Genomic DNA, 57,671 nt, shown 5'->3' with positions numbered 1-57,671 from the left:
ATTTATCAGAATGTGGATAAATTAGCGACAAAAAGCTGATAGCATTATTATTATTTGAATGTCTTTGTATATGTTTGGTACAACTTTACATATAAGCTAGAATATAGAAAAAGATTCTAATCTTGGAGTGTGGTAATGTCGATCCCATTTATAATGTCATTTAGTTTGGGCGCGTGTGGATAAAGTTCCTAGAGGTAAGAGAGTTACAGCACAACTGCATTTTAATTTCAGAATCTTGATCAGATTTGTATAGAATAATTAACCACCATAGAGATAGTAATAGAAATATTTCCTATAGTATTATCACGACCCAGATTTACGGTATAAGAAATCATGCCTTAAACTATGAGTTAGTAGGGTTCTATGCTAAATAGATATTGTAAGATAGACAAATATAATTATGATATTTAGTTATTCTTATCGATTATTAAATTGGCTAATTCTTTAACTGATTTGATCAGAGTATTTTAGATTTGCTATTTATTATTGATTTGAAAATAGATACTAATATCAGTATTTCAAAAGTAATATGTAGTGCCGAACTTTATTGTATTTATCAATACAATAAATTCTTTGAACTGATGACACATGTTAGTGCTTAATTTATGGTAGATTATATTCGTTCAGCAGTAACAGTTTGGGCGAGTGGGGATATGGTTCAAGATTAAACCTAATCCACTTTTAAATAAATTATATACAAACAAAATCTAAAGATGTAATCCTTACTCAAGAAGAGTCTTTTTCAGTTGTTCTATCTTTTGTTGAAAGTGGTAAACTAAATACAAACGTAGAACCAATTCCATCGTTGTTGTTAAAAGCCCATATCTTACCACCCATGGCCTCAACCAATTTTTTGCTGATATAAAGTCCAAGCCCTGTTCCTACATTTGAATCTGTATTGAATTTTTCAAATAGTCTTGGCAATATAGATGGAGAAATTCCCCTTCCAGAGTCGGATATGGCAATGTATACATGCTCTGATTCATCCTGATTTGATTGTGCTGATTTGATTTTCAAATTCCTAATCCGTCTTGTTTCATTTTCCTGGATTGCGTCGGTCTCATAAATCAGTATGTCTAGAGTTCCACTGTTCTTGGAGAATTTGATAGCATTATCGATCAAGTTGTTCAATATCTGGTTTAGCCTAGACCTGTCAGCATGGATCCAATATTGCTCATTTAGTAACGTATCATTGATAAAATTTATTTTGATGTTCTTACCTTTTAACTTTTGATCAAGATGAAAATTTAAAAGATCTTTGATCTCTTTTACTAAATCTATCTTTTCTTTGTGTAGCATTATCAAGTCTTTTTGATTAGAATCTATCCTTGCAACATCTAGCAGATTATTGATTAAATTCTCTAGCCTTGTCGCGTTTCTAGAGATACTTTCATGGTGCTCAAAAAGTTTTTTATGAAGTCTTTCTAATTCTTGCGGTTCTAATTTATTTTCTAATTTAATCAAGTGATCAAGCAGTTCATCATCTAATTCTATATATCCTGTTATGGCCTGCGTAGGCGTCCGTAGTTCATGGGCTGCAGTGTTAATAAATTCACGTTCTAGTTGTTCACTTTCAACTAGTTTTTCATTTGCAGTTCTTAGATTATGATATAACTCTGTTTGATCCCATAGACTATTAAAGATAGACAGATATGACGAAACTGTAGGCTTACTAGTGGAATATGTGGATAATCCCGAAGCCTCCCTAAATGTTTGTTTTGAGTCATCATTAAGTTCCACTGTAAGCAAGAACTTTTTATCTACAATGAGAATTGTAGATTTTATCCTCTGTGATTTTGCTATTTCCCTTACGACAATATTTCTATTATATTGTTTGATGTTTTCTTGTTTGTTAGATTCTGATAAATAATTTTTAATATCTCTGTTTAGGGGAGACATTATACTTATGGCGGCATGCTCGTTTATTTTCCTATTCACTAGTTCGATGAATAACCCCTCTCTTGTTAATGCACCAATAGATGGAAACATAATTAGGATCTCCTCCTTTGCATTATTTACCAAATTCAAAAAAATTCTTTCTGCTTCACCAGGATCCTCTATCACTATTGTGATTTGGGAAAGTTGATTATGAATTTTATCTTTAGAATGTATGGTGGACCATGATACTAGAAGAGAGCGAAGATGGTTTAACGCTATCCCCTGTTGATAAGCCCGGAGAATCATTTTTTACTAAAATGGGCTTGTTTTCTTCATAATCATCAGAAAATATCAAATCCCATCATACCACTTGAATTAAGAATCTATGAGTTAAATGTGTTTATTATTTATTGCAATTGGTTCACAGCCGACTTAAAGATTCGGAAGGTAGTTTGCAGTCAAAATTACCAAAGATCTATCGACGGAGTTTCAAAATAACATTTAATTTGATACGCAAAGATAAATATTATTTTTTTGGCAACTCACAACATTTTTAAATTAAAAAAGTAATTCATCATTAATATTATATGCCAAAAAAGTCAAAAAAAACCACTAACAATATTCAAAATTCTTCTGCGAATAAACTTAGGGAGAGAAAAACAGAATTTGCTGCATCAGAAAAGCCGGCTATTTTTTTGGATAGAATAAATATTGAAATCTTGAGAAATATTATCAAGAACCCCGATATCAAATCATCAGAAATATCAGAAAAAATTGATATCCCCCTATCGACTATTCAACGAAGAAGAAGTAGGATAGAAACTTCGGCGGTATTGAAAAAAAGTTTTGAAATCGATTTTCACAAATTAGGATTGAGGGTTGCAGATCTCCTGATAAAGATTTCAAAAGGAGATATCGAAACCATTGTAAGCGATATCGTCAAACAACACTCAAAAAGCATTTTGGAAGTAACAGTACGCCTTGGCCAGCCCGATATCAATTTGGTAGTTAGAATTGCTTACAAGGACAACGACGAAGTATATGGAATCATGCGCACATTTAATACAATTGAACATATTGACTCTATACAATGGTCTGAATTACTTAAAGAAGTAAAAATTGATAAACATGGACTAATAGAAAACCTGTTTTCACGAGTCAAAACTATCTGACGACAAGAATCTTTATTTTATTGAGTCTAACCTCGTCTAATTCCCCATAATAACATCTAAAAGTTTATCGACTTTAGATAATTTAAATGCAAATGTGGCGCTAACTCCATTCTCGTAATATTTTTATTATCATATCTAGTAACACTAAGTTTGGGCGCGTGGGGATTAGTAACAAATTTGACCATATTCAGAGGTCTATTGAAGAATTACAAGGAAAACTAGAGATTTTCTGATACGAAGACATAGTATCTTTATATTTTGATTTCTCATGTGAACTTGCGAATGAGTTTCCTCTATCTTTTAGACAATGTAGAGAACTAAAAGAGGATTCTTGTATCATGATGATGATTTTGATTTATTATCCAAGTCTGACAAGCCAAATCAATGAATTACCATATGTCTAAAAATGATATTTATGGAAGGATCTCTTACGCTCCTGTATGTTTTTTGTTCTCTTTAATGTGATAGACAAACTATTCAAATATGCTTTGGAGTATACCACTGTCATTCTTGAGGACAGTTTTTACAATTTCCGACCATTCTACGTTTTCAACGTGTTCCATTCTTCTAATATGTTGCATAATTTCGAATATCTCGTCGGTATCTTTGTAAACCACAGTTGCAATAAGATTTACCTTTGGACTTCCCCATTCTAATCGTAACTTGTAGTATGTTTTTACGGTATTTGTTCAAAATTTCCTTTGCTATTTCTTCACAATCTCCTTTTGATATGTCGACAAATAGATCAGCACTTCTCAGTGCAAATTTTTTTGGGGTCTATTTCGTATTTATGTTGTAAAAATCCTGACTTCTCAATTCGAGTTCTTCTTCTTTGGATGGTGGATAGAGGGACCTTTAACCTGAGTGAAATTTCAGAAGATTTTATATTATGATTTTTTAATAGTTCCTGCAATATCCGGATATTAATCTTATCAAAAATAATCGAAAATGGTTCGTAGTATGTCACATCATCATGAGTTCTTTTGTCAGTTTTTGAAGTTTTAGTAGTTAAAGATTTATCAATTTTAAGTATTCGGGTCAATGTATAACAATATATAGATATATCCGCATTTAAGGACCAATGTAATTTTGAAGTTATATGTGACCTGTGCTTCACATAAAAGGCAAATTTGATTTTGTGATTTAAATCAATGACTTTAATTTACAGAAACGGCAAAATAATTGGTATAATTGCTACTACATATCCAGCTTAACTTCTAAGTTTTTATGAGGAGACTGGTAAACCATTTCGGACCAGACGATTCTTTCTACTACCTCAAGATTTTTGATTGTAGCTACTAGCGACAAAAGTTTCTTCCCGTCTTTATAAACTACATTGGCTAAAATATCGGAGTTTCCAATGTGGATCTCAATTGAAGTCACTCCTTCAAGTTCGTCAATTCTTTTAGCCACTATATCAATATTGCCATTCTCAAGTTAGATATGTAAAAGTCCTGTCTTGTATCCAAGTTTTTCATAATCAAGTTCGATTCTTGAAGTTATAATGCCACTTGCGAAAATGTGTCTTGCTCTTCTCTGAATGGTGGACAAAGGTATTGACAGGAGTTTAGAAATTTCCCTATTATTTTTTCCTTCGAGCATCAACTGGATAATCTTTGTATCATTATTATCAAGTTTTTTGTGAGAAAGTTTCGTAGATATAATGTAACAAATCCTATATCACCCACACATCGATTACTATTAAGAATTTACTCGAGATATTTGACAAAAGAAGATCTAATTGAAAAAGCAATCAAGTAAGGTATAGAAGTTCACGGTTATACAAAAGAGTTGTTTGAAGAAGAAATAACAGAGAATCTAAGCATTTTAGAAAAGCAATGAAAACTACCTGAATCTTAATTCCTTATTTTAATGTCTATTCACATTAGATAGATTTGCAAACTAAAAGAGTAAAGTAATTGTGGAAATAACCAACCAATCCCCAATAATTATCTTAACCCTAGTGACTCTAAGTTGTAGAAAAGAGAAATTAATCGATTTTTTTATGCCTAATAAAATAGTCAATAGAGTTTTTATGGTGCCATATTTCATCATGTAACCTTAGATCAGAATCGGACATGATACTTAACCCTCCGTTGCATAAACTACACGTAACCCTATGATTGCGGTCGCCTTTTCGTCTAGTGGAATTCACAATATACAGTCATACTTCATGATGATAAAGATTGTTATTAATATACAAGAAAGATATACCGAATTATTTGATTTTGTTGATTACAATTGCAAAAATCACTGACATATTTATCCATAAATATGAATATTACGATCATATTATTATAATCGACATTCATAGAATTGCAGGTTAGGTAATGTGTATGAGGCATTCCTGATTTGAAGCGACGGGTAAAACCCGGTATTGAATATTAGAATCAAATATCGAAACAAACCAGTCTAAAAATGAATCCGGATAAACAAATGCTACACGAATACAGCATTCATCCTATTCGATATGAATAACTCCTAATAATTACGTAAAAATCTCCAACTGCCATTTTGAAAGGCTTCAATATATCGTACTCCATCAATACTGTTTTTTATTCGGGTAGAACCATTCTTAGGATTTTGAGATTGATTTCTCTTGTTGATTACTTCTATTATTTTTCTCACAGTATCATCTATATTTCTTAGTATAAGAACATTGCGGTAAATGATAACATGTGATATTGCTTATTAATGGTGCAATTACATGAGATTATTACAACAAATGGAACAAAATACCTTATTTGGATTTAAAACATGGTAATAGAATCTGAACTAATTCCATTATTTTCGTAAACGGTAACTGCAACCGCATAACCATGAATACCATCTAATATTGCTAATCGTATAAAAGATCATCAACTTTTCTATATCAATATAAATAATTATCGCGTAACCTTGTCTCATATCGATTTAAAGTTCAAAAGCACTCGATCGTGTCTAAATTACACGTCTGTGGTCAATTTATATAATTTTAATTAAGACAATCCTAAAAGTTAATTATCTCTTTTTCTTTAGAATAGCTTCACTTTGAAAATATACATAGTTGTTGCTTTTTGATCGCTTAGGCTGATTTGCAATTGTGGCTTCAGCTTCATTATCATTTATTGACATAATATACTCTATGCTGCAAGTTATTTAAGGTTATATATGAATTTACTAATTTTACTAGATTAAGGTAATCATAGGTGTTACCATCATTCGAATGCACTATTACATACGAATATTGGGTAATCAATGTATGTTAAAGGGCTTAAACCACAGACGAGTGGATAGTTATTGTCGTATATGCTCCAGCATCATACAAAGAACAAATTCTTTCTCTAACAGCAATAATGTTTCAATAACTAAATTTTTTGGTATATAGTGAATAGCAATGGTATTACACCTACAATATACAAGATTTGTATTAAGTTAAACAAGAGCATAGAAATGACCCAATGGTCCAAGATTTTACGTTCATCGATGTATAGTAGGTAAATGACATCAATTTACATACATATAGCATTATCCATTGTTTCTCAAAATAAATTAAGATTATGCATGGAAACTAGCATAAAGAGTCTTATTAGCATCAGTAACAATGATTGCGATACCTATAGTGCGTATCCAAATGTATAATCATAGAAATCAAAGAGAAAAAGATAGATTAGCAGAAGCAATTACTGAGAATATTGAGAGAGAAGTTATAATTGTGTTTACAGAGCCTGCCCATGGAAATTGGTACGCTTCAGGTATACTTCTCTAGAAATACAACATTATGTGTCGAAACGAAAGTAAATTTGATTGAAAATGTTGCTAAATTTATACTAAACGAGTATTTGGTTAGTAAGTATAGAAAATTTCAGATGAATAACTTAAGTGGAGTATAATTGGTTATCCATATTGGCTGAATTTGTGATAAATTCTTCAGTTATCTATGTAGAATCTTATCGTTTGCTGTCTTGAATTGAAAATCATATATTGATGACAAATCAAGAAGCAACGTGTAAATACAAGATTCAAGACAAATCTATATAATTCTCGATTAGATAGTGATTTGAGTGACCTCTGGTGCAACTATGAATCAGATTTGAATCACTATGGGATTTTTCGCGAAATTCAATCATGTCAGGTATATACATTGCACTAAAGATAATACCACAAGTTTTACATTTTAGCATTAGCATAGGCATTTATTTTTTCATTACCATATTCTTTAAACGGGAAACTTGCTTTTAACTTTACAAATCTCCGTTCGCATCAGTATGAGATTTTTTCATAAATACTAATAAACTAATCAAGGTATTTATTTCCAAAATTTTGAATATGACCATTAGTTTGTAACAACAACTGCTTATAGTGGGCAAATTACTGACGGTTATGAGGTATTAATTTAGAATCGGTATCGAATTGCCGAAAAGTATACACTAACGACGATATGTGACATGATTTGCTTAATAGGTGCAAAATGTCATATATCATCTGTACAAAACAAAGGCATACTAATGGTTTAATGACGCCAATACTTTCACTTTACAAGCCTATTGCAGCCAGTGAGATGGAAGATGAAGTTATGAGTGCGTTTTGTAGCAATGAAAAGTCCAATGGTGTTGTACAATAGATTTAAGGTAAAATGATCCATACATGTACGATTAGTTGACAATGAAGAACTAAAAAAGTTTCATTTAGACAGAAATGATATCCTACTGCCTATAAATTCAAGTTTTGAATTAGATCTCATTAACGAAGCAAATGAGACTGCTTTAGACATATTTCCTAATTCCTTATTTAATAAAAAAGTTAGATTAGTCTATAATAACAACTTTGTAGAATTTATCATGGAAATGACGAAAGGAAAAATAATAGTTTTTGGAGACTACGAGCAAAGATTCGGTATTACAAAAAAAGGTAGTCGAAGTCAACGACAATTTAGTTCTCGATATGGACTGAAGTGAATTTGTTTCCTATAAAATAGATGTAATAAGTCATAAGAATTAAGTAAAATCTACCAAATTAAGTTGAGATAATGCCATCTTCCGATCCGTATCTATGAGGGAGAAAAGAATTGGCTCGGTTAACCACAGGATTTCAGTATCATCCAAAGTGATATTTCAAAGCGTAACCCTTACTGCAATTTCACGCTTGATTTAGAAAGTTTATGTTCCTGTTGAGCCATAACGGTAATAAAAATTCACATAAATGCAGCAACTAGTTTTCCTGCAGTTATTGTGAATAAACAGAGTGTATTACTTCTTCTTGGTAAATAAATTAATATATTTTACAACCAAGTTTATTACGATGTATGAGAGTATTGAGGCAATAATAGATGAAATTGTAGCTGCCTCTACCGCAGAATATTCTAGTTTCAATAGTTGTATCAGCAAAAGAAACCTTGCTGCATTATTAACGGTGTCAAATATAGAACTAGCAAATAGAATTTTGATTAGAATTCGTCTAAATGCAAGATAGTTAATTTTTCCTGTAAATCGCTTTGTATATTTTCGTCTATTGTCAATATGAAAAAGGATTGCAAAAATTATCTTATAGGTAAAGAATCCTGTGATCACAGTTATTGCAGAGTTAAGAACATAATCTATGGAATTTTCTGCAATAAAATGTGCAATAATAATACTGGAAATAAAGCCTGCCGAACCCGAAATTAATAAATTTTTGTTTAGAGAAATTGTATTATAATACTTTTGATAATTTCTTGTAAAGAAGCTATTTATTTTTTTCAGAGTTATTTGTTTCACCCGAGATAACTAAAGATATAGAATATGTTACTTATCCTTATTTGCTATTTTCTTCATCTGTTCTTCTGTCAACCTTTTGAGTTCTTCTCTTGAAACATCCTTTTTGTGGGTTGGGTTATACCAGTTATTGCCTGCAAAATCTAAAACTCCTGCACCCCTATCTCCATAAAATTCATCGGCGGGTTCTCTCATTGAAGTGGGCCGGCCATTAGTGTATTTTTGTAAGTCTCATCTACGTTCTCAACATACAGATATAGAAAACAAGGCATTGGTTTCATATTTTCGTTGGAATCAAATAACACGACATTAGAGTCACCAATCTGAACTATAGCATGCATTATCGAGTTTTCTGTTTCAAATCGGTCAATTTCTTTTGCGTCAAATGCTTGTTATAAAAAGTCTATCACCTTTGAGGTGTCTTTGGCTATTATATACGGAGTTACTGAATGAAAACCATGTGGAATTGGATCGATATTTGTCATAATTGATAATGTTTTTTATCTTATAAATTTCAGCTAGTTACATCCAATTGCCAAATCCCACATCTGCTAATACAATCACAAAGAAAGTATTTTCTCAAAACCGGTAAATATCTGTTAATATGTTACCATCGAGTTTTTCATTCAACTGATTACAAATTCATGAAATCTTGAACTATTGTAGTGTATATATGTGGTTTGTCATAACGCGCTTTAGCTGGACAAAAAAGAAGGTAATGGCATAAACTAGGCAAATGTATACACCTTTCCATGATTTCATCTACACACAAAAAAAAGATTTATAACATGAATATAGCCACATGATTCCTTCTTGTATTTTCGATATTACAAATGAAGACACATCATTATTATCATAATCTTCAAATGGTATCTTGGAAAATACATGTGTAAGAAAACTATGAAACGTTTAGTATATAAAGATGGCAGAAAGACAAGGAGTTTAATGGGTCCTAGTCAGAATCAAAGTAGGACAGATTTATGTAATTAATAGTTCAACATCTTCAGGCAAAACCTAAAACTAAACCCCTTTATGGACAAAATTACAATAGTCATAGGGCTTCAATTACAATAACTAACTATATTCCATAGCTAAACAGGATATAGGAATGGCTCGGTGAACCACAGGATTTCAATTTTGATTGCTGCATATCACTATCAAAACCATTCCTAAACTTTGAATTTGGTTAAGATAAGGATTTGAAACGAGCTTTCTATGATTATAGGCTTGCTACCTCGTCAGTTCTTTTGAACTTGTATATATATCCATTGCTTTGATTGGTAATCATTAATAATGTTTCATGTATATGATAACTTGTGAGTACCATTGATAATTTTCAATTGCTGACATGCAAAAATTGTAATCATTCTAAAAAGGAGCACAGATACGAACCCAACGGCCCAAGGTTTTATGATCATCATTGTTTATTTTGTAAGTGCCAACAATTTATGTAAATGATGTCTTCTTCTTATGGCATTTGATTTCACACTCATGATGTTTGCTTGCAGCTACTTGAGCATAGTTCATATTGTTGATGTTTCGGGTCACCTTAACAATTATTCTTAAAGTCAATATTTCAAACTCTCCTCACAATTTCTTCAGACTTAGCAATTGATATTAGATAGTATTTTGATAAATGTTTCAGAATTAGACAGCGAAAAGTATACCTTCAGTTTTGAATTAACTAATTAAAGACCAAAACAGCTACACTCTAAAACCTTTGCAGAGTAGAGTAGCGGGCTTATCAAATAAAGCTGTGAAAATTTGGTTTCCCGGATAGACTTGTAATAAAAAGTCTCTTTAATAATATCAATAGCCACTTTCGGCCATGCAGATTCCTTTGTTACTTCATTTGAAGTTGGGTTATAAATGGTGCTATATTCCAGATCTTGATCAGTAATGCTACAAAAGCAATTCATTATTTCTCCATTGTCATTATTTATCAAGACAGGATTAGAGTCACTAGACAAAAACATATTAGCAGTAATTTTTATTGGTTTTCCATTTTGCAGTATGAGTATAGTATTATCTAAAGTAACACCTAATCCTATGCTCGCATTTTGAATGTTGTTTTCTTTTATTATCTTTGCTGCTTTTATCCAATCAAATATTTTCAAGGATTTAGTATTTGATCTATTATTAGTATGAGCATCTGTATTAAATCGAGCCGACAAAACTCTTTTACCTCCTTTTACCCAAGTGAATATTTCTGATATGACTACAAGACTTAAATTTGATATGATAAATTTTTCTTCAAGTAAATACTAGTCGGTATCTAATTAGCCGTAGGAAGATTTGATGGTTATTGAAGGAATACCTCATTCAACATGTATTTCATAAAAAGAAAGTAATGGCGGATAAGAAGTTGGTATCAAAGAAATTGACCACCTATCTTCCAAAAAATGAACTATCAATGTCTAAATTCGATTCTAACGGGGTATTATCCTTTCATTATTACGATCCGATGGCTATTGCCAGTTCCTTTGTAAATATACCTGAAAGTATGTATGCATATAAGAAAGAGTTTCCAGATATTTTTGGTCAATTAGCTATTGCCTCTCTTGAAAGAAAGCTCATACCCTTCCTAACAGAATTTGGAGCCTTTCAGGAAGGAGAGCAGGTCAGAGAGTATTTAGATATCCAATATAGTCAAATTGAAGCCTTTTTGCTTAATTCAACGATTTGGAATTATGATCTTTATAATACTGAGGAAGGTAAAGACAACTGGAACCTTGAAAACTATTCTTTGTTAGGGTCCGACCGCAAACCCAGGAATATGGATGTAGTTAGCCGCCCATATCCCATGAGGAGCTCTGCTGAACCAACGGAGTTGTTTATTGAAATTGAATCAAAATATGCAGTCATTGGCTTGACTGGCCCTGTGATTTCGGATAAACCTACAGTAATTTATATTCCATATCACTTGCATTATCTACCCCAATTTACAGTATGGACTACTACTGACAATAGCAAAGAGACGAAATGGGATAAGATAAATCAACTACTATACTGGTGTCCATTAAAGAAAATAAAAGAAAATTATTTGATAATAGCAAAGGGAAAAATTACTGAATCAACTTTCGACAACGCTCCTCAAAGGATAAGAGATATAGCAGGTAAAACAAGAACGCTCAACACTGTATCTAACTTTGAATAGTCATTACAATAAACGCTTCAAATATAGGCATTCTTAAGTAATTCCTCGATGCCAACATAGTTACCAAAGACCATACCACTGAGTTGAGACATGCGCTGGGAAAGTTTCTATATTGTATGTGGATTCGGCAATATGCGAAACAAAATTGACTTCAAATATCTATTATTAACCCCTTTTTCAAAAGCAAGATAACTCAACCAGGTTTATACAATTCTATGAACTGACAAGCACCGTTAGTTATGATTTGTGATTTAAACAACTGAAAGTAGGATGGATCATATTTTCCAGTTTTTCCATGATCCGATATAGTCTTTATCCGAATAGCTTACGAAGGACCAATGTCTGTCGCTTATTCGCTTGCGAAGTATCTTAGTCCTTATTGGTGTAACCTTTCCGTTTATAATGAAGTCATAGATTTGTCTTAATAATATTGGCAAGGTAATAATCTTTGTAAATCTGAATAAGTAATAGTTACCGTCTTCATACTTACGGTTGCTTGGTCCAAATGGAAGTATCCAGTTTTCATTTATGGACATAAATTCCATCAATTATCCTACCATATTATTATATGAATACTAACTATTAGGTTTTCTCAATTATGGTAAGAGCAAGTGAGCGTCTTAGAAGGTTAAAGATGAGGCTATTTTACAGCTATCAGATTAAGTCAATGATTAAAAGAATATTGATATGCATATTTCTTACTGTTAAACGTAGGTAAGCCTTTTAAATTTGGATAATAATACCAATACTACACAAAACTATGCAAACAATAATTCTTGTGGCTGGTGGAATATTTTGGATTCTTACCTATATCTTCATTATTTCTAAAGGTTATAAAGATAAGACATATGGTATGCCAGTCTTTGCATTATGTGCGAATATCTCATGGGAGTTTATATTTTCTTTTGTTTTGCCACATTCCCCACCTCAATTATACATCAATTATCTGTGGTTTGGTCTAGATGTAGTAATCGTTTTTCAGTTTTTCAAATATCATACAAAAGAGTTTCCTAACGTTCAATCATTAAAGCTATACGCTGTTTTCATAGTTGCTTTAGCTTCTGCTTTCAGTATAATATTGAATGGTGGAATCGCTCTTGGCGATATTGATGGAGTATATGCAGCATTTTGTCAAAACCTATTGATGTCAGTGCTATTTATTTTGATGTTCTTTAAACGAAAAAAGGTATTAAGAGGACAATCTATTTTTATTGCGGTATTCAAAATGTTAGGAACTGCTTTGACAAGTATTCATTTTTATCTCTTTGAACCCGTTTCTCAAAGCTCTATAGTCTTGCCAGTTTTGTTTATATCTATATTCACGTTTGATCTACTATATACCCTCTTAATATTGAACCAGTATAAGAAGAACCACAAATCATTATTTGTTACTTAGAGATGGGCAAGAAAATATTTACGCAGGCTCGTGGGGAATGTAAAGAAGCTGGCAAAAAAATGTATTGCAAAGACTGTGAAAAGTCAATAGATTATTTTGAAGTATTTGAGAATAACCAAAGCAAGACGACGACATTAATTCACATAATAAAGGCATATACATGGAATGATGTTATCAAGTTTGTTAAGGACAAGTATTTCAAAGATCAAGATAACCTATTAATTGATTGTGAAAAGGAATTTGCTTTTTTAGAAAAACAAAATAAATCGGATAAACTGTTGACAGAACCAGTGGAACAATCGACTATCTACAAAATATGTCTGAGGAATGAAAAAGACCTTAGCATTAACAAGAATACAAGTATATTGAATATGCTAATAGATCTTACAAAGAATAGTTAATAATAGATTAGTATAATCTTTACCATCTTAGAGACCATTTAGTTTGGACGTGCGGGGATTAGTGCTGATAACGGTTCTTTAAAAGAGATTCTAATTATTTAGAACTGCAAAGCACGATTTAAAGATTTCCACTGAATTGCAAGGTAGTATGTGTAAAAAATTGGTTGAATCTATTTGTTAACCATCACAACAGAGAAGTATAAACGGTTAACTGAACAGGACTGACAGGGGATGATCCATCAATCTAAAACAACCGTAAAAAAATGCAGCATATTATTATCAGTTATGTTATAACTTAGAGGATGAAATAAGTAGTCCGGGGAGGAATGATTATCCTAGATAGTACAATCCTTTTGCAAGGATGATTTACCCCTTTTTAAACCCGTCCTACAGGTAGGATTCAGAAGATTCAGAAAACTTTTGACTACCATCGACAGAATAAAAACCGTTGTAGCGAATTAAAGTGTTTTGGAAGTATTAAGTGATTGCATTACTTAAAGAGCTATCCTCCTAATAGTTTGGTGTAGGACCCAAAGAGTTGGTTTCATTAGCTATACACTTACTTAGAGAATCCTGTTGTATTTTGGTAAATCCTGGTTTGGAGGATGCCAAAAGACTATCAACCTCGTCCAATACTATCTGCCTGTCATGAGATGTGTTATTTCCATTTATTAGCACATACCATATCCCAGGTATATCAGCTACTGGACCGCTATCTCCAACTACATTATTATTTATTAACGTCAACGTATCGTCAGCAGGTATTAAGGAATCAAAGTTCTGTATGCTTTCAGTCCAATTCTGAATACCGTTAGGGGCTACTAGTGTCTCTCCAACTTCCTTGAAACAGCCCGTAATTGGGTCACTTCGTTCTCGTTCTCTTTCTTGTGCTACCGCAGATGAATCTGACAGCAAAGTCACTCCTACAAGTCCGGCTAAGGTAAAGGTTATTACTGCGAAAAAAGTCACAACAACGATTTTTTTGGAAATATTTGTATTCAAATTGTTAATCTTCACATTCCATCACCTATTTGACCATTTCCACAATACCCATCATACCAAAGTCTCCGTGGAACATCAGATGGCAGTGATACACGGTTTTTCCCTCAAAATCATTAAAAGGTATCCTAATAACCACTTCGCCGCCCGTTGGAATAATAACTGTATCTTGTAATCCCTTAGCTTCGTATGGCTTCCCATTTACTGAAATTACTTGAAAATCATTCACATGAATATGAAATGGATGAATATTGGTTGTATTTACTCCGTCAAGATTTACTAACCTCCACTCCTCTACAGTTCCAACTTTAACTGTTTGATCTACCCGGTTATGATCGAACGTCTGGTTATCTATCTTGTATGTCCATTCTATGTCATTTGATGAAAAATTAAGGACTCGACTGTTAGCAACGTTTTCAAGATTCAGGTCTTCCTTAGCCCTTAAACTTGTTGGAATGATAGTTGAATTCTCTGTATCATTTTGATTGCCTTGTATGTTTATGGTTGCAATAATATTATGGTCCCATGTACCGTAGGGTTCAGCAAATGTATTATTAAGTGGAATAGATCCGTTGCCTGTCGCGGTCACGAGTACATCAAACCGCTTTCCTGAAGGAAGAAAAAGAGAATCATTTTTCCATACCTCCCATACTGGACTACCATCTTCAGCTATGACATGGAATGTGTTACCAGGGAGTTCAACTGCGAGCTCATTCTCAGGACCTATGTTTGCAAACCGCCATAACTGAGTCTCTCCGGATGTTATATTGATGACTGGATTGATTTCTCCATTAACTGTATTTCTTTCAGTGCCTGTATTTGTATTGCTCATGCTGTGTTGGAAGTGTTGTGTAGTAATGAATGCCTGGTCGAAGGGAATATCCCTCATAGCAAAGGTCTGTGTCGTGATATTCTGTAAGGGTCCTGGCAATAACTTTTCTAACCCTTCAACAATAAACATGCCAGACAGACCTGCAGACACTTGTCCATAAGAAAGTTGATGAAAATGTGAATGATACCAATTCGATCCTGGAGAGTGGTCCTTTGGAATATTCAGAATATACTTCTGTGTCTTACCAGGTTCGACATTCAGGAATATATTATCCGATGCACTTCCATCAGAATTATTCATAGGAGACACGTGAAGTCCATGGAAATGAAGATTGGTGGACTCATTAAGATTATTTATCAAATCAATTTCAACTCTATCTCCTGGATAAACATGAAAAGTAGGTCCCGGAATCGAACCATTATAGGCCATAGAAACAATTGACTTGTTGTCGAGCTTGCCCATCAGATAGTCTACTGTGATGGCAGTTTTCAAAACGCCGTCTTTACTATATACATCTTGAGGCTTTGAATAGTTCATACCATCTAGAGAGGAAGGTTGATCTCTAAGCAAGGGTTGTGCTAAAGCTTCGGTCTGCGAATTCAAAAGTGCATTCCATAAAGAGGTGAAGGTCGGGCTTTGGGGAGCGAACGTAATCATCGTGATCAAAAAAAGCGAAAGGATTGTAAAAGTAAAAACTATACCGCTGTTATTTACGGATTCTATTTTGTGAATCATTTAAACAAATACCACCTCACTCTTATCTCCAATGCCACATGAGAAATGCCCCGTTTCCGTCAGCATCAACACTGGTCTTATAAACGGCAACCGTATTCGCTAGGAATGATAGATTTCCAGTAGCAGCTTCATCAAAAATCGCTACTCCTCTACTTTCGTAATTGCCCTGTGGACCATAGTTACCTATAGCTTGGAATTCATAGAAAGCCGTACCCATTTCATTATCAGCTGTTAGATTTCTAAAACCTTGTAGATACACCGTGTTATTATCTCTAAGAGTCTCAGTGGTGTTCCCAATATGAGATACGCTCAAACTTCCATTAATCATTCCTACGTTAGTATGATTCACATAAAGATTTGGTTCCGATTCTGAATCTGGTGCGCTCACATTATGCGAATAATATTGTATATAAAATGGGGCCCCTAAATCAACAGTTTCGGCCAAGCTACCTAAAGATCCAGTATCATTAACAGCAAATGCATTTGGAAAAAAAGATACCATAGCATAATTTGAATGAACAAGTGAAAACATTGCCAAAGCAAACATCGAGATTGTAAGGGTACAAACAAATGTACGAGTCTTGATTTGTGATCTAAAGTGCTGGATCATCAAATTACTTCCTCCATCAATTGACCACTCCAAAAAATTTCTTGTTGGTTAAAAAACATCCTATATTTCTTTTTAATATAATATTCTATGATGCTCATAGCCATGAGTAACGCAACCTTACTGCATTTGTTATATAAGCTTTGTGTTATTTTGCAAATTTTTGACTATAAATTCAAAAAAAAACTTAATCAGTACAAACAACGCCCTCTTTGATGATCATATTCGTTAATGTTCATCTGATATATTGAACTCTATTACTCAGTGAGCCGTAGGGATATAGTTCAAGGTTGAATAGAATCTGGTAGCATTAATATTTTGTAATCATATAATATAGAAGGATTTGATCTGCAAGAAAATAAAGTTCTAATCTGGAGAATATACATCTATTGGATCCCCTAAAGGTTTAAAAAATGGTGTGGATTTGGTTCAAATAGAATAACTTTTACTTGAATTTTGTTGTTATATCTTTTATCCGATAGTAATTTTCAAGCCCTGAAAATTATTTTTAAACAACCCTCCCCTGTTAGGCACTATTACAGAAGTTTGGCTATTAGTTAAATACTTTTAATTGAACATAACTTGTATGAGTTCATTAAATATTCATAAATCTCCTAAAATGTTTATTCTTTATTGTTCATTGGCAGGCTTCATCGCTGCTTGGGGAATTTCTGGGCTTTTGGTTAGTATAGACTTGATCTCTCAAACACCACTTGGTTCTTTTTTTGGTGTTATAGGGATCTCTCTTGGATACTATGATCCTTTCACTGCTCAACTTATTGGATTCGTCCTACATGTCGTAACTGGAACTATAGCAGGTAACATATATGGCCAGGTATCGTTATTCTGGAAACGCATGTCACCCTATAGTGCTAGGCATGGATTAAAAACTGGAATGATCGTAGGGGCAGTATTGTGGGCGGTGTTCTTTGTTCCTGTTGCATCCCTTGCTATTCAACCTATGATAGACAGTTTTAACAGAGGAATAACTCCAAATCAATATGTTTATTCGCTTGCCTCCAATTTTAATGGCCTCTATGGAATAATTATAGCCGGTTCCTTAATCTTTCACTTGATATACGGGGCTTTACTCGGTTACATGTCAGGCCGGATGACGGATATCAAAGCATTTGTATATCCTAAAACTATATGATAGAAAGGTACTATCTAAGATCTCATTATATTTTTATCAATGTTATGATCCATGATATTTACAACTCAAGATAACAGAAGAGGATTTTCAAAATTTGCGGACGAATATCAATCCCCAGACCAAAAAAACAATAGTCTCAAAATTCTGGTCACTGGTGCGAGCGGGTTTATCGGAAGTAGATTGCTAAAGAAATTAATAAAAATCAAATCCGAAATCCCAGATACCCGAGACAGTAAATATACAATTCGTTGCTTGACTCGTAATAGAAATACCTTTGGCAATCCAGATATGGACAAACAGGGTAATCCATCAAGAGTAGAGATCGTGGAAGGAGATCTAAGTAACTATGAAGATTGTTTAAAGGCGCTAAAGGATGTGGATGTAGCATTTTATCTTGTTCATTCAATGGAGGGCTCATCAAAGAATTGGAAAAAATTCTCAGAAAAGGAACAAGAAACTGCAGAGAATTTTGCAAAAGCTGCGGATAAATGCGGGGTCAAAAGAATTATCTATTTAGGAGGTTTAACGCACGGAAAAGAGTCTGAACTTTCTCAACATATGCTTAGTAGAAAACACGTAGGAGATATATTGAAAAAATCACACGCTAAGGTGACAATTTTTCGAGCAGCCGTTATACTAGGAAGTGGCGGAGGTTCCTTTGAAATGTTAAGGTATTTGGTCGAAAGACTACCTTTAATGATTTGTCCTAAATGGGTTCTTACTAAATGCCAGCCTATATTCATAGATGACGTAATTACCTACCTCTCTAGCTCAATTGAAATCCCACAAACTGAAGGAAAGGCATTTGAAATTGGTGGTCCAGACATACTTACTTATGTTGAAATGATGAAAATTTATGCTAAAATCCTTGGAAAATCTATCAATATCTTGATCATTCCGTTTCTAACTCCAAGACTATCATCTTATTGGGTAGACCTAGTTACTCCAATAAAAGCGTCATTGGCAAGGCCATTAATTGACAGTCTTAAACATGAAGCCGTAGTAAAGGATGATCAAATCAAAAAAATTATTCCAATAAAGCTAAAATCGTTTGAAGATTCGCTGAGATATTGTATTAATGAAGAAGATAAATACAAAAGGAAGAAAGATAAGAGTTTAATCAAAAAAGAACGTACGTCTATGTCTGCTAACTACAAGATTCTATTGATTTCTTTATTCCTGCTTTTGGCGATAGGTACGACCTATTACTTTTTAGATGACAGAGTCCAATTTCTGCAGCCCTTTTGGCTATTCATAGCAGCTGTGTGGTACCTACTTATTTTTGTCTCAATTTACTTTGTGCGATTTGGAGCTAGACTAGGTGCACTAATAGCCGGAATACTGGGATGGGGGAGTCTAGTATTTTGGTTGCTGGACAACTTTCACATGGTTTCCGGATATTCTATTATAGCTGAAAGACCTAGTAACAATGAGATTTGGAGAGACATTGTGGGTATAATTATAGCATCTTTTACTGCCATCTCGTCGCATAATATCTTTCATAAAATACGGTTACATGGCTGATTTGAAGTGTTAAAAATACACAGTAAATTTTCGATTTAGACTCTGCTTAATTAGACTCATTACCACAACCTATCTTTTTAACAATAATCTCTTCAATACCCATGTTAGCACTAGAGTATTATATAATAACGGATTAAGATTCTATAATTTGGTATTAAAAACATGGCTTTTATTCTAACTAAAAAGATAAAAGGACATGATTATTATTACCTAGTAAGAAATCAATGGGACCCGGTTAAGAAAAAGTCAACTCAGCAGATTATAAAATATATAGGTAACGTTAAAAATTTCAATATCAAGATATTCCAGAAGAGCACCGAAACAATCCCAGAATAACATCTTTACTAGCAACGAGTTCAAAGATTAGTAAGGAAGATGACAACCTAACGGATTCAATGAAATAGTTTTTGTTAATAATTATCAAAACATGATGCTAACAAATTAAGAACCTGCTACATCTTTATAAGTAGTAAATCCACGATTTTGATCTTTAAAATTTTAGAAACGATAGAAACAAAATGGTCAAGCAACATTTTGTCGCGTTCAAATTTACCAAGAGAAAATTCTCGAGTAGTCAGACGTGATAGCTAAAACTATAGAAAGGCTAACAGCCAAAGACCTTCAAGTATCGTACATATTTGACAATCTAGAGATCGAAATTCCAAGAACATATGACAATAACAGAGATAATATAGGACATGCGAGGTGGAGGTTAGATTGAGGAATAACCATATCTACTGATCCTAATAATCTAGACGAACTGAACAAGAAAAGAGGCTAGTATTAATTTTACTTTCGCATCTTGTTTTACTGCTTAATTCTCTTTAATCGTCTTAGACATAGTAAAAACGAATGTGGAGTATACTCTCCATTAATTATGATGTTATTACCATAATCGGTATCATTTAGTTTGGGCGCGTGGGGATTAAGTTACGTATGGTAGAAGGGTTCTAACGCAAGATAACGTGAACGACTCGATGATGAATAAAAAACACTAGTCTATTCCTAATTCTATTTGTCATAGGTAAAATTTTATTCAGTACTTTCACTACCCAAATTTCCAAACACTATTAGAACTGTAAAGGTCTCAAATCAGATTGCTTGTGATATATGTGAGTTATTTGATAAGGATATCTAAGAATAAAATAATACCTATATTTCAAAATAAATAAATGAACTCTTTCGTTGCCTTAAAAAAATTATAAAACTTTTGAAAAAGAGTGTTTATTGGAGTTTATGATACATTCATTAGCTGACCTCTAATTTCTCCATTTGGATTTTGTTCGGTATGAACATTGATATAGGTGGTACCATTCTTCATTGCCGCTATCAAGTCTTGCATTGTTTTTCCTTGCATTGGACCCTCAAGGTTACTTGCTGTGAAATTGCTGTATTGAAGAACCTCATTCTGAGGAGAATCAAAATTAAACAGAGTTACGACAATTGGACCGTTCTCTCCTTCAGCTCCACTATGTATGTGTCCCTGTGATACTCCTTCAATTCCAGTGACATTTACAAAGTAGTGCACGGTTTGATTTAGAGGTAAATCCTGAGTCAATATTGCTTCGCCTACAGCTTGGGTATCGACAGGTGGAACCTCTTCTTGTCCAGTCATATTAGTTACAAAATAGACGTTTGCAAATACCGTAGATGGAGCAAGGTTTGTTGATATCACCGTTATACCGGCTATTCCTAATGTCATAGCCAATACCAATAATTTACTTGTTTGATTGCTGAATTTCATTACCTAACAATGACAATGGTAGTATATAACATATTTGATACAATGTGTCTCTCTTAATCAAAAAAACTCAATAAAAAAGGATGAAATAAACAATAGTTTCAAATGTTTAATTATTATTAAAATATTTTTATACTAGTCAAATTCAACAATAACAATGAAAATTACAACAAAATTGATTGCAATAGCAATTGCCGTAACATCATTGGCCTTTGCTCCATCAATAGTAAATATTCAACCTGTAGATGCTGCATCACACTGGTGTGAACAACAATATAAAAGTCCAGATTTGATACAAATGTGTCAACAAGGTTGGTATGATCATGATCATTGTAAAAAATATTATCCGATGGCTGATACAAAGCAAGAAGTAGCTGCATACAAGAAAGGTTGGAATCACGGTTCCTGTAAATAAATAAAAGTCAAGGTTCCATAATTTTTTCTATTTTTTGAGCAGATCTTATTTTACCAATCACATGTTTTTAACTAATCAATAAAGAATTTCTTATAAACTTAATATCTTTATCTATATCATGATGATATTTTTAGAGTAGAAATGACACACCTATCCTCCATTGGGTTGTTCCTAGTGGTAGTAGAGTTCTAAAGTAAGTATACCATGTAAAGGTATTTTTAAAATAAAACTCTCAAGAGTCATACACTGGATTGTTGTGCAAAAAGATAAAAATATTTTTCAAAGGTCAGGATAGTAAAGGAGGAATGGTATAGCGATTTTTAGCATTTCTATTGGTGGGACGTCTGTAAAAAAACAACTACACAAGATTACCAAGCCTATTTGTTTGGATGGATTAAATCCGACAAACGAGCTATAGCCATCAATACCTCCATTATGCCAGACTACCTGAGTGCCTAAATTAGTTGTACTAAACCAAGATAATCCTACATATGCATAGGGAATTGATTCATTTCCTGATGGATCTGGAAATGGAACTTGCAGTTCTTCGAATGGATATCTAATGGACTGAGTTTCTTCCATAGCAACGTTAATCTTTGTATCTATCAATCCCAAGTTTGCAGATACGTATTTTAGAAGATCATTGACAGTAGAGTACATTGCACCTGCAGCTTGCAATTCTAGTGGCAAGAATATCAAACCACTTTCGTTTCCAGCCATGTGACCCACTGCAAACCTTGATTTCATGTCTTCAGGAATCGAAATACTAGTTGCATTCATTGCAATCCCTGTATTATTCATTCCCAAAACATCCCATATTCGGTCCTTGAGAAGCTGTTCCAGGGAAACTCCTGTCTTTAGGGATAGGACATGTCCCACCATACCCATTCCAATATTAGAGTAATTAGCATAGGTTTTTGGTTCACTTTGAAGTGTGGAATTTGAAAGAAGATCATAGACTTGTTGAGTTGTATAGTATTTATTCCATACCCAATCTGGAGGCCAATATGGTAATCCAGAAGTGTGTGTTGCTAAATCTTCCAATGTGATCTTGTATCCATCATATGAAGGAACAGTTACATTGGATGGAAGATACATCTCCAATGGATCACTTAATTTCACTACGCCTTGATCGACCATATCTGCTAAAGCAGTAGCAACAAACGTCTTTGTTACAGAGCCTATGTCAAATGCTGTATCGCCGTCAACAGGGATAGGATTGTCTTTAGAAATATTACCATATCCAGATACTTGAGGTCCATTTGGAGAAACGACTCCTACTACAATTGACACAGGTATAGAGGAATTAGAAGAGATATTACTAGCAATTGTCTCATTGCTAAACAAGTGTTCTAAAACTCTAGGTTTGTATTTATCCAAGATGGCTTTTGAGAGATCATTTACTTTTGCTGATTGATTGGAAAATGATGACTGCAAGTTGTTCTCTTCTTGACTTTGGGCTAATGCACTATTATTCAAAAATTGAGAAAAACTACTTGCTGAAAAAATGACTGCTACTAATGACAAAACCGTTAAACATTTAACCAAGGAATGAAATCCTTTCAACACCATGGTTATGGATATCCAATATTTAAGCAATTTTTCAGAATAGTTTTCTCTTCATTAAGAATAATTTTTGTATTTTTCTTTGATATGAGCAATCAATAATGATATTTTTGATGCAAAAGTAACGCAATCTGGTACGCCAGTTGGCTGGATTAGGATTGATGACTCCACAGATCCGAACCCATGGAGATCATTTCCACAGGGCATCAGGTTGAGAGCGCGGGGATACGGTTCAAGGTTGAACAGAATCCAACATTCAGAGGGATAAGATAGTCAACATATATACATAATTTAACATATTCATATTATTGTACTAGTAGAAAAAAGAAAATCTGATAATTAGACAATATTAATCTTAGATATTCTCTTCTCCATTTGATTCATCGTTACTATTATCATCTTCACGATCATCTGATTCTTCAAAGTTAGAGTCTTCATTATCATCGTTATTGTTGCTTTCATCTTCACCGTTTGGGCTTTCCTCAGTAATGGTAATTTGATCCTCATTTTCATTTGTGTTATCGCTACTTTCTTCCTCAACTGGTGGATCTGTCCAGTCATCTATATCGTCATTGTCACCACTGCTACTTGTACATGTGTGATCGCGACTTGCTTCTTCAGCAGTACAGGAATTACTGTCTTTGATATCGTTTTCACTGTCGTTACTTTCATCATTGTTCGTCTGAGCATCATTCTCTTCGTTCGTCTCACATCCAGTGCCATCGCCATCAGTATCAAGGTTATTGGGATCATCGCTTTCAACTGTAATATTAGTTTCTTGAACATCTGCACAGTCTAAGTCATCACTGTAGCTAGTACCATTATTATTGTTATTAAGATCCTCAGCTTCGCAACCTATACCATCGTTGTCACCGTCAAAGTTGTTTGGATCATTGTTTCCGACTGGGAAGTTTCTTTCATCAATGTCTTCGCAGTTTAAGTCATCACCATTGCCACCATCACTATCATTTAGTTTGGGCGCGTGTGGATAAAGTCCCTTGGGGTAATGGGATTCTATTACCCTAATAAGGAATCGGATCTGAAGAGAATAATAAAATTAATTACAATGTATTACCAATTAAAGTTCGTACCACAACATCTAAAGAACCCCACATTCAATATTTCACCAAAGTTCGTAGATCGTCATATGAAAAGAGGAAATAAAAAGTGTGTATAAAGACTGTCTTCACATCAATCTATTTCAAAATCCACATATAGTCTGGCGATCCCGATCCTGTGGTACTGTTGGATATGGCCAAGGTGTTGTTTAATACTGCTAAGGATTGACTGTTGGTACTATTGAATAGATATATAGTATAGAAAGTCCATTGATCCCTTTCAACCATTCCAAGACCAGAGGCAACCCAAGTAATGCTTTCTCCATTGGACGTCTCTATTACACCAGTTCCTGTACCTAACTGCAATTTGTCAGAAATATGAGTATCAACAAAAGTTTCCTTATTAGTTACGTTAACTGAATTATTTAGCAAACCGTTCTCAACATAATGCTCCTCTGTGACCAGATAGGGAACGGATGAAACATTCTTGGCACTCACCAATTGACTGTTGTTAGCATTGTAAATTGCTTCAGATGGATTTAGAGATATCCTCTGTTGTTCGGCGTTATTAGATGTTGAATTTTGTGCCTGCATACTAGGAACCAACGGAAGCAACAAAAGACTTGTAATGATTGCAAAAGAAACCAAGTAGAATTGTATGGTCATTATGAAATATTTGTACAGAATTATATAAAGTTATTTTAGATACTGCTTTTCATTTATATCTTATATACAATGAAAAAATTAGACCCTAAGGAATTCATCAAATTCCATGGCAGTTATGAGACAGGCCCTGGCAACTGTATGAACGGCGCGCATAAATGATTCGCGTGTCAAATTATTATCAAAAAACAATGGGTATATCAACGTGAGTCCAATAGAGTTGCCGTCCTTGTTTGCTTGCAATGAACAGAACACGCCCACTTTTAACAAGTCCTTGGTCAATTGTGTTTGAAAATCATTAATTATTTTATCATCTGCGTTCTGCAAAGTTTTACCATCTTGAGTTAAAAGACGGGGTCTTGACATAATTTCAACTCTTCCAACATCGTTCTTATAAATGTAAATTCCAATTTTAAAATCTTCAAAATAACTGGTATTAATAATAGAAACTGTATGGTCATCGTCTAAAGTTGCATCTACATTACAGACAGGGTCCTTTTTGAGCCAATCAATTATATTTTCAAACTGTGAATTTACTTTTTTTGTTGGTTCTGACATGATTGTAGTTTTATATAATACTATGATAAGAACGACTAGACTAATAAATTGAAATAAATTTGATTAAGTATCTTGTGTTCTACATCTTCGACGAATGAGTTATGATAGTCAATGAATTATGACTTGATTAAGTGAAACCTCATAAGCAGATTTCTTTTCGTCAGGTTATAAAAGACTAATATACTATGTGGTGACATTATATAGTGTGACTCTAAGAATAAAATGTCAACAATGTGATTATAACCATATTTCAAATATCTACCGAATTGGTGATCATACTTTCCATAAGAATTTTTCAAATTTAGAAAGCTGTCCAAGTTGTGGACATGTATCTAAATGTGTTGAATCGGATTATATTTTTAATTAGCCAGAGTAGTTTATTGGCTATATAGGCAATAAACTAAGATAGATAACAATTAGCCTAGAGAAGGCAAGGATATTTTTTAACAATAAATTTTTCTCTGATGAACTAGATTAACAAAATTAAATTAAATTAAATTAAATTAAATTACTAACAACGGTTTAAAGATAGTATATCTATCTCCACGTGAATGGGGATCCTATTTTGAGAAGTAGTGTCCAGATTCGATCTACTTCCATAATTTTTAGTTATGAATGAATAAAAGAGAGAATATGAAATATGTTAGGCATTTGAAACTGTCATTGGATTTAAGTTGAAGATGGACGGGATTTAATATTGTATCACTTATTAGGTAACTCTTTCAAGTACGTTTTTTGATACAGAATGTCAAGTATTTTTATCGCATTTATTACGTTAGTAACTGCTTCGAAGAAAAGATTTTGATTAAATCCATCGAAATAAAGATTCTTACTTATCTCAATAGATTCTAAATCGTCAATACTGATTACTGCTTTTCCATCCAGACTTACTGGGTTATGGTTTTTATCGATAAAGACATACTGTAAATTCATTTGTAATAATGACAATTCCACATTGCTTAGGAATTCATAACTAATGTTCTTAATATTTGGAATTTGACTATTTAGTTGTTGGTCGAATTTATATGACGTTGAAATTTTGACAATCTCAGCTTCCTTGAGAATTATTATGTTGTAGCCATATCTATCGGTGACAGTCACCTTTCCAACAAAATCAATTTTCTGAGACTTTATCAGAGCATGATCTGACTCTACCTTTAGTTTGGATAAATCAACCCAGTGGTATATTTTATCCAGTATTTTTTGCAAATTACAATTGATATAAACATATTATTTTTAAACATATTGATATTAAGGGCTGAACCAGAAATACTAAGGCATACGATATCAAGGATTAAAGAATTGGCTGGTTAATGGGCACGCATTGATGAAGAGGAGTTAAAGTTATACAATCAGACATGTAAGATAAATTCAAAAAAGTTCAACTTAAAAATTAGACTAATGAAGTTCCAAAGGGATTAGAAGGCTAGTGTAACATTAAGTCAGAAACGTTAAAACTAATAAAATTTCTTCCCCAGTCAATTCAGAAGGTTTGTTTATCCCAAAGCATGTTGATCTAAATTAATGGTGCAAACAACATTATTTTGTTGTATTTATGATGCAGGAGGTTCCTTTTTCATATTACCACGGATCTCACAGATATACTTGGGAAAACCCTTTGAATCAAACTTTGATGTTTTTGCAATTTTCAAAACTAGTGGTCGAATTTTTATAGTTGTCCCATCATCAACTACATACTCGTTCCAATCCTCAATCACGGTAGTAAATCGAATATCCCCATTGATTGAGGCTTTAAGTTCTTCTTCGGAATATGCTTTTAGGTCTGGATCTCCTTTTTCGTTTGTCAAGATAACATGAATCGGATGTATTTCACACATTAGTTGACCTTGATTTTTATAAACTTTCGTTAAAACCACTTTAACCTTCAAAATAGAGTTATCAGATAAATCATATCTGCACCAATCCTCTCTTGTAACTATAAAATCTAAAGGCGGTCTTATGAAAGTAGTCATCCATGTTTATGCTCGTAACCTCTTTATTTAATTTGTTCTCAGATTAAAAATTGCAGCGAAGCAAAAACGGTACAAAGTGCTATGGTGGTCCGCCGTGGGGATTAAGTTCCTAGCGGTGATAGGATTCTATTACAACTTTATGCCTATTTTATCTTTCAATAGTAAGAATAAATGCGAAAAATTTTAATTGGTTTAGGAATGACAAATCATTTGATTTTCAGGGTGCAAAGTTTACTATCAAGGTCCGTATCTCCGAAACAGACTATAAATATACTGTTCCAGATATATTTCATCCACCTATTGTAGGACCAGCATTACTTATATACACGTTCAAAAAGTTCAGAAACCTTTCATATAGTTGACGGAAATTACCGCCTCATTTAATATGAAAAATGATTAAAAGTAAGTCTGGAGAACAGTCTGTAAGAAATGATACTTATCATAGATTTGAAGTAGGCACGAAAGGTGGACATGCAATTGTAATCATTCTACCAGGCCTTAATGATTATTTTTTCAAAGTTGATGAATTATTGGCTAATAGACAGGTTTCCTATGAAGAAGAGTCGATCATAGGGAAAAATTATGGGAAAGTTTTTTGATGATACTACCCATTAGAGATAATTAACTTTTCATGGCCTCATGTATTATTTCAGTATCTGTAAATTGTTTGAATTGACTGATTTTGCTATCCTTAATTCTATACACATGACAAAAAGGAACAATAAAACTTGTACCCTTTTTTGTTTGACCGCTATAACTTCCAAAGACGATCACCTGGTCATCAATACATAGAAACTCTGAAGGGTTTGCATAAAATTCTTGAAAATTCGACAACATATTTGGAAAATATTCATCAAAAACCGATTTTAATCCGATGTATGTTCCACCATTGGGCATTCCATCCATTGTTATCCATTCAATGTTGTCCTGACAAAACCTATCATAAACGAGATCTTTATTTTTGAATGAATTATAGAAATCTTTTACTAGGGTCTCGTTGATGTGCAAGGTCTTTCCTTTTATCTTTCAAGTCACTCTCTTAAATACTGATTTATGACTGTCTTTTTTTTGTTATAGAATTTATAAATGGATAAATTTGTCTTTGCGCAAAATACTAAGCATAGTCTTAAGTTGTCATAATTATTTATAACAGTTCTGGGTGTTTGATGATTAAGTTCCTAATGGTTGTAGGGTTCTAATTTATTTGTACCTAACTAAGTGGACACACATTACACCAAGAGTATAACAATACCAATTTGGAGTAAGTAGTCATGTAAAAATAGATTGAAATAGTCCAGGACATGAATCGATAAAGAATATTTATCAAAAGTTATGCAATCTATGAAGGAACTAATTTGATTTTCAATATTTAATCCTTATTTTGGATTTTCTTCATCTGTTCTTCTGCCAACCTTTTGAGTTCTTCCCTTGAAACGTCTTTCTTGTGAGTTGCGATATACCAGTTATTGCCTGCAGAATCTAAAACTCCCGCACCTCTGTCTCCATAAAATTCATCGGCGGGTTCTCTCATTGAAGTGGCACCGGCCAATAGTGCATTTTTGTAAGTCTCATCTACGTTCTCAACATACAGATATAAAAAACAAGGCATTGGTTTCATATTTTCGATTGGAATCAGATATCATGATTTTGTAGTTCTATAAAAATTTAATCACAACTTTAAGAAAACCAGAAGCAAACTATAATCTCGAACTAAATTGAGAGGAATCTTTGAAGATATGGGTTCACATCCCAGTATATCAGCATATCGTTACCCCATAGCTTATCATTTAGTTTGGGCGCTTTGGGATTAGTGACAAATTTGACCATATTTTAGGGTTCATTTAGCTAATTGACGAGCAAGTCAAAGATCAGTAGCTGTATGTATAGCCTTGTGGTATTATCGTTTCATCTACTGCCGTTCAAAGATAAGAAAATAAACTGGATCTTTTTTCCAGAAGAAGAAAGAATCTGACAGATAGCCTTAATTCCAGGTAAAACATTTTCTGGATGTGACAATAAGCCTTAATTGCAAAGATGCTGGAGATCCAGTTTGTACCCATACAATGTATGGTGAAACAGAAGAAGAACTTATAGAAAATGCAAAAAAACACGGTATAGAAGCACATGGTTACACTGAAGAGTCTTTCAATGAAGAAATAGCAAAGAATCTCGAGCATTTTAGAAAAGCAATGAAAACTACATGAATTTTTTTTGATTCACCATTTTTTTATTTATTCAATTAAACAGATTTGTTTATTAAAACAGTAAAGTATCTAACCAACGAACAATCCATTTATGATTATTCGGTCAGACTGTGAACGTGGTAAACTATTATCAGAAAAGGTAGACTTCTTTAAAAAAAATTATAGTTTTTGGTTTAGTAATTATGGCAGAAAATACTGTTACTCTTGCTTCTTTGCATAGTCTCCCATACCAGTAAAGTCGATTGAAACACATGGCTCATCTCCTACTACCCATGCATCATGCCCCGGTGGTATAACTGCTGTATCTCCCGGTCCACCTTCAAGTTCTGTTCCATCATCCATTTTGACTTTCATTCTTCCAGAAATTATGACTGATGTATGTGGAGCTTGACAACTATCTGTATTCACTAGTGGTTTTACGCATTTACTCCAACTCCATCCTGGTTCGAGTGTTGCTCTACCGATGATCACATTGCCCAGATTTACAATCTCTACCTTTCCCTTTTCAAACGTTCTTACTTCGTCTGGTTTTTCAAAACTTTTTGCTAATATTTTTGTTGTTGCTGACATATTATTATCAAAAGTAGGTTTATGATACTTTGATTATAAGCATTATTCCAAATCTATTCCAAATCTGATCCAGATTATTAAAAAGATCAAACTATTTGCTTATTAATCAATCTCCTGTTATAGCAATGAATATCAAAATTACATTTTCCCCTCCCATCTAGGATAAGGATTTACTGGATTAGAATATCAAAAAATATAAGAAAAAGTTGTAATTGATAAGATGAACTGGGTTAAGCCAAAAGACTTTATTGTTGTTGTTGTTGAGGTTTGAGCTCGACACTACCAAATAGGACGGAAAATGCCTTACACCATATCAATACAGTATCATACTTTGTCAAGTCAGTTCCATTTGGGATATCATAATTTTGATTTCCATTATTAGCTTTTAGTTTTCCAAGGTTGACAAAATCAGATGCACTCTTATCTGTTGATAAGTAGACATACAGATCTGGTCCGTTTGTCACCTTTAAGTTTTCTAACCTAAGAACTTTGGCATCATCTTGTTGAAGTGGAATTACTCTTGCAGTACCTTGAGCATTGTGAATTCCATCATTGGCGCCTGTAAATGACCCTGAAAGGATAGAATTATTGAGTCCAGCAGAAGAAGATGATGATGATGATGAAATACTAATAGTTTCATTCATAGTTTCATCTATGATATTAGTAGCGTTATTATTGTCCAAATTAGCATAGCGGGTCATTAATTCATTTTTCTGAGAAGTACTCATGTTTTCTGCGGCTTTGGCTCTCTCGTCTTCAGTCATAGTGTTAAAATCCTCAAAAGAGACTGATGCAGAAGCAGAATTTGGAGGAAATGGTTCATTTACTTCCGTGGATATGAACAAAGGTGAAGCCAGATATACCGTTACCACAGCAGCTACAATAACTACTGCCAGAATTGTGATTTTTTTATAAAAGCTCTTGTGTCCTATATTTTTCATGAGAAGTAGATTAGAATTGAGGATTATAAGCGATTTTCCACATTATGTCCAGATCTGATCCAGATGCATATGCAACAACCTTCATTCTCAGGATAAACACCACACTTTGTTGTTATGAATAAATTACAATATTTTATAGGAAAATCGAAAAAATTTGTGATTAATGTGTGGGCTTATATCAATTTGTAAAAAGGATAGGTAGGATGGTCTCTGTGTGTGGTGGTTGTAGTGAAGTCTTAGCCAAAGGTAAATGTATAGAGTTTGAATCCACTGCCTTCTATATCAATTACTACAGACCTTGGCTGATAGTCGTCATACAGGCCGATATTGTATAATCGTTGCTTGTCTACTATTATATTGTCCTTTTCATCCAAATCAAGAGCATGATTAGTATCGTTTAGATTTTGATTCTCTTCGAGACCGCTGTTGTAGTTTTCTTCGCCCCTGCCTACGTCGCCACTACTGCCAATAATACCGCTAATATTCTTGTTGTTATCAGTGTCTTGGACTGTAGCATTTTGCCCGTTTCCTGAAGCAACGATGTTAATTGACTTGGCGTAGTACGTAAGAATAATTTTACCACTATCACTGACTAGCTCCACATTATCATTGTTGTTTTTCCAAACTCCATCCAAATACACCAGATTTCGCACAAATGTTGTTGCATTGTTGTTACTACTACTATTATTATTATTGTTTATGTCCAGCTTGTAATTTACATCCGAATTTGGTTGGAATCCTTCGCTATTTCCTAATGGAGATCTTGCATTTTGATATCCAAGATATATTTCCGGCGAAATATTTTGGCTAAAGTCTACATATTGAAGGCTCTGTGACGATGGTGTGGATGATGATGTATTTGACGACCTTCCTTTATCGAGATCAAATGAAATCTCGGTTCTGTTATCCAAAGCTGCTTTTTCTGCAAGAAGAGTCTGTATCGTCTTTTCGGTTTCATTATAACCTCCTTCTCCTATATGGTCATCTCGAATGTATCCTTGAGAATCTATTAAATAGTGTCTTGGCCAATAGTTATTATTATAAGCATTCCAAGTCTTGTGATCACTGTCAAGAGCCACAGGGTATTTGATTCCAAATTGCTTTACTGCATCATGAACGTTAATAGGATTTTTCTCAAAATCAAATTCTGGTGAGTGAACTCCTAAGATTACTAATCCCTGATCTCCTGTACCGGTCGTACCATTCATTAAGATATGGAATTGTTCTGATGCAGTTTATGCAAGTATAGGTCCAAAAGTCAAAAAGAACTACCTTTCCTTTGAGATCTGCAAGTTTTATGGGATTGCCATTTTCAGTATTAATATAAGAAGCGATTCCTTGCAATTCGGGGGCTTGTGGGTAAATGCTTTTGTCTATATGCATAAAGGCGGTCTTGTTTAACTTTATTGTTACAAAGTTTCCATTATTGGTTGACGCTTGAACGACCGAATCCTCTAGCTGTTTTTGTTGTAAATAGCTCTCAGATGGGTTACTATAAAAATTAAAATAAATCCCAAAGCCAACAATGAGCGAAATGACAGCGACTGCTGTCAATATTGCACTTATGTTATCTTTGTTTAAGGAACTATTAGTTTGACTCAAGGTTTATCAGTCTCCTCCTCCTCTCTCTTTCTCCTGTTAATATTCATCCTTGGTTTCCAACTAATTGTCCTACAAACGGAATGTTGACAAGTAAGAACAATTGATTAAAGAAAATAAGTATCCCTACAACTATCAAAATGCTTCCCATTATTAGATTAAAATACTTTAGGTGTTTTGTAATCTTTTTAATTATTCCGGTTGCCTGAGAAAAAAATGCTCCAGTTATTAGAAAAGGAATTCCCAATCCTAGAGAATATGCAAGTAACAGATTATATGCAGCACCTGGATTGGCAGCCGCTAAGGTAAAAGTGCTTCCTAATATAGGTCCAACACAGGGTGTCCAGCCTGCCGCAAATGCAAGTCCAAATACAAATGATGTAATGTAGCTTGTTTTGAACTTGGGAATCTTGGTAAATTTTTTTTCAATATTTAGCCGAGTTATTTTAAGAGAAAGAATAAGATTAACTCCAAATGCTGCTATAATGATACCTCCTATATAAGATAGATATTGTTGAAAATCAGTTCCAATAGAAGTAGCCAAGACACTATTTAGTATTACGCCCAAAACTGAAAATACCAAAGAAAAGCCTAATACAAAATAAATAGTATTTATGAAAATATTTACTCGGGCTTTTTTTGAAATAAAGACTACTTGATTGTTACCTTGGACATTGTGAATGTCACCATCATTATTTGTTGCCTCTTTAATTGATGCACTTGAAAGATATGACAAAAAGCCAGGTATAATTGGTAAAATACATGGGGATAAAAATGAACCAAGGCCTGCAAGGGCTGAAATTAAGATGCTAGCTTCTATAGCCATTTTAGAATGTCACCGACTCTTCTCTTTTTGACAGACGTGTTGTTGAACTAGTAGTATTCGCAATTACAAATGTTAAAACAATACAAACCATAGAGTTTTTGTCCATAGAAACGTAAGTCATAAAAATGCATTAATAGTTATTTCCAGATCTATTCCAGATCTATTCCAAATTCAAAATTCGATATTTAGATTTTTGACCTGTCGAGATATCATCCACCCCAGTGGTAAAGAATTTACGACTAAAGAAAAGATAATGAAGATAAAATAACGGGTTGATCCTGCTCTTCTCTGCAAGCTGCTTCTACTGCGGAATTTACCTATTATTCTAAAGTAATCTTGAGGAATATAATAAAGCCTGCCATCTCAGCAATGGAAATAGCCAATAGATAAGGTACTAGTTGGTCTGAAAACAACATCGACATGGTAATATAAGAATAAACTGAAATGATGCTGTTTATCATTAGCAAGCCACAAAAAAAGATCAAACCTAAAGTAAAATTGGCCCGGCTGTTTCGGTATATTTTAGCAAATGTAAAAACCAAAGCACTCAGTAATCCTAAATTAATGATGTTAATTACCGCGTTGATTGCCCCCATCCATACATCCATTTAACTAAATCACATGTAACTGCAAGGCATGTATTTATTTACTTATTTCCATATCTGTTCCATATCCATCCAAAGTCCAAAGTCAGATTTTATTTCTTTTTTGATTTTTGTATTTTGTTTATTACTTCTCTAAATGCTTCCATGTTTGCTTCCAAATAATTTGATATAAAATATAAAATACCATATTTTTCACCCTCCTTTGTGATTAAATTATTTTTTTCCAGCACGTGAATATGGTGTTGGATAGCTTTGTAGTCAATTTTGATTATGTCAGATAATTGGTTGATATTGTATGGTTGCTCAATTAGCAATTCTATTATGGATATTCTGTTGATGCCTCCCCTTGACCCAGCAAATAAGAACCAAAACAGTTTCTTTGCGTTAGGGTCGGCCATTATAATCCATCTAATATTGTGTATCCAATTAATAGATAATCTAGATATTAAGTTTGACATTATTACTAATGCTATTATTTTGTTGTCTGGCTAATTCCAGGAATATCAATCAGGCATGGGATCGCCCCTGTTGGTTATAGGATCTGAAGTTAAATGACAATCTTGATTGTATATGATACAAACAAAATATAGTTAATTTTTGCTAGCCTGCCAATCAGGATACGATCCTTTGACTTGTGCATATCGGTCCATCCAATTTGGAAGCACTTTATGATTTAGGTGAGATTCCAAGCGATCCAGGAAAGCATGCATACCGGGTGCGAAACCTAACCCCGTTGACTTTGTAAGACGACTAAAATTCAATAACAATTTAGTATCGTTCTCGCTGCTATAAACAAGTTTCCAGCTAATGGTTGCTTCAGGTTCACCATTTGGTATTTCTGGTGGATGTGGCTCAATATGCCATTCATGTTCAAATGCACAAGGAGGATCCCAAATCGTTATTTTTCCGGTTGTATGAAATCCTGCCGGGGCACTGATGTAATCTATCGTTCCTCCGTTTCGTCCGCCTATGATCGCCTCAGTATTAAACCATGATGCCAATTCCTTTGGTTCCGTAATTGCTTTCCAAATGGTCACCTTTGAGTGAGCAATTTGGCGTTCAAATTCTAATGCAGTATAATTACCTTCTGTTATTACTGTTCCATTTCGACTGCTCTCATTATTATTTGATTTTGTGTCCATTCTAAATATCTCCTTCTTCTTTATTTTTAGAAAGATGTTCCTCCAGGGAGTCAAGACGTTTGGACCAAAATAACTTGTACTTGGATATCCAATTATCAAGCTCAACTAAACCATTAGGTTGCAACGAATAGATTCTTTGCTGAGCATTAATCTGCACGGTTACAAGACCATTTTCCTTTAACACCCTCAGATGTTTTGATACAGCGGGTTGACTGATAGTCGGGAATGCCGCTGCCATGTCAGTTACGGTGCGACTATGCTCAGCCAACACATCCAACATTGCTCTCCTTGTTGGATCTGCCACAGCAGTAAAGACACTCATAAATTATACATAACCATTAAGTTATATAACTGTATTGTTATATAAATAGAAGTTGACAAATTGCTAACATAGTTTTCATATGTGGGGAGACGGTTCAAGGTTGAATAGAATCTTGTCAAACAAATTAGTAAAAACGGGGTTCCTATGTTAATTTGATTAAGGTTAATTTTGTAACTAATAAATAATTACTCATATGAGAAAAGTGTCTGATAACAAATAGTTAATATGTAAAAATTTTTCATCAATAAAAAATTGTTAGTTAGCTGTCAATGCAGCACTTGCTGATTGAGTTATCATAAACAGCCCACCAGCAACAAATGCATATATGATGACCAATGCTTTTTTCATTAATATTAAGTGAATATCCGTTATTAATAAGGGTTTTGCATTTGATTGTTTATTTTTGTCAAAAACACAAAGATACACTAAGTTATATTTCAAATAATTAGCCAATCTACTTATTTTCCTAATTCAATTATCATATTTAATGCATCATAACTACCTAACAATATTCTGATCAGTTTGCATTATATTTATTTGTCCAATTTTTGGTTATAAAATACTGACTTACTCATTCCTTATGATGACGACAATAAATCGATCAGGTGCCTCAATGCAATTTCATTATTTTTCACCTATAATCATGTAATTGTTTATTTGTTACTGCCACACTAACCAACTTGATATATGACTGTTATCAGAATTCCTTTAGACGGTGAGATATCAGGTTCTTTCATATACGGAGAAGTTCGATTTCCAAGTAATCCTAAGGGACTCGTCATTTTCGCTCATGGAAGTGGAAGTAATATAAATAGTTCTAGGAATCGCTACGTAGCTCAAGTACTAAACGAAAATGGATACGCTACTATATTAGCTGACTTACTTACCCAAGAGGAACAACAGTCAGACATGAAAAGCCAAAAGATATTGGACAAATATCCTGGAATTGTATTGAATAAATTTAATATTCAGTTATTGTCCAATAGATTAGTCCTCATAACTAAATGGATAATTAATAATACTCATGAAGTCATCGGTTTGCCAATTGGTTACTTTGGTGCAAGTACAGGAGCTGCAGCTGCAATAGAAGCCTCATTATCTCCTTCCCTTTCTGAGAAGCTGTACACCATGATATCTAGAGGAGGTAGACCAGATCTGGCTCGTTCTGAAAGCATAAGAAACGTTAAAGTATCTACATTGCTTATAGTTGGAGAAAAAGATTCAAAGCAAGTCGTGGAATTAAACAGAAAGATTTTCAAACAGATGAAAAACTCGAGGTACAAAGAATTTGTGGTCATTCCACATGCAGGTCACTTGTTTGAGGAAGCAAATACAATCGAACACGTGGCAAATGTTTCTACTCAATGGTTTAATAGATTTTTAGAAAAAAAATGGGTTTAGTTTAGTTTAGTTCCCGTCCAGCTTCAGCTATTTGTCCAGAATAAGATATCAAAATAGTCAAGCCGCCAGCTGCAAATGCACCTACAATTGCTAATAGTTTTTTCATTACCTTAAATCTCCTCTAGTTTAGTGCAGCAGCTTGAGCTAGTTGTGATCCTGTGGATACTACTACTGCTAATCCGCCTGTGATGATTGCACTTATTATTGCTAATAGTTTTTTCATCTCGTGATTCTCCTAGTTGACTAAAGCTAATCCAGCACTAGCTGATTGTCCCAGGTTAGAAGATATGATTGTTAATCCGCCTGTGATGATTGCACCTACAATTGCTAATAGTTTTTTCATTTGCAAAAATCACACCTTTTACAAATATAAAGAATCAATATATTAAATTATAAGAAAATGCTCATTATATGCGATATATTTATAAAGTCTGAAATATTCATCAATTATTTATAATCAGTAATCTAAATATTGGCGGTATTTGCACCGATTGGATTTTCATCTACCAAAATTGGTTGAAAGGAGTATTATATAGTTATAAATAACTTACAATTAACATTATCATTGCACTTCAATGCAAAGAAAAACCAAGATCATTCAGATTTTCTTACAATTGGATCTGCGAGTTTACCTTTATCACTAGAGTTTCCACAATCAAAAAGCAACAATATGATCAGCAAGAGCATAACCAATGGACGAGCGACACCTATAGATGTTATTACGGTAGATAAATATTCACGAATAACTCTAACAAAAAATCTCAAAAAGGTTTTATCAATTAGTCCTCTTGATAAAATAATAGTTTACAAGGATAATTACAATAAGAACGTCATTTTTCAACTACAACGTGGTAAGGATGAAATTGTATCTGTTTGGAATTTGACGAAAGCTCGAGAAAAATCCAAAATTCACCACAATACACGTATGGATAATGAACATGTTAATGATAACCAAAAGAAGGAAACTTTTGATGAACATGAGAGTGCAAATAGCATTCGGAATAACCCAAGACACAATGACACCCTCTATAAGATTCCGATTATTCTGATAGACGACGAACAAGATATGTTGTCATCCTATGAATTTCTGTTACGTTCAGAAGGATATAGTAATATTACAAAATTTTCAGATTCTAGTTCTAGTTTGAGTCATATTTTTGATCCAAAACATTCATCTTATTATCAACTGGCAATCATAGACATTCGAATGCCCAACATCAATGGAATAAAAATATACCAGATACTCCGGATAGTAAACCCCTCTATAAAGATCCTTTTCGTAACAGGATTGGATGCTGTAGAAGAGATAACAAGCATATATCCAGAAATTAAGCCTTCAAATATCATAAAAAAACCATTTACAAGAGATGAATTTATCAGCACAGTAAATTTGACTGTAAGCAACACAAATTGAATTTACCGCAATTTCCTGTTTATAACTCCTCTTTAATTTCATCACTATTTTTCAATATTTTGGTAGATGAATTCTACCGCCACATTTGCTTCGAATATGTTGACCTTGTCTAAAAATTAATTATGATATATGATGACAAAACAATCCAAAGAATTGGCTAGTATACTCATTTGATATACATAGGTAGAGTAAAGAAAAAAGACGCTCCATCCTTATTAGGATTATTTTTAGCCCATATTTTACCCCCATGGGCTTCAACTATACCTTTTGATATATACAATCCCAGCCCATTGCCATTGGGATCTTGTGTTGTAAACTTCTTGAATAATTTAGGCATCGTTGCAGAATCTATTCCTGGGCCATTATCTTTGATACAAGTAAGAAGATGAGCACTACTATTGTCATGGGTGGTTGACTTATCTATGATAATTTGTATCATCGATTTTTCTCTTCTCAATATCTCTTGTCTTGTTTGAATAAACTCATCAGAGAATCTGATTGCGTTATCTAGTAAATTTTCGAATACCTGGATTATCCTAGTCCTGTCTCCTTTAACATTTAGCTTTTCCAAGCCATTGCTTGTGAATACTATTTGGATATTCTTTATAGTATCAAATTTGAGAGACGTGGTATGTCCTTCTATAATATCTTTTACCAAGTTAACGATATCAAATACTTCTGATTTCAGATTCATGGAGTGACTTTCTATTTTGGTAACGTCTAGAAGATCTTTGGCTAAGGAATTGAGGCGCTCTGCATTTCTCACTATAATTTCTACAAGGGAGTTATATTCCTCTTGATTTTGGACCTCTCTATTTGGGCTCAACATCGATGCTAAACTAATGATGGGAGTTATAGGAGACCTTAATTCATGTGCCGCTGTATCTATAAACTCTTTTTGGATTTTATTATATAGTTTTAGTTTTTTATTGGCTTGTCTTAGCTGCAGATGTAAACTATTTTGCATCCAGATGAGTTGGAAAATTGAAATATATGACATCACAGTAGATTGACTATTAGAATAAGAACTCAATCCAAATAGATTAAATTCGCCAAGACTTGATTTTGGATTGGATTCTATTGATAAAGAGTATTCCCCATCAATAACAAATATTGATACGCCTGTATTCATTTTTGGCTGCATCTTTTGGAATTCAAGACCTGTCGTAGAATGGGACCATCCCCTTTTGTCTTTCGATTTTCCTTTTACATTGATGAGATCAAGTATCTCTGTCTTTGTATCCGATGAAAAGATCATTTTTATTGTGACATTTTTATCCTCTTGTTTTTTTTGCAAGATTTCAATTAACTCCCTGTTTGCTTCTATATTAATAAGATGTGAATCTGAAAAAATAATAAGAATTTCCTTTTTTGCATTTGACAAAAGATCAAGTGCGATTGTTTTAACTTTCACAGGATCATTAATAGTTTCAATAAATTCCCTTTTGATACCATATTCAATTTCCTTTATTCTTTGTTCTGCCGATATTGATTTTTCCCACAGCATATCAAAGAACAGTTGTTGTTGTTCTACGAAGGTTTTAACAGTACTTTTTATAAGTTCTTTTGGAGCAAAATTTATTGAATCTATTTTAGGAGTGGCTCTATAATCCGATTCATCGCCTATACCAAAGTTTCCTTTAATATTATCTATATGTCTTACTTCTGCAATCGAGCAAAGTTTCTTACAGTGATCAATATTATCTTTGGTTATTTCGGTTAATAGTCTAATAGTCACTCCACGTGCGTATGTATTATACAGTCCCTTCCAGACTGGATCAAACATGGCATACCCATAAACACTCAGATGATCGGAACAAATATCGAGTTTAGTGTTTATCGTCTTTAAATCCTGAGTGTTCTTATCAAGTATTGTTTCAGATCCTCTAATTATTTCCGTTATTTCGTCATCATTTTTGAAGGAGGTTGTCATAACAGTATCAGAAAAAGTCTAAAAAAAATAAAATATACAGAGAAAGAACAACAGTGACGTAATAGTTTTTATGTTGTCCCTTTTTGCTGTCGTTTCTTTTGAAAGAATTCTGTAATTATACAGTCCTTGTCATACCTCCAAAATCAACAATTATTTTTAGAGTACGTATAGCTATTTTTCATTGCGAACTTTTTGAACTTCCCATTTTCTAATTACCTGAATGACCTGGTTGTCTTCCACTTGGCAGAATTCTTGATAGTATTGTCCAACAGTTTTAAATATAACAGAAGAGGGTGTCGTCCCCGTTACAACGTGATCGCATTCTTGTTTTAATAGTTCTACTGTATCCTTTGAGGTCACAGGTAATGCCATTATTACTTTTTTTGGTCCTTGTCTTTTAATCCACCTGGCTGCAGCTATGATAGTAGCACCAGTAGCGGCCCCATCATCTACCAGAATGACTATCTGATCCTGTAATTTTATTGGTTTTTTTAGCCCTCTATAAGATATAGTCCGCCTCTTTATCTCTTCTAATTGTCGTGTTTTTTCTTTTTCAAGATATTCCCGGTCTACTTCTAGATCAGTTATTATGTCGTCATTTAGAAATGCATTCCCATCTTCCATTATTGCACCAATTGCTATTTCATGGTTATTAGGTGCTGTCAGTTTTCTAGGTATTACGATATCAAAATCACAATAATAAGGTAGTTTTGAGGCTACAATATCTCCCACTATCACACCTCCACGTGGAATCCCCAATATCAATATAGTATCGTTATTCTTGTCGATCTTTAACTTCTTTAAATAATCTTCCAAAGCTCCAGCAAGTATTTTGGCTGCGATATCTCTATTTTTAAACCGTATTTGGAACTTGTTCTTTAACGACTCTAACAGTGTCATTGTATATTGCAGTATCGAGAAGAAACTAGTTAATATTGTTATCTATAGCATATCAAAACCAATACCAGAATTACTAGTATTAGTTTGACAGGAATGTAAGAAAAAAGCTTAGCATCGTCAAATTATCACATCATTACCACATATAGTATCAGTCAGTTTGGGCTTATGGGGATTAAGTTCCTAGCGGCAATAGGGTTCTATTTCAACTAATGCAGAATAGTTCATCAAATCTTGTTCGCCTTAGCATTTCTTATCTGATTAAATATGTAATATAATAACATAATATCCTAGTTGTATAGGTATATTCTGAAAATATTAGATCCAAATAATTACTTGTTAATATAAAGCCTATTTAATATAGTTACGTAATAGTAATGAAACATCAGGTAATCATTCCACAATTTCTAGGTAATGAATCTGTTAAAAATTATATCCCCCGAATCGTCAAAATTCAAAAAGGAGACGCCATTACATTTATCAATACCGATAATGAGGCTCACCATCTCTACTTCATCAGGATTGATCCCGACCAAACAAATATTGAAGCCTTAGACGAAAAACTATATCTAAACTCAGGAGAGGCTAAAGAAATTGTGTTCAATCATAATTACAAACGAATTGACTATGTATGTAAAATCCATAAAGGAGAACTCAACAGTATTGTTATTTTTACTGAAGACTATAAGAATATGAGTAATACTCAAAGATTAAAATATCTTCGTAAGAGATATAACATAAAAATTCCCGACCTGTCAATCTACATTGATGGGAATAGATAACGGTGTAAATATATTTGGCTAATCAAGACATTACAGATGATGATCCTTATTCAAAAGAACAACTAGGCACATATTTTGATCCATTCATATATGAACATATCAAAGAATTAAAGTTAGATGGTGTCAACATCCATAAATTCGTTATTGTATTTTGGGATATAAGCAAATTTTCTGCTCTAGTCAAAGAATTAAAAGCACTAATGAGAAAACGAGAGAAAAAACAAGGTCTCATATTTCATGAATTAGAATACTTATTGAGAGACTATTATACCGAAGCAACGAGAGTGATAAAAAAAAATAATGGAATACTGGATAAATTTATAGGTGATGGGATTTTTTGTTATTTCGGTTACCAAACAACAAGAACCTGATGCGGCTTATTCGAAAGCAATGGATGCCGCCTTAGAGTTAAAGAGAAATTTTGTAAAAATTAAGGAAAAACATATGCATATTTTATATCGTCATTATGATTACAAGCCTATTACCAATATAAATTTGAAATGTGGTATGCATCTAGGTCAAGTTCTATTTGGATACTGGCATTCCCCTCTCAGAAGTCAGGTTACTGCGATTGGAGATGATGTTAATTTCTGTAGTAGGCTTGAGGGATTTGCTGACAATGACCAAATTATCATTTCAAAAGAACTGAATAATGCATTAAGAAAGATAACTAATAATACATTTAGAACTAGAAAAATAAAAATACCGGAAGACAAGAAGTTGAAAACTTATGAGCATGTCAGATATGTTTATGAATTGATAGACAAAAGATAATTTTGTTCTGGAATAAAATATCTCTTATAATAATATGTATATTAGTAACTGCTTTCATAAGGAAGGTTAGACTGCTTTCGGTAGTGATATTCTAAAACCAAATTCAAGAGTCATATTGAAGATATAATTAAACATAAAAAGAAAATAAAAAAGAGAGGTTTAGCTTTGTGCTGCTGCGTTGCTACCACTGTTTGTTTGGCTTTGAACGTTTACATTGTTGCCAGAGCCGATTGTGTCTCCACCAGATACTACCTGGCTGTTTTGGTTCGCTGGATTGTGATTGGCTGATGCTTTGTTCTGCAGAGTTGCCACCTTTTCCATTGCCACCTTGTTGTGCTAATGCGTTGTTACCAGTATTCTTTTGGTTTTGGAAGCTAAGGTTATTACATGACACGAATGTTCCACTTCCAGATACACACAAGGCATTTTGAACTGAGGCTTGTGATTGAGATATTGCTTGCTGAGCTACATTACCTTTCTTCTTTTTGGTTGCAAAGGCCTCATCCACAGCCATTATTGGGCTGGTGATTAATGCCAAAGCGACCACTATTGCGATTGATGCTACAAAGAGTTTGTTCTTGTTTTTGTTGTGAATATTTGTTTTATTCATACCAGTCATACCATAGAAAAAATATATGGCATTTGCTAACTACTTGCAATACTCTAATATTCTAGCACTTTTAGAATGAAATTGCAAAGAAGAAAAACAATATCACAAAATGTTATGGTGCTCCGCCGTGGGGATACGGTTCAATGTGAATAGAATCTATAGATTGGAGATCACCATTGCTTTTGGAAGTATCATACATGGATAATTTTGATTGGACTTGGACAGGAGTACTTCTGTTTCTTTGGATTGTACAACCAATCTATTTTTTTAATGAGAAATAACACCAAGACCAGTAAAGTATGGCCAAAGATCGATTTATTAGCAATTGTTATAAACTACATTCTCATCAAACATGGTGTGGATAAACATCTAAATTTTGATTATTATTTTGTTTTACTTTTTGCTATTTTGTTTAGTGCGGTGATCATTTTTTCCCTACCATCGAAAGGTTTTGCGTTTTCACCTGATGTATACTCGTGGTATGTATCATCAGAACCCACGATTTCAAATACTCCCTCTTCTAATGACACTGTAACTTTGACTAATAAAGGAATTGAGCTTAACAAAGTAGGCAATTATAATGAATCTATTGCATACTTTGACAAGGCTCTAACATTGGATCCAAACAATGTAATAGCACTAAATGAGAAAGGTAATGCTTATGGCGGCTTGGGAGATTACTCGAAAGCTATTGCATCCTATAACAAAGCTTTAGCTTTAGAACCAAAGAATGCTACTATATTAGATAATAAAGGGGTAGTTTTTTATCATTTAGGGAATTATACTGAAGCTATTACCTACTACGATCAGGCCCTATCTATAGATCCAACTGTTGTTTTTACTTGGTATGACAAAGGAAATGCCCTTGAAGCACTAGAGAATTATTCATCTGCCATAACATATTTTGATAAGGCATTAACTTTAGATCCAAATCATGTTCTTGCAATGATTGGTAAAGGATATGCATTAGACAAACTTGGTAATAATACAGGAGCCGTTTCCTACTTTGACAAAGCTAAAGAAACAGATCCAAGATATATTCCTGACCTGACTAATAAAGCTAATTTTCTCATAAAGATTGGAAATTATCAACTGGCGATCATTTATTATGACAAGGCTTTAGCCATAGATCCTAAGAATAGTGAAGCAATAAAAGGAAGGGAACATGCGCAAGTTCTATTAAATCAAAGAGTTTCTTCAAGTTCATGATAGCATCTCCTGTTCTACATCATTAGTGAGATACACGAATAATCCTGATAACCCGACAACCTCGCGGCCATTTGATTCGGAGCATCCAATCTAGATCGTTTATCTTTTGTTGGAATCTCATATAGTTATTAATACTGTTTCGAGTAACATGTCTCAGATGTGGCAATTAAGTTCCGTTTGTAGCAGAGTTTCAACTCAAGTATTACAGTTAAAATCAATTTTAGAGTAAAAGATTTTAATAAACGCCAATAGAATTCTCAAACAAAAAAGATATAAAATACTCTTTAAGACTTTGGAAGTATATAAGGAAACCTATAAATTTTTTAGTATCTCTATTGCCGACATTCTCTAAACATTCATAGTATCTTCCAATAGTCAATCTGTGTTGCATTGAAGCATTATAATTATTAGCGTTACCGTTACAGATAACCATTAGTTTGGGCGCGTGGGGATTCGGCTTAGGATTGAACAGAGCCTGATCTTTTTTCATGAAAGTAAAAAAAATTGTAGTATGATCTTCATATTGGAATTAGAAAAGTCCTATTCATTTACGATTTCCAAACTCTTTACCTCGTTCCAGTGTTTCTCAAACAAGATCTGTTGGACCAGTACCTTATTTGAATCGCTTGTAAAGGAACCTACGAAAGAACCATCCTTATCTAGCTGGATCTGAAGAACATATTTTCCATCAAAGCAGACAATCATTTCATTAAATTCTCCAAGTCTATTTGTATATTCGAATTGGATCAAACTGGTTCTATTCTTATCATTTAAAACTTTGATTTGATTTTGTATCTGGTGATCATAATTATCTACAAGGATTTTGCTAACTATGTTATTCCGTAATTTAGCATTTAAATTAATCAACATATTTGAATCAAATATTCGTTTTAGAATATTATAATTAGAGAATATTGTTAACTCCTGTTTGGTCTGCTCTATAAGAAAGTTTATTTCATTTTGAATATCCTCAATTCCAAATAAGGATCTATCATATCCATTAATGTTTTGGAATTCTAATTCCTTGATCCGCGACGACAACGGTTTCGCCATATTCCATAAATCCTGATACACTGAGATCTGTTTCCTAACTAAGGACATTGAATTACTGAAGAATGTTTGTACCAGTTTGTCGTCTCCGCCTTGCATTATAACTACCATGTATAATCTTTCATCATACAAACCAAAATTACCTCGTAAGCCTTCCAAATGTCTAATTTCTAAGAAATCAAGTGTTTTTAGGAAATCAATATTTTCATGATTTGCATCTACTAGTAATTTACAAGATACACCCCTTTCTTTTACCATTTTTTGTTTGATTAGTTCTAACGCTTCAACATAATATTTTGCAGCCCATTTACAGATTTCTGCGTCCCAATAAGCGCTAGCACTCTTTTCACATTTGTCAATACCGGTAAACAGAATCTCGAGTACCCTGATTTTGATCATAAACCACTTCTGAAATCTCAGGGCTTCTAAAATTAGACTCCTTTAATTGACTAAATAGTGAATGGTCCATTGCATTATCACCTTTAATATTTGTTAAAAACTTCGCGGTGGCGATTGTTATTTTTGTTCAAAAATTTTTTAAACGTTTTTATCCTTGGTTGAACAGGACCGTAAAGACATTATTTGAGGTTAAATAGAATCTAGAATCAATCTAATGGCACCGTCTGGATCAAGGTTAAATCGAACGAATCATGATATTATTACCATGCTACAGTATTATTTAGTTTAGGCGCGTGGGGATACGATTCAAGGTTGAATTGAATCCACGAAATCTAAAATAAGAACATGGTTACTATTATCCTTCGCAGCCTATCCCATCACCATCAGCGTCAAGGTTATGTGGATCATCGTCTCCTACGGGGATATTTTTCTCATCAAAATCCTTACAATCCAGATCTTTGCTAGTGTCGCTAATATCCACCCTATTATCGTTGATGCTGCTACCAGATTCTACAGGATCTTCCTTTTCATCGTTATCGTCACTGTCATCACTTCTGTTGTTTGAACAACCATGTTCTTGTGCCCAATTTGCATCTGCGAATTCAGATATATCGCAAAAGTTTTGATAAATATCAGCCAAATTATTATCAAGTATTGCTTCATTTACATTAACTCCTTCACAATATACAACTCCAACGGTTCGGCCATAGGTAAGCCCTTGATTATTATCTGGATCAACTCGAGCAGTCTTGTCCAAACATTGTTCGGTAAGGAAACTTTTTGCTTCATTAAATCCAGGTTCATTTCTTTCTGGCGCGTCTATTAACGCTAGTCTTATTGTTATTGTATCCCCTTCTCCAGTCATAACATCAAGAGTATCACCATCTGTAACTTTTGTTACTATTCCATCAAAATTTATTGAGGAAGTGGTCACAGAATCAGAGTTTGTAGAAGTCGCCCAAATCTGGTTTGAAAAGGTAACAGTTCCTAACGTAACTATGACACGTAAATAACATCTTGTAAAACAAGAAATTAAGCAATACTGAGTATTATTATGATTTATATATAAATATAAAAAAAATGAAAATAGGCTCTAAATTCTATTCCTGTTACAACCTTCATTTAGATAAGATTCTCTAACTAATTTTCATCATCTTCAGAGTTGTCATCTTGCTCTTCACCATTGTTGTCGGAGTCATCATTATTTTCTTCAGATCCTGAGTCATCATCTTGTTCTTGGCTGTTTTCATCACTTTCATTTTCAGTGTCATCTTGTCCTTCATTATCACCACCACTACTACTACCGTCACCATCGGTGTTTTCTTCTCGTTCTGTGGGTTGTTCATTACTTACCCCATCACCGTCTCCATCTGTTTGTTCCGAGATGGATTCTAATGGTTCGTTTGTTACTCCTTCACCTTCTTCGTCATTGTTAGATTGACCACTATCTCCTCCATCTTCAGAGTCGCAGCCTACACCATCGTTATCGCCATCGAGGTTATTTGGATCATCATCTCCCACAGGAACATTTGTTTCACCAACATCTTCGCAGTCTAAATCATCATTACTTTCATTTTGATCATCGTTTGCCAAAGTACTATTGTTATTTTCCGCGTCTGTGGTGGAATTATTTTGACTACTTGTGTCATTAGTATCTTCAGATTTTTCAATTACTTCAAAAGATGTTTTCCCCGTTTCAGTATCGTAGCCTGGAGCATTAACGTTTATCGTAACTTCAAAGGTGCCCAGAATTGTCTTTCCACTAATACGCCAACTATGTGTAACTCCGCCATTACTCTCAGTATCTTTATCAAAGTTTCCACCATTATCTGTGGTTCCGGATGTATATTCAACCTCCCCATTAACATTAGCATTAGATATTTTCTCGTTTGTGTCATCATCAGAGACCTCCACAGTGATCGTCTGAATATTACCGCGTACGATAGGATCTGTGGATATATCGATTTCTATATCTAGATCTTGATTAGAAGACGATGAATCGGAATCGCCATCACTGGAACCAGATCCATCATTATTGTTATTATTATCATTAACATTATCGTTAACAAAGTCATTTCCTGTTGCAGGTAAAGGATTAACGTTTAGTAAAGAATCCAAGAACAACCCCCTGTCAACAAAGCCTCCAAGAGATGCAAACGGCAATTTAGGATTCAAAGGAGGACTCATAGAACTCTGTGCTGAATCAACGTTAAGTGAATAGAATGCAGTCAGAGACTTGGTCTTGTTATCGGTGATAGTGATATCAAATGGTGCCATTTGGTTGTTTGCAAGACTGCCGACATTTAGTCCGAAACTTTGAGTTCCAACTACACCTAGACTCGAATTATCATAGAATGTTGCAACGAGGTTTAAGAGTTGCTCTGGAGATTGGCCTTGGTTAATTATGTTACCAATAATGTGTGGATTTCCAGCGTTGTCAACAAAGGAACTACTACCATTCAATACAAGGTTTGCCGGTTTATCCGCTGATGCAGGTAAAGAAGTAGTGTTGAACTCCATGAAGTCAAAAGTGCCAAAGATCTGTTGGGGATTTTGTATTACTATATCAAAAGGAGATAATTCAACCTTGTCTAAGAGTTTCTATTGATGAGAATGCAGAGTAATTACCGACAATAGAATCTGTTGTAGCGTCAGACAAAATGGCTGTAACTACAATATTGGTTTGAGGCTGAGCGGACGTATTATTTACCTCACCTATTATGTGAAAATTTCCAAACTCATCTGTATAAGATGAGGTACTTGTAATCTGAATTAGATTATTACCAAAAAGTTGACCAAAGGCAGGATTCATATTCAAAAAATTACTTCCCGGATAAGTGATAATTGAGGAAGACATGGTGATTAAGGACATCATCAAAATTACAATGATTGAAGATAATTGTAATGTTTTAGAAACTGTACGCAACGGTCTAATAGAGCCTCAATGAAATTATAAATCTTTTCATAACAATTATGTTAATAATAAATGAAAATTTTTGTAGAGTAATTTGAATGAGAAAGGGTCTTTAGTCATCATCAACGTTAGTGACTGTTCTAACTCCTCGAGATTAATGACAGATTGGACTGCTTTTCGGCCACATAGTTAAAGGGTTATGCTGTTGCCTTATTTTGTGAAGTAACCTGAAATATGAGTCATTGTATGGATTGATAAATTCTTCTTCTCTCGTGTGTTATTATATCATTACCATATTATGTATCATTAAATTTGGCCGCGAGGGGATACGGTTCAAGGTCGAATAGAACCTCAACGTGATATATTCTCGAAATATCAAAATTAATCAAAAAAGAAATTCGATAAGAGAAAAGGATATGAAAGAAAACTCTACAAACAAAAGTTATTTTGGGCCAATTATAAAATAAAAAATGAATTTAAATATTTTATTATTGACTTTTGATCATTCTTACTTTCTTAAGAATTTGTATCATTCTGTTCACTATTGATACTCTCCTCTTCAGTGTTTTCTTCAGATTGTGTACTAATGTCATTATTCTGTTCATTATAGCCAACATTGTCCTCTTCAAAAGTGTCAGAAGATAATAATTGTTCTGATAAATCCTGTTGAGTTGGAACATTTTCGTTAATATCGTTTGAATCCTGTTGTGTTAATGGCTGAGTTTGTTCAAGCACACCAGGCGGTATCCGTTCACTAAATGGAGGCTTTGGTGGTGGTGGTGGGTTTGGGTCCTGTTCAAACATCTGGACATAACGTTCACCGCAGTTACGGAGAGGTGCAGGGGGATCCTGTCCACCGGGACCAACTTCACAGTCAGTACAGTATGTAACCAGGGTCCCCGCGGGATTTGATGGACTACGATTTATAATATGATCTTGACAACATGTAACGATAAGTGTCCCAGTCCTATTACATTTTATTGGACCGGCAGCCTCTGCATAAAAAGCATATGTAGTATAGTAACTCACAAAAACTAAGAAACTTAGCAAGAAGATAGAGGTATATCGGATAAACTTTGTAAGCAAGAAATCACCTATTCATTGAATGCTATTAAAGATAATTATAATTGAGGTGGCAATACAATAAACAGTGATTTCTATATAATATTTTCATTTTATATGGAAAATTTTTTAATATTTTGAAACATTGATTCATAATAAAATGATTAATATAGCAACAAATCCAATTTGATTCATCCGTACGGATACAGTTTAAGGTGGAATAGAATCCAGAATCAAATCGACACAAGCATCAGGAAAAGTTCAAAGCCTATTGAATCATAATATCATTACCAATGAAAGTATCATTGAGTTTGGGCGCGTGGGGATTAAGTCCCCTGCTATAGTGGGGTTCTATGTTAGAGTTTTTGTCTATATCCCCACAAAAATTATTTTGGATGAATATTAATTAAACAACCAAATAGTTCTATGGACTTCTGGAGCGTCTACATATATCCCTAACTTACCTTTTAGAAACGATAATTTTTCACTATTAGTGTTATTAAATAGAATTATTCCATGAAAGATGAGCCCTCTTTCATTAACGACCCCAATGTCAGAAGATATCCACCCTATGCTTTGACCATCCAGTGTTTCAATTGTTCCGTTGCCTTTTCCCTGTATTATGGTGGATTGAGCATCGAATGTATTGATAAAGGTCATATTGTTTGTTACGTTACCTATGTCTTTCATAATTGCCTCTTCTAAGAATATTTCCTCTGTTACGAGCGTAGGTGAGGTAGAAAGCTCTCTTGTATTTATGAAAGTTCCATTAAGGGTTTGATATATGGGTTGTGAAATATTAAGAGAGTTTGTTTCTGTTTTTAAAAGGCTAATCGGTTCAGCATTATCATTAACACCAAGATTTTGGCCTGCTACTATTTGATCATAGTATATTATGGAAAGACCCAGTCCAAGGAACATAATTATGCATATAAACATTTTCATGCTTCTCTAAAAATTGATCACAAATATAAAAGCACGCGGTCTTAAGCCACATTTTCCATTTTCAATTAGGAATATACCCAAAAAATTGACTGTATTGTAGGAAAAGTTTCTTGTGTTAGTAGGGTTCGAATACAATTATTTAGGTGCAGTATTAAAAAGTCTGAGGAGTATCCCAAATTAGTATTATTATTAACTAGAATTCAGATATTTAAAATCGATAAAGTTATCTTTGAGCTATTTTCCAGATACTGTCAAAATAGTCTACAAAAATACCCGCTATTTCACTAGAAGTAATTAGAATACCGGTTATTGTTTTCCAGTCTATGATTAAAAGCTTGTCAGCAAAGATGTCAATAGTTCCTGGCAATGGAAAATTTACATGACGCAGTTTTACATCCTTTGGGATTTCTTTAAAATGGTGAGAGTTTTTAAAGTCTGAATTGACTATTCCCCTCTCAACAAGTCCTTTTGACTTTTGATACTTGTAGAATCTAGAATAAAACGGAGATGCATTTTCGTGAGCATTAGAATATGGATAAAAATATCTCAGAATGTCTCCTCTCTTTGAATCACTTAATAAAGTCATGTATGCAGAACGCAATGATCTCTCTCCTATGAATATTTCAGATGTGCTTCTCTTTGCCGCATTGACATTTTTGGATAAATCACTAATGATCTGGGTTAGCGCTTCTTTTTGTCTCCTAACTTCATCTTCCTTTCTCTGTATATATTCATGTAACCGGGATGGCTCTAACGACTGAAAATATTTAATATTATCTTGTAGGTTGTAACTTGCTAATCCCTTTAGGATAAGACGGTCTAACACATTGTAAATCTTGGATTGGGATACACCAGACATTTCTACAATTTTGCCCACTCGTGATGGTCCAATATGTATCATTGCCAAGTACACTTTTGCCTCACCTGGGGTTAATCCTACATCAATTAATTGATCAACACAGTTTTTATTTACAATTACCTCATCTTGGCTTTCCTTCACTGTAACCCCTATGGGGGTAAGCGATACTTATGTATTACACATAGTTAATTAAAGGTATGAGTTCTATGATCCAATTAGAGCCAAAAAAGACTATAGTGAAGATTATGATATCTCATAAGAGCAAGGATACAGTATTTAATTTCTTTGAAGATGTAAAGAATTTGGAGATAGGAGGTGCTATTAGTAACATTGACAAAGACATTGACGATTGGTATACGTTTAAACATGTAGTTGCGGGCAGTGCTCGCTTAAAGATAGTTGCTAATGACAATCAACTCGGAATACTAGACCATTTATTTGAAGGTGGAGGTTTATCATGGACAGTGTATGTTAGGGTAATTGATAACGGCTACGGCAGCACAACAACTTGGACATTTCTTAGACCAGATGGACTCACTGACGCACAATTTGAAGAACAATTAAAGGGATTTGATGTTGAAATTGAGAAGTGGAATAATTATTTATTAAGTAGCATATCCTGAAATACTGGTCTTCTGGATTTAAGGTCTAGATATAATAATATGTAACAGTCCTTATTCTTTGGTATTTTTACACATATGGGAATAAGTATACTCCTTGAAAAACACATACATTCACAAAATGACGTCCGGATATTCGTATACCAGTTTTAGTAATCCTTTTATGTATTCACTTTCAGAAATACTGAATGCCAATTAAAATGACCAAGAAAGGTGGAGGAACAAAAAAGAGATCATTTGATGAAGGCGTATCGGATCTGAAGAAACAAGGCAAGTCAGAAGAGTCTGCACGTAAGATAATGGGATCTATAAAGAAAAAACAAGAAGGCAGTAGTGGTTCAACTACAAAGAAGAAAAAGAAAAGTTAAGAATTCTAATCATCTTGAGCAAAATGTTGCCTAAATCTATGTTTCTTAGAGTAATTGTTATTGGATTGTCCCATCCTTGCAGCAGAGTCACATTGGCAGTCGAATAGGGCTCAATAACATCTTTATCACAGTGAATTCTTTTATCTAGCTAATCGTATTTGTGCTTAATTTCGATAACTTTAACCTAATATTTAGTAACAGTCTGGACGCGTGGGGATTAAGTCGCTTGTCATAATAGGGTTCTATAACATTCTAACGTCGAATACTTTAGAAAGAATATAAAAAGAATGTGGAAAAGTATAAAAATTTTGGACTAGTCTAGATCTTGTGTGCAAAGGTAAATGTTCTGAAGAGAGATCCATTAATGCATCTACATTCATGAAACTAAACTCTAAATGTAGTGTTTGTCAAAAAGCCTTTAACACTACCGAAATCAAATGTTATTGTTGCCATTCAAGACTAAGAAAAAGAAATGCATTGAGTAAGAACGACTCTTTAAAGACCATTCAAATTATGGCTCATAAGAAGAGATATTAGCAAAGAAAATAGCCCATTTGTCAGATCTGTATAACTTATGGCCAAAGATAAACCAGAGTCAAATCTTAGTCAAATTCTTAATATCTCATATCTGCTTGTAGACATCCAGTGAGACATTTTCAAGGTAGCACAGATTAATTAGTTTGAGGCAAACAAGTGAAAAAGAGTTTATTCCAGGCAATATAATATTGTTACTATATCATATATCATTTAGTTTGGGCATGTGGGGATACGGTTCAAGGTTGAATCCAACCTAGACTTGATAAAAATAAAAATAATTAATTTAGCCAATTGTAGTGATGCACCAATATAGAGAATATCATAGTCCTTGTTAAACTTTGGTTGATCAACCATTATCCCTGCTATACCTCTCCTCTATAAGATCTATGATTTTTCTTATTGATCTATCTTCATTCAAGTAATGAGTCTTTTTTAAGTGATCAAACATATTATGACTCATCCAACTTTTAATTTTTATCTGATCCTTCCATTCGCGTAAGATCCAATTAACCGTTTCATAAGAACAAATAGGACATCTTAACGGTTTAATATCATTCAATATTTAGTATTTGCAGTATCCTTATCTATTATCATCTCTGTCTGTCACTCACTATCCTCATTTACAGATAATTGAATAGTTATTGGTTTTCGTCCCTTGTAATGTTCGTATATAGTTTTGATTAATTCCTTATCGAAATAGTTTAATCCCAAATGAATAGAGTTACCCGAATTTATTTCAGCCATGGTTATCTTAATTCCATCAGAAAAATCATCCCATTCGTCTATAATACATTCTTTAGATTCAATGATTTTGTTTGTCAAGATGTATTTCGCTTCCTTCTTTTTAGATTTATAATTGTTCTGTCCATAATTCCATCAATCCTGTTACTTCTCTGTATTGTAAATTTTGCCGTTCAAAGGTATGGCTCCAAGGATATTGATATCAAACATTCCAGTGGAATTACCATATTACAGTATCATGCAGTTTGGACGCGCGGGGATACGGTTCAAGGTTGAATCTAGTCTCAACATATTACTCTGAGAGGCCTCAAAAAGTTTACAATTTATTATGCAATCATATGCAAAATTTATTTACTAAATTTGATAATACAATTCTATACAATCCTTAACTTTAATCTCTTAAACTCCAGGTCATGTGTTATGATTCTAAAATTATATACGTTGAAATGGTGATAACTTTAGTAAAGATTTAGAATAGTATAATAATTGCTTCATTCTTTTGCAAAATAATATATCAGTAAAACAACCTATATCGACCAAGAACCCAGGCTGGATAATTTATTCAGTAATGAATTAAAAACGTTAAAACCACCGCTGACTTAACCTTTCATTTATTTAACATATTATTTAACCTTCATATAACAAGAATATAGCATCATTTTAGGTAACAAATATAACAAATAAAATACCCTTTGAACCAATATGAATAAAATATACCTATTTGCAATCGCTGCTATTCTTGCAACAGCATCACTGATGGTTACTGGAACATTTACATCTACCGTATTTTCTCAAATACCAACTACTTCAGGTACCGACCTACCGAAAATACTGGACCAGGAGTGTTACCAAACGGCACCGTTGTTAACACAACGACGAGTAACGCAACAACTGGCGGATACTGAGATTTCAATAACACCAATGTAGTTTAAGAAACTACAAACAATCCCCTCTTGTTCCTCCATAATGCACCAAGCAAGGTCCCATCCCATCAAACTGTAGAATGAAACCCAAGTTTTAGAAGAAAAACTAATCTATTTTTTTTAAGAAGATTAAATATCCTTGAAATACTTAAGTATTGTTCAACTGCAGTGATCAGATGAATTTTGATGCTGCATTCGTGAAGGAAAATGGAGTTGAAATTGGCATTTTCGCAACGACTATGGATGTAATAAATGACAAAATGCAGGCAGAGAACTTAATCACGTATTGCGAGGAACGAATTCTTGCAGGTTATCAGGTAGTTTTAATGGCCCAGGATAGCCAAGGTGTACACATTATTATGGGAGACAAGACCTAACTAGAATACTGGAGGCTACCAAATTTAGTAAAATTCACTTTAGAAGATATACTAAACCATAGCGTCAACGACTCGTTAACCCAGTATAAAAGAATAAACCGAAAAAAAATACAAATTAAATAGTCGTTGTCTAATCAATTTTAAAAAATTTCAATAAACAATAACAACAACGATTTTGGCTTGTATAAATATAGAACGGGTCTCCTAACAATTTCGATTACGCTAAGCAAAGTCTATGCATTAAATAGAATTCACTATTTACAAAAGTAGTAATTATCTAAGATTGCTACTATTGGTATGGATTGAAGGAATTTTATCTGTAAAGCGAAAAAAAATAAATAATTGTATGTGCAAAATCAGTTATTGCAACTAATTCCTAATTTCATAATAGGATTAGAATAATTGTTACGCTTTTGGTTATTGCAACATCTGCATTTACATTCTCTAATCCTTTGTTTGTGAATTCTACAACTCCATATGATTCTGGTTATGACCACGGATGTAATGATGCCAAAATATCTGACCCGTCAGATAGATACATAAATCAGCCAGAAAAGGGACCCTCTTATCATACATCGGAATTCATGGATGGTTATTATCGAGGTTTTGATATTTGTGCTAATGACTCAGATAAAGAGAATGACAATGATAACGACAACAACCGAGTTGAAAGCCAAGAATCTTCTTCAAGTTCAGGTTTAAAGATAACTAGTTCCTCAAGTTATCGTCAAGGAGACTACTTTTACATTGTAGGAGAAGTTCTTAATACAGATTCAAACGACAAAGAATATGTCAAAGTTATTGCAACATTGTATGACGATAATAGAAATGTAATAGGAACCGGATTTACTTATACTGATCCATCAACAATTTCATCACAAGAATCCTCACCTTTTAAAATAATAATAGGGGACATTGATGTAAGCAGTATTGATTAAATAGATAGTTTCAAACTAGTGGCTTCTGATAAGTAATAAAGTAAAACTCACACATGGAAATTTCCCAATTAAAAAGTAGTTTATTTATATGAACTCGTGAGGATACGGTTCAAGTTTGAATTGAATCACCTCTATAAATTTCCTGAATCATTAGAAAATTAAAATATTTTCAAAATAAAGAAGGTGTAGTTTCAGTAATTTTTGTCAATTGGTCATATAATAATCTTCAATATTATCAATATTCATACAAAAAAAAGCAATTGCCTGAATCTGAGCAATAGAATTCTAAATACTGAGAACGATATAATTGAATTAATTAAACTTTTGCTCATAAGCAGTTAAATATGATAATGAACATCAAGATTTGATCAAAATTGAAGAAAACTGTAGTCATCGCTACTTTTGCACTGTCGTTTATCTTGACGGCATCTCTAGTGAGTAAAATATTAGATCAAGCTGTATTGGCTCAGGACTTGTCCACTCTTAAAGACGAGGCAACAAAGTTGCTTACGGGAAATGACAATAGTCAAAGAACAGATAATACATCAGCATCAACAACAGATAACTCTACCTCGTCTGACTCATCATTAACGCAGAGAGCAACCGATGCATTAAGCGCATTCTTAAAATAGAATACTAGAATCAATATAGATATAATATTTTATTTACCTGTAATTATTATTTTATTGTCTCTCAAATTTTAAAAGATTATAATTTTTTATTAATTGTCATAATCTTTCTGAGCTGTGGATGATAACAAGTCTATACAAAACACGGTCTGAATTAATAATCATTACCATGTAAAAGAACATCCAGTCTGGGCGCTCGGGGATACGGTTCTAGATTGAATCCAATCCTGGCAGATAAAATTGTAAAATGGTATCTCTCCATTTCTCTTTAACTTCTACTTGAACAAAATCATTTGAGTCAAATACTATCAACTTAAATAATATGAATTTTTAATTAAATAATATTTTATTGCTTCGAGTATATCATGTCTATTTTGATTGATCTAAATCACCCCGTCAATCGCGCTTCCCCCATTCATTGATGAAGTTGCCGTTGGTGTCAAACTTTTGAACGCGGCAGTTGCCATCATCAGCTACATACAAGTAGCCTGAGGCATCCACTGCTACACCTTTGGGGAAC

General features: G+C 33.6%; 62 protein-coding genes and 1 pseudogene. 22 read left to right on the top strand and 41 right to left on the bottom strand.

Translation table 11 applies throughout. The annotated features are described in order from the left end of the window. Positions 1–726 precede the first annotated feature (726 nt). The gene (locus ACMT7R_RS00315) at positions 727–1,989 is read right to left on the bottom strand and encodes a sensor histidine kinase (RefSeq protein WP_415309445.1); all 1,263 of its coding nucleotides are present in this window, start codon (positions 1,987–1,989) and stop codon (positions 727–729) included. 476 nt (positions 1,990–2,465) lie between these two features. Between ACMT7R_RS00315 and ACMT7R_RS00310 the strand changes: the two genes are divergently transcribed. Continuing rightward, the gene (locus ACMT7R_RS00310) at positions 2,466–3,050 is read left to right on the top strand and encodes an Lrp/AsnC family transcriptional regulator (protein WP_415309444.1); all 585 of its coding nucleotides are present in this window, start codon (positions 2,466–2,468) and stop codon (positions 3,048–3,050) included. 745 nt (positions 3,051–3,795) lie between these two features. Here ACMT7R_RS00310 and ACMT7R_RS00305 read toward each other — a convergent pair. The 3 genes from ACMT7R_RS00305 to ACMT7R_RS00295 all read right to left on the bottom strand — a co-directional run bounded on the left by ACMT7R_RS00305 (position 3,796) and on the right by ACMT7R_RS00295 (position 4,655). Then, positions 3,796–4,017 (bottom strand): winged helix-turn-helix transcriptional regulator, encoded by a 222-nt coding sequence (locus ACMT7R_RS00305; protein WP_415310524.1) that lies wholly within the window; start codon positions 4,015–4,017, stop codon positions 3,796–3,798. 230 nt (positions 4,018–4,247) lie between these two features. Continuing rightward, positions 4,248–4,463 carry a hypothetical protein gene (locus tag ACMT7R_RS00300; RefSeq protein ID WP_415309443.1) on the bottom strand — a complete coding sequence of 72 codons (216 nt, stop codon included), beginning with the start codon at positions 4,461–4,463 and terminating at the stop codon, positions 4,248–4,250. A gap of 24 nt (positions 4,464–4,487) precedes the next feature. Next, positions 4,488–4,655 (bottom strand): hypothetical protein, encoded by a 168-nt coding sequence (locus tag ACMT7R_RS00295; RefSeq protein ID WP_415309442.1) that lies wholly within the window; start codon positions 4,653–4,655, stop codon positions 4,488–4,490. 2,008 nt (positions 4,656–6,663) lie between these two features. Between ACMT7R_RS00295 and ACMT7R_RS00290 the strand changes: the two genes are divergently transcribed. Continuing rightward, the gene (locus tag ACMT7R_RS00290) at positions 6,664–6,798 is read left to right on the top strand and encodes a tautomerase family protein (RefSeq protein WP_415309441.1); all 135 of its coding nucleotides are present in this window, start codon (positions 6,664–6,666) and stop codon (positions 6,796–6,798) included. A gap of 1,480 nt (positions 6,799–8,278) precedes the next feature. Here the strand turns inward: ACMT7R_RS00290 and ACMT7R_RS00285 are convergent. The 5 genes from ACMT7R_RS00285 to ACMT7R_RS00265 form a co-directional block, all read right to left on the bottom strand. Next, complete coding sequence (locus ACMT7R_RS00285) at positions 8,279–8,785, bottom strand: hypothetical protein (RefSeq protein WP_415309440.1); 507 nt, start codon at positions 8,783–8,785, stop codon at positions 8,279–8,281. 27 nt (positions 8,786–8,812) lie between these two features. Then, complete coding sequence (locus ACMT7R_RS00280; RefSeq protein ID WP_415309439.1) at positions 8,813–8,977, bottom strand: hypothetical protein; 165 nt, start codon at positions 8,975–8,977, stop codon at positions 8,813–8,815. Continuing rightward, on the bottom strand, positions 8,974–9,123 hold the full coding sequence (locus ACMT7R_RS00275) for a hypothetical protein (RefSeq protein WP_415309438.1): 150 nt from the start codon (positions 9,121–9,123) through the stop codon (positions 8,974–8,976). Before ACMT7R_RS00275 ends, ACMT7R_RS00280 begins: the two co-directional genes overlap by 4 nt. Positions 9,124–10,228: 1,105 nt before the next feature. After that, positions 10,229–10,354 (bottom strand): hypothetical protein, encoded by a 126-nt coding sequence (locus ACMT7R_RS00270; RefSeq protein ID WP_415309437.1) that lies wholly within the window; start codon positions 10,352–10,354, stop codon positions 10,229–10,231. 116 nt (positions 10,355–10,470) lie between these two features. Continuing rightward, entirely contained in the window at positions 10,471–10,956 is a 486-nt protein-coding gene (locus ACMT7R_RS00265; protein ID WP_415309436.1) for a hypothetical protein, read from the bottom strand. A 131-nt stretch (positions 10,957–11,087) separates the two neighbouring features. Here ACMT7R_RS00265 and ACMT7R_RS00260 point away from each other — a divergent pair, with 131 nt between their 5' ends. Further along, positions 11,088–11,939, top strand: coding sequence for a hypothetical protein (locus ACMT7R_RS00260; protein WP_415309435.1), 852 nt, complete (start codon positions 11,088–11,090; stop codon positions 11,937–11,939). 275 nt (positions 11,940–12,214) lie between these two features. On the opposite strand, the gene ACMT7R_RS00255 is transcribed toward ACMT7R_RS00260, so the two are convergent. Next, the gene (locus ACMT7R_RS00255) at positions 12,215–12,475 is read right to left on the bottom strand and encodes a hypothetical protein (protein ID WP_415309434.1); all 261 of its coding nucleotides are present in this window, start codon (positions 12,473–12,475) and stop codon (positions 12,215–12,217) included. Between the two features lie 224 nt (positions 12,476–12,699). On the opposite strand from ACMT7R_RS00255, the gene ACMT7R_RS00250 reads away from it, so the two are divergent. Beyond that, the gene (locus ACMT7R_RS00250; RefSeq protein ID WP_415309433.1) at positions 12,700–13,335 is read left to right on the top strand and encodes a hypothetical protein; all 636 of its coding nucleotides are present in this window, start codon (positions 12,700–12,702) and stop codon (positions 13,333–13,335) included. Positions 13,336–13,337: 2 nt separating this feature from the next. Next, complete coding sequence (locus ACMT7R_RS00245) at positions 13,338–13,736, top strand: hypothetical protein (protein ID WP_415309432.1); 399 nt, start codon at positions 13,338–13,340, stop codon at positions 13,734–13,736. Between the two features lie 510 nt (positions 13,737–14,246). Here the strand turns inward: ACMT7R_RS00245 and ACMT7R_RS00240 are convergent. The 3 genes from ACMT7R_RS00240 to ACMT7R_RS00230 are packed head-to-tail and all read right to left on the bottom strand — an operon-like array spanning position 14,247 to position 16,945. Beyond that, entirely contained in the window at positions 14,247–14,753 is a 507-nt protein-coding gene (locus ACMT7R_RS00240; RefSeq protein ID WP_415309431.1) for a hypothetical protein, read from the bottom strand. A 10-nt stretch (positions 14,754–14,763) separates the two neighbouring features. Beyond that, positions 14,764–16,302: a multicopper oxidase family protein gene (locus ACMT7R_RS00235; RefSeq protein ID WP_415309430.1), complete on the bottom strand. Its 1,539-nt coding sequence runs from the start codon at positions 16,300–16,302 to the stop codon at positions 14,764–14,766. A 22-nt stretch (positions 16,303–16,324) separates the two neighbouring features. Beyond that, a complete protein-coding gene (locus tag ACMT7R_RS00230) occupies positions 16,325–16,945 on the bottom strand; it encodes a hypothetical protein (RefSeq protein WP_415309429.1) in 621 nt (206 codons plus the stop codon). Between the two features lie 550 nt (positions 16,946–17,495). Between ACMT7R_RS00230 and ACMT7R_RS00225 the strand changes: the two genes are divergently transcribed. From ACMT7R_RS00225 to ACMT7R_RS00215, 3 genes are all read left to right on the top strand, one after another. Beyond that, on the top strand, positions 17,496–18,062 hold the full coding sequence (locus tag ACMT7R_RS00225; RefSeq protein ID WP_415309428.1) for a hypothetical protein: 567 nt from the start codon (positions 17,496–17,498) through the stop codon (positions 18,060–18,062). A gap of 51 nt (positions 18,063–18,113) precedes the next feature. Then, a complete protein-coding gene (locus ACMT7R_RS00220; RefSeq protein WP_415309427.1) occupies positions 18,114–19,586 on the top strand; it encodes an NmrA family NAD(P)-binding protein in 1,473 nt (490 codons plus the stop codon). A 580-nt stretch (positions 19,587–20,166) separates the two neighbouring features. Beyond that, the gene (locus ACMT7R_RS00215; RefSeq protein ID WP_415309426.1) at positions 20,167–20,307 is read left to right on the top strand and encodes a hypothetical protein; all 141 of its coding nucleotides are present in this window, start codon (positions 20,167–20,169) and stop codon (positions 20,305–20,307) included. A gap of 513 nt (positions 20,308–20,820) precedes the next feature. Here ACMT7R_RS00215 and ACMT7R_RS00210 read toward each other — a convergent pair. Continuing rightward, positions 20,821–21,330, bottom strand: coding sequence for a CHRD domain-containing protein (locus tag ACMT7R_RS00210; RefSeq protein ID WP_415309425.1), 510 nt, complete (start codon positions 21,328–21,330; stop codon positions 20,821–20,823). A 154-nt stretch (positions 21,331–21,484) separates the two neighbouring features. On the opposite strand from ACMT7R_RS00210, the gene ACMT7R_RS00205 reads away from it, so the two are divergent. Then, positions 21,485–21,742 (top strand): hypothetical protein, encoded by a 258-nt coding sequence (locus ACMT7R_RS00205; RefSeq protein ID WP_415309424.1) that lies wholly within the window; start codon positions 21,485–21,487, stop codon positions 21,740–21,742. A gap of 279 nt (positions 21,743–22,021) precedes the next feature. Here the strand turns inward: ACMT7R_RS00205 and ACMT7R_RS00200 are convergent, their stop codons facing one another. From ACMT7R_RS00200 to ACMT7R_RS00180, 5 genes are all read right to left on the bottom strand, one after another. Next, a complete protein-coding gene (locus ACMT7R_RS00200; protein ID WP_415309423.1) occupies positions 22,022–23,269 on the bottom strand; it encodes a serine hydrolase domain-containing protein in 1,248 nt (415 codons plus the stop codon). A 1,235-nt stretch (positions 23,270–24,504) separates the two neighbouring features. Further along, positions 24,505–25,032, bottom strand: a complete 528-nt coding sequence (locus tag ACMT7R_RS00195) for a hypothetical protein (protein ID WP_415309422.1) — start codon at positions 25,030–25,032, stop codon at positions 24,505–24,507. A 78-nt stretch (positions 25,033–25,110) separates the two neighbouring features. After that, the gene (locus ACMT7R_RS00190) at positions 25,111–25,587 is read right to left on the bottom strand and encodes a hypothetical protein (RefSeq protein WP_415309421.1); all 477 of its coding nucleotides are present in this window, start codon (positions 25,585–25,587) and stop codon (positions 25,111–25,113) included. A gap of 702 nt (positions 25,588–26,289) precedes the next feature. Then, positions 26,290–26,796 (bottom strand): DUF2299 family protein, encoded by a 507-nt coding sequence (locus tag ACMT7R_RS00185; RefSeq protein ID WP_415309420.1) that lies wholly within the window; start codon positions 26,794–26,796, stop codon positions 26,290–26,292. A 344-nt stretch (positions 26,797–27,140) separates the two neighbouring features. Beyond that, entirely contained in the window at positions 27,141–27,560 is a 420-nt protein-coding gene (locus ACMT7R_RS00180; protein ID WP_415309419.1) for a hypothetical protein, read from the bottom strand. Between the two features lie 392 nt (positions 27,561–27,952). Between ACMT7R_RS00180 and ACMT7R_RS00175 the strand changes: the two genes are divergently transcribed. Next, a complete protein-coding gene (locus ACMT7R_RS00175; RefSeq protein WP_415309418.1) occupies positions 27,953–28,159 on the top strand; it encodes a hypothetical protein in 207 nt (68 codons plus the stop codon). A gap of 22 nt (positions 28,160–28,181) precedes the next feature. Here the strand turns inward: ACMT7R_RS00175 and ACMT7R_RS00170 are convergent, their stop codons facing one another. Next, a complete protein-coding gene (locus tag ACMT7R_RS00170; protein WP_415309417.1) occupies positions 28,182–28,568 on the bottom strand; it encodes a nuclear transport factor 2 family protein in 387 nt (128 codons plus the stop codon). Between the two features lie 361 nt (positions 28,569–28,929). Continuing rightward, a complete protein-coding gene (locus tag ACMT7R_RS00165) occupies positions 28,930–29,169 on the bottom strand; it encodes a VOC family protein (RefSeq protein ID WP_415309416.1) in 240 nt (79 codons plus the stop codon). A gap of 400 nt (positions 29,170–29,569) precedes the next feature. On the opposite strand from ACMT7R_RS00165, the gene ACMT7R_RS00160 reads away from it, so the two are divergent. Next, positions 29,570–29,764, top strand: a complete 195-nt coding sequence (locus tag ACMT7R_RS00160; protein WP_415309415.1) for a DUF1059 domain-containing protein — start codon at positions 29,570–29,572, stop codon at positions 29,762–29,764. A gap of 198 nt (positions 29,765–29,962) precedes the next feature. Here ACMT7R_RS00160 and ACMT7R_RS00155 read toward each other — a convergent pair whose 3' ends face one another. The 8 genes from ACMT7R_RS00155 to ACMT7R_RS00120 form a co-directional block, all read right to left on the bottom strand. Further along, positions 29,963–30,334 carry a cupin domain-containing protein gene (locus ACMT7R_RS00155; protein WP_415309414.1) on the bottom strand — a complete coding sequence of 124 codons (372 nt, stop codon included), beginning with the start codon at positions 30,332–30,334 and terminating at the stop codon, positions 29,963–29,965. A 245-nt stretch (positions 30,335–30,579) separates the two neighbouring features. Then, a complete protein-coding gene (locus tag ACMT7R_RS00150; RefSeq protein ID WP_415309413.1) occupies positions 30,580–31,275 on the bottom strand; it encodes a DM13 domain-containing protein in 696 nt (231 codons plus the stop codon). Between the two features lie 236 nt (positions 31,276–31,511). Next, positions 31,512–32,483: a hypothetical protein gene (locus tag ACMT7R_RS00145; RefSeq protein WP_415309412.1), complete on the bottom strand. Its 972-nt coding sequence runs from the start codon at positions 32,481–32,483 to the stop codon at positions 31,512–31,514. Next, positions 32,416–32,877: a redoxin domain-containing protein gene (locus ACMT7R_RS00140; protein WP_415309411.1), complete on the bottom strand. Its 462-nt coding sequence runs from the start codon at positions 32,875–32,877 to the stop codon at positions 32,416–32,418. Before ACMT7R_RS00140 ends, ACMT7R_RS00145 begins: the two co-directional genes overlap by 68 nt. A gap of 43 nt (positions 32,878–32,920) precedes the next feature. Next, entirely contained in the window at positions 32,921–33,700 is a 780-nt protein-coding gene (locus ACMT7R_RS00135; RefSeq protein ID WP_415309410.1) for a cytochrome c biogenesis CcdA family protein, read from the bottom strand. Positions 33,701–34,397: 697 nt separating this feature from the next. Further along, entirely contained in the window at positions 34,398–34,703 is a 306-nt protein-coding gene (locus ACMT7R_RS00130) for an ArsR/SmtB family transcription factor (protein ID WP_415309409.1), read from the bottom strand. A gap of 192 nt (positions 34,704–34,895) precedes the next feature. Then, entirely contained in the window at positions 34,896–35,447 is a 552-nt protein-coding gene (locus ACMT7R_RS00125; RefSeq protein ID WP_415309408.1) for an SRPBCC domain-containing protein, read from the bottom strand. 1 nt (position 35,448) lies between these two features. Continuing rightward, positions 35,449–35,769 (bottom strand): ArsR/SmtB family transcription factor, encoded by a 321-nt coding sequence (locus tag ACMT7R_RS00120; protein WP_415309407.1) that lies wholly within the window; start codon positions 35,767–35,769, stop codon positions 35,449–35,451. Between the two features lie 687 nt (positions 35,770–36,456). Between ACMT7R_RS00120 and ACMT7R_RS00115 the strand changes: the two genes are divergently transcribed. Together ACMT7R_RS00115 and ACMT7R_RS00110 are read left to right on the top strand one after the other, a co-directional pair. Then, positions 36,457–37,170 carry a dienelactone hydrolase family protein gene (locus tag ACMT7R_RS00115; RefSeq protein ID WP_415309406.1) on the top strand — a complete coding sequence of 238 codons (714 nt, stop codon included), beginning with the start codon at positions 36,457–36,459 and terminating at the stop codon, positions 37,168–37,170. Positions 37,171–37,735: 565 nt separating this feature from the next. After that, entirely contained in the window at positions 37,736–38,584 is an 849-nt protein-coding gene (locus ACMT7R_RS00110) for a response regulator (RefSeq protein ID WP_415309405.1), read from the top strand. Between the two features lie 166 nt (positions 38,585–38,750). Here the strand turns inward: ACMT7R_RS00110 and ACMT7R_RS00105 are convergent, their stop codons facing one another. After that, positions 38,751–40,517: an ATP-binding protein gene (locus ACMT7R_RS00105; protein ID WP_415309404.1), complete on the bottom strand. Its 1,767-nt coding sequence runs from the start codon at positions 40,515–40,517 to the stop codon at positions 38,751–38,753. A 171-nt stretch (positions 40,518–40,688) separates the two neighbouring features. After that, on the bottom strand, positions 40,689–41,417 hold the full coding sequence (locus tag ACMT7R_RS00100) for a phosphoribosyltransferase (RefSeq protein WP_415309403.1): 729 nt from the start codon (positions 41,415–41,417) through the stop codon (positions 40,689–40,691). A 374-nt stretch (positions 41,418–41,791) separates the two neighbouring features. On the opposite strand from ACMT7R_RS00100, the gene ACMT7R_RS00095 reads away from it, so the two are divergent. The 3 genes from ACMT7R_RS00095 to ACMT7R_RS00085 are packed head-to-tail and all read left to right on the top strand — an operon-like array spanning position 41,792 to position 42,970. Next, complete coding sequence (locus ACMT7R_RS00095) at positions 41,792–42,196, top strand: plastocyanin/azurin family copper-binding protein (RefSeq protein ID WP_415309402.1); 405 nt, start codon at positions 41,792–41,794, stop codon at positions 42,194–42,196. 14 nt (positions 42,197–42,210) lie between these two features. Further along, the gene (locus ACMT7R_RS00090; protein ID WP_415309401.1) at positions 42,211–42,567 is read left to right on the top strand and encodes a hypothetical protein; all 357 of its coding nucleotides are present in this window, start codon (positions 42,211–42,213) and stop codon (positions 42,565–42,567) included. Continuing rightward, complete coding sequence (locus ACMT7R_RS00085) at positions 42,524–42,970, top strand: adenylate/guanylate cyclase domain-containing protein (RefSeq protein WP_415310522.1); 447 nt, start codon at positions 42,524–42,526, stop codon at positions 42,968–42,970. The genes ACMT7R_RS00090 and ACMT7R_RS00085 overlap by 44 nt, the downstream gene beginning before the upstream one ends. A gap of 181 nt (positions 42,971–43,151) precedes the next feature. Here ACMT7R_RS00085 and ACMT7R_RS00080 read toward each other — a convergent pair whose 3' ends face one another. Beyond that, positions 43,152–43,580 (bottom strand): hypothetical protein, encoded by a 429-nt coding sequence (locus ACMT7R_RS00080; RefSeq protein WP_415309400.1) that lies wholly within the window; start codon positions 43,578–43,580, stop codon positions 43,152–43,154. Positions 43,581–43,850: 270 nt separating this feature from the next. Here ACMT7R_RS00080 and ACMT7R_RS00075 point away from each other — a divergent pair, with 270 nt between their 5' ends. Beyond that, a complete protein-coding gene (locus ACMT7R_RS00075; protein ID WP_415309399.1) occupies positions 43,851–44,789 on the top strand; it encodes a tetratricopeptide repeat protein in 939 nt (312 codons plus the stop codon). Between the two features lie 540 nt (positions 44,790–45,329). On the opposite strand, the gene ACMT7R_RS00070 is transcribed toward ACMT7R_RS00075, so the two are convergent. The 7 genes from ACMT7R_RS00070 to ACMT7R_RS00040 form a co-directional block, all read right to left on the bottom strand. Continuing rightward, complete coding sequence (locus ACMT7R_RS00070; RefSeq protein WP_415309398.1) at positions 45,330–46,238, bottom strand: hypothetical protein; 909 nt, start codon at positions 46,236–46,238, stop codon at positions 45,330–45,332. Between the two features lie 355 nt (positions 46,239–46,593). Continuing rightward, on the bottom strand, positions 46,594–47,172 hold the full coding sequence (locus ACMT7R_RS00065; RefSeq protein ID WP_415309397.1) for a thermonuclease family protein: 579 nt from the start codon (positions 47,170–47,172) through the stop codon (positions 46,594–46,596). Positions 47,173–47,378: 206 nt separating this feature from the next. Continuing rightward, the gene (locus ACMT7R_RS00060; protein ID WP_415309396.1) at positions 47,379–48,758 is read right to left on the bottom strand and encodes a hypothetical protein; all 1,380 of its coding nucleotides are present in this window, start codon (positions 48,756–48,758) and stop codon (positions 47,379–47,381) included. Positions 48,759–48,819: 61 nt separating this feature from the next. After that, positions 48,820–49,164, bottom strand: a complete 345-nt coding sequence (locus ACMT7R_RS00055) for a hypothetical protein (RefSeq protein ID WP_415309395.1) — start codon at positions 49,162–49,164, stop codon at positions 48,820–48,822. Positions 49,165–49,668: 504 nt separating this feature from the next. Continuing rightward, positions 49,669–50,181, bottom strand: coding sequence for a hypothetical protein (locus ACMT7R_RS00050; protein ID WP_415309394.1), 513 nt, complete (start codon positions 50,179–50,181; stop codon positions 49,669–49,671). Between the two features lie 435 nt (positions 50,182–50,616). Continuing rightward, positions 50,617–51,159, bottom strand: a complete 543-nt coding sequence (locus ACMT7R_RS00045) for a hypothetical protein (protein WP_415309393.1) — start codon at positions 51,157–51,159, stop codon at positions 50,617–50,619. Between the two features lie 223 nt (positions 51,160–51,382). Beyond that, entirely contained in the window at positions 51,383–52,159 is a 777-nt protein-coding gene (locus ACMT7R_RS00040; RefSeq protein WP_415309392.1) for a TrmB family transcriptional regulator, read from the bottom strand. A gap of 65 nt (positions 52,160–52,224) precedes the next feature. Between ACMT7R_RS00040 and ACMT7R_RS00035 the strand changes: the two genes are divergently transcribed. Continuing rightward, a complete protein-coding gene (locus ACMT7R_RS00035; RefSeq protein ID WP_415309391.1) occupies positions 52,225–52,641 on the top strand; it encodes a hypothetical protein in 417 nt (138 codons plus the stop codon). Between the two features lie 185 nt (positions 52,642–52,826). Then, positions 52,827–53,006, top strand: coding sequence for a hypothetical protein (locus ACMT7R_RS00030; RefSeq protein ID WP_415309390.1), 180 nt, complete (start codon positions 52,827–52,829; stop codon positions 53,004–53,006). A gap of 1,140 nt (positions 53,007–54,146) precedes the next feature. On the opposite strand, the gene ACMT7R_RS00025 is transcribed toward ACMT7R_RS00030, so the two are convergent. Next, positions 54,147–54,365: a hypothetical protein gene (locus tag ACMT7R_RS00025; RefSeq protein ID WP_415309389.1), complete on the bottom strand. Its 219-nt coding sequence runs from the start codon at positions 54,363–54,365 to the stop codon at positions 54,147–54,149. Between the two features lie 1,018 nt (positions 54,366–55,383). On the opposite strand from ACMT7R_RS00025, the gene ACMT7R_RS00020 reads away from it, so the two are divergent. From ACMT7R_RS00020 to ACMT7R_RS00010, 3 genes are all read left to right on the top strand, one after another. Continuing rightward, positions 55,384–55,584: a hypothetical protein gene (locus ACMT7R_RS00020; RefSeq protein ID WP_415309388.1), complete on the top strand. Its 201-nt coding sequence runs from the start codon at positions 55,384–55,386 to the stop codon at positions 55,582–55,584. Between the two features lie 413 nt (positions 55,585–55,997). Next, positions 55,998–56,522 carry an FxLYD domain-containing protein gene (locus ACMT7R_RS00015; protein WP_415309387.1) on the top strand — a complete coding sequence of 175 codons (525 nt, stop codon included), beginning with the start codon at positions 55,998–56,000 and terminating at the stop codon, positions 56,520–56,522. A gap of 374 nt (positions 56,523–56,896) precedes the next feature. Beyond that, complete coding sequence (locus ACMT7R_RS00010; protein ID WP_415309386.1) at positions 56,897–57,154, top strand: hypothetical protein; 258 nt, start codon at positions 56,897–56,899, stop codon at positions 57,152–57,154. A 393-nt stretch (positions 57,155–57,547) separates the two neighbouring features. Here ACMT7R_RS00010 and ACMT7R_RS00005 read toward each other — a convergent pair. Beyond that, a pseudogene (locus tag ACMT7R_RS00005) lies at positions 57,548–57,671 on the bottom strand (6-bladed beta-propeller); the annotation flags it as partial.

Source organism: Candidatus Nitrosocosmicus sp. FF01 (assembly GCF_047711275.1).
Lineage (GTDB): Archaea > Thermoproteota > Nitrososphaeria > Nitrososphaerales > Nitrososphaeraceae > Nitrosocosmicus.
The sequence above is the reverse complement of the archived record's forward strand: the minus strand, read 5'-3'. Positions and strand labels throughout refer to the sequence as shown.

Excerpts from the sequence above, each read along its gene's own strand:
- ACMT7R_RS00315 (WP_415309445.1), bottom strand. The coding sequence starts at position 1,989 with ATGTTTCCATCTATTGGTGCATTAACAAGAGAGGGGTTATTCATCGAA.
- ACMT7R_RS00310 (WP_415309444.1), top strand. The coding sequence starts at position 2,466 with ATGCCAAAAAAGTCAAAAAAAACCACTAACAATATTCAAAATTCTTCT.
- ACMT7R_RS00290 (WP_415309441.1), top strand. The coding sequence starts at position 6,664 with ATGTATAATCATAGAAATCAAAGAGAAAAAGATAGATTAGCAGAAGCA.
- ACMT7R_RS00280 (WP_415309439.1), bottom strand. The coding sequence starts at position 8,977 with ATGAGAGAACCCGCCGATGAATTTTATGGAGATAGGGGTGCAGGAGTT.
- ACMT7R_RS00275 (WP_415309438.1), bottom strand. The coding sequence starts at position 9,123 with ATGCATGCTATAGTTCAGATTGGTGACTCTAATGTCGTGTTATTTGAT.
- ACMT7R_RS00255 (WP_415309434.1), bottom strand. The coding sequence starts at position 12,475 with ATGTCCATAAATGAAAACTGGATACTTCCATTTGGACCAAGCAACCGT.
- ACMT7R_RS00250 (WP_415309433.1), top strand. The coding sequence starts at position 12,700 with ATGCAAACAATAATTCTTGTGGCTGGTGGAATATTTTGGATTCTTACC.
- ACMT7R_RS00245 (WP_415309432.1), top strand. The coding sequence starts at position 13,338 with ATGGGCAAGAAAATATTTACGCAGGCTCGTGGGGAATGTAAAGAAGCT.
- ACMT7R_RS00235 (WP_415309430.1), bottom strand. The coding sequence starts at position 16,302 with ATGATTCACAAAATAGAATCCGTAAATAACAGCGGTATAGTTTTTACT.
- ACMT7R_RS00225 (WP_415309428.1), top strand. The coding sequence starts at position 17,496 with ATGAGTTCATTAAATATTCATAAATCTCCTAAAATGTTTATTCTTTAT.
- ACMT7R_RS00220 (WP_415309427.1), top strand. The coding sequence starts at position 18,114 with ATGATATTTACAACTCAAGATAACAGAAGAGGATTTTCAAAATTTGCG.
- ACMT7R_RS00210 (WP_415309425.1), bottom strand. The coding sequence starts at position 21,330 with ATGAAATTCAGCAATCAAACAAGTAAATTATTGGTATTGGCTATGACA.
- ACMT7R_RS00205 (WP_415309424.1), top strand. The coding sequence starts at position 21,485 with ATGAAAATTACAACAAAATTGATTGCAATAGCAATTGCCGTAACATCA.
- ACMT7R_RS00195 (WP_415309422.1), bottom strand. The coding sequence starts at position 25,032 with ATGACCATACAATTCTACTTGGTTTCTTTTGCAATCATTACAAGTCTT.
- ACMT7R_RS00190 (WP_415309421.1), bottom strand. The coding sequence starts at position 25,587 with ATGTCAGAACCAACAAAAAAAGTAAATTCACAGTTTGAAAATATAATT.
- ACMT7R_RS00180 (WP_415309419.1), bottom strand. The coding sequence starts at position 27,560 with ATGACTACTTTCATAAGACCGCCTTTAGATTTTATAGTTACAAGAGAG.
- ACMT7R_RS00175 (WP_415309418.1), top strand. The coding sequence starts at position 27,953 with ATGATTAAAAGTAAGTCTGGAGAACAGTCTGTAAGAAATGATACTTAT.
- ACMT7R_RS00165 (WP_415309416.1), bottom strand. The coding sequence starts at position 29,169 with ATGCCTTGTTTTTTATATCTGTATGTTGAGAACGTAGATGAGACTTAC.
- ACMT7R_RS00155 (WP_415309414.1), bottom strand. The coding sequence starts at position 30,334 with ATGTCAGCAACAACAAAAATATTAGCAAAAAGTTTTGAAAAACCAGAC.
- ACMT7R_RS00150 (WP_415309413.1), bottom strand. The coding sequence starts at position 31,275 with ATGAAAAATATAGGACACAAGAGCTTTTATAAAAAAATCACAATTCTG.
- ACMT7R_RS00145 (WP_415309412.1), bottom strand. The coding sequence starts at position 32,483 with ATGAATGGTACGACCGGTACAGGAGATCAGGGATTAGTAATCTTAGGA.
- ACMT7R_RS00135 (WP_415309410.1), bottom strand. The coding sequence starts at position 33,700 with ATGGCTATAGAAGCTAGCATCTTAATTTCAGCCCTTGCAGGCCTTGGT.
- ACMT7R_RS00130 (WP_415309409.1), bottom strand. The coding sequence starts at position 34,703 with ATGGCCGACCCTAACGCAAAGAAACTGTTTTGGTTCTTATTTGCTGGG.
- ACMT7R_RS00125 (WP_415309408.1), bottom strand. The coding sequence starts at position 35,447 with ATGGACACAAAATCAAATAATAATGAGAGCAGTCGAAATGGAACAGTA.
- ACMT7R_RS00120 (WP_415309407.1), bottom strand. The coding sequence starts at position 35,769 with ATGAGTGTCTTTACTGCTGTGGCAGATCCAACAAGGAGAGCAATGTTG.
- ACMT7R_RS00115 (WP_415309406.1), top strand. The coding sequence starts at position 36,457 with ATGACTGTTATCAGAATTCCTTTAGACGGTGAGATATCAGGTTCTTTC.
- ACMT7R_RS00105 (WP_415309404.1), bottom strand. The coding sequence starts at position 40,517 with ATGACAACCTCCTTCAAAAATGATGACGAAATAACGGAAATAATTAGA.
- ACMT7R_RS00100 (WP_415309403.1), bottom strand. The coding sequence starts at position 41,417 with ATGACACTGTTAGAGTCGTTAAAGAACAAGTTCCAAATACGGTTTAAA.
- ACMT7R_RS00095 (WP_415309402.1), top strand. The coding sequence starts at position 41,792 with ATGAAACATCAGGTAATCATTCCACAATTTCTAGGTAATGAATCTGTT.
- ACMT7R_RS00085 (WP_415310522.1), top strand. The coding sequence starts at position 42,524 with ATGGGATTTTTTGTTATTTCGGTTACCAAACAACAAGAACCTGATGCG.
- ACMT7R_RS00080 (WP_415309400.1), bottom strand. The coding sequence starts at position 43,580 with ATGAATAAAACAAATATTCACAACAAAAACAAGAACAAACTCTTTGTA.
- ACMT7R_RS00075 (WP_415309399.1), top strand. The coding sequence starts at position 43,851 with ATGAGAAATAACACCAAGACCAGTAAAGTATGGCCAAAGATCGATTTA.
- ACMT7R_RS00070 (WP_415309398.1), bottom strand. The coding sequence starts at position 46,238 with ATGATCAAAATCAGGGTACTCGAGATTCTGTTTACCGGTATTGACAAA.
- ACMT7R_RS00060 (WP_415309396.1), bottom strand. The coding sequence starts at position 48,758 with ATGGAGTTCAACACTACTTCTTTACCTGCATCAGCGGATAAACCGGCA.
- ACMT7R_RS00045 (WP_415309393.1), bottom strand. The coding sequence starts at position 51,159 with ATGAAAATGTTTATATGCATAATTATGTTCCTTGGACTGGGTCTTTCC.
- ACMT7R_RS00035 (WP_415309391.1), top strand. The coding sequence starts at position 52,225 with ATGATCCAATTAGAGCCAAAAAAGACTATAGTGAAGATTATGATATCT.
- ACMT7R_RS00030 (WP_415309390.1), top strand. The coding sequence starts at position 52,827 with ATGCCAATTAAAATGACCAAGAAAGGTGGAGGAACAAAAAAGAGATCA.
- ACMT7R_RS00020 (WP_415309388.1), top strand. The coding sequence starts at position 55,384 with ATGAATTTTGATGCTGCATTCGTGAAGGAAAATGGAGTTGAAATTGGC.